The sequence below is a fragment of the Cyclobacterium sp. SYSU L10401 genome, from assembly GCF_010993705.1.
Lineage (GTDB): Bacteria > Bacteroidota > Bacteroidia > Cytophagales > Cyclobacteriaceae > Cyclobacterium.
Genome location: NZ_WOFO01000006.1, coordinates 115,344 through 173,014 on the forward strand (window position 1 = coordinate 115,344; position 57,671 = coordinate 173,014).

The 57,671-nt window shown below is 44.9% G+C and carries 50 protein-coding genes (2 of these 50 cut by a window edge); 23 read left to right on the forward strand and 27 right to left on the reverse strand.

Features of this window, described 5'->3' with window-relative positions:
* Together GL182_RS15070 and GL182_RS15075 are read right to left on the reverse strand one after the other, a co-directional pair.
* Window positions 1–219: the 5' end (the start) of an FG-GAP repeat domain-containing protein gene (locus tag GL182_RS15070; RefSeq protein WP_240469847.1), read on the reverse strand. The gene continues 1,422 nt to the left of window position 1, outside the view; 219 of the gene's 1,641 nt are visible here — the first part of the coding sequence; its start codon is at window positions 217–219; the stop codon falls past the left edge of the window.
* A gap of 77 nt (window positions 220–296) precedes the next feature.
* A complete protein-coding gene (locus GL182_RS15075) occupies window positions 297–782 on the reverse strand; it encodes a response regulator (protein ID WP_163380603.1) in 486 nt (161 codons plus the stop codon).
* A gap of 285 nt (window positions 783–1,067) precedes the next feature.
* Here GL182_RS15075 and GL182_RS15080 point away from each other — a divergent pair, with 285 nt between their 5' ends.
* Window positions 1,068–1,820 (forward strand): 4'-phosphopantetheinyl transferase family protein, encoded by a 753-nt coding sequence (locus tag GL182_RS15080; protein ID WP_163380604.1) that lies wholly within the window; start codon window positions 1,068–1,070, stop codon window positions 1,818–1,820.
* 65 nt (window positions 1,821–1,885) lie between these two features.
* On the opposite strand, the gene GL182_RS15085 is transcribed toward GL182_RS15080, so the two are convergent.
* Together GL182_RS15085 and GL182_RS15090 are read right to left on the reverse strand one after the other, a co-directional pair.
* Window positions 1,886–5,689: a DEAD/DEAH box helicase gene (locus tag GL182_RS15085; RefSeq protein ID WP_163380605.1), complete on the reverse strand. Its 3,804-nt coding sequence runs from the start codon at window positions 5,687–5,689 to the stop codon at window positions 1,886–1,888.
* Window positions 5,690–6,093: 404 nt separating this feature from the next.
* Window positions 6,094–6,672: a TetR/AcrR family transcriptional regulator gene (locus GL182_RS15090; RefSeq protein WP_163380606.1), complete on the reverse strand. Its 579-nt coding sequence runs from the start codon at window positions 6,670–6,672 to the stop codon at window positions 6,094–6,096.
* A 259-nt stretch (window positions 6,673–6,931) separates the two neighbouring features.
* Here GL182_RS15090 and GL182_RS15095 point away from each other — a divergent pair, with 259 nt between their 5' ends.
* A complete protein-coding gene (locus GL182_RS15095; protein WP_163380607.1) occupies window positions 6,932–7,537 on the forward strand; it encodes an alpha-ketoglutarate-dependent dioxygenase AlkB family protein in 606 nt (201 codons plus the stop codon).
* A 46-nt stretch (window positions 7,538–7,583) separates the two neighbouring features.
* Here the strand turns inward: GL182_RS15095 and GL182_RS15100 are convergent, their stop codons facing one another.
* Both GL182_RS15100 and GL182_RS15105 read right to left on the reverse strand, forming a co-directional pair.
* Window positions 7,584–9,875 carry a xanthine dehydrogenase family protein molybdopterin-binding subunit gene (locus tag GL182_RS15100; RefSeq protein WP_163380608.1) on the reverse strand — a complete coding sequence of 764 codons (2,292 nt, stop codon included), beginning with the start codon at window positions 9,873–9,875 and terminating at the stop codon, window positions 7,584–7,586.
* A gap of 23 nt (window positions 9,876–9,898) precedes the next feature.
* Entirely contained in the window at window positions 9,899–10,354 is a 456-nt protein-coding gene (locus GL182_RS15105; protein ID WP_163380609.1) for a (2Fe-2S)-binding protein, read from the reverse strand.
* A 185-nt stretch (window positions 10,355–10,539) separates the two neighbouring features.
* Between GL182_RS15105 and GL182_RS15110 the strand changes: the two genes are divergently transcribed.
* From GL182_RS15110 to GL182_RS15120, 3 genes are all read left to right on the forward strand, one after another.
* Window positions 10,540–10,914: a BlaI/MecI/CopY family transcriptional regulator gene (locus GL182_RS15110; RefSeq protein ID WP_163380610.1), complete on the forward strand. Its 375-nt coding sequence runs from the start codon at window positions 10,540–10,542 to the stop codon at window positions 10,912–10,914.
* Window positions 10,911–12,152: a M56 family metallopeptidase gene (locus GL182_RS15115; RefSeq protein WP_163380611.1), complete on the forward strand. Its 1,242-nt coding sequence runs from the start codon at window positions 10,911–10,913 to the stop codon at window positions 12,150–12,152. The genes GL182_RS15110 and GL182_RS15115 overlap by 4 nt, the downstream gene beginning before the upstream one ends.
* Before the next feature lie 298 nt (window positions 12,153–12,450).
* A complete protein-coding gene (locus tag GL182_RS15120) occupies window positions 12,451–14,835 on the forward strand; it encodes a PAS domain S-box protein (protein ID WP_163380612.1) in 2,385 nt (794 codons plus the stop codon).
* Window positions 14,836–14,958: 123 nt separating this feature from the next.
* On the opposite strand, the gene GL182_RS15125 is transcribed toward GL182_RS15120, so the two are convergent.
* The gene (locus GL182_RS15125) at window positions 14,959–15,639 is read right to left on the reverse strand and encodes a porin family protein (protein WP_163380613.1); all 681 of its coding nucleotides are present in this window, start codon (window positions 15,637–15,639) and stop codon (window positions 14,959–14,961) included.
* 203 nt (window positions 15,640–15,842) lie between these two features.
* Between GL182_RS15125 and GL182_RS15130 the strand changes: the two genes are divergently transcribed.
* Window positions 15,843–16,997, forward strand: coding sequence for a hypothetical protein (locus GL182_RS15130; protein WP_163380614.1), 1,155 nt, complete (start codon window positions 15,843–15,845; stop codon window positions 16,995–16,997).
* 193 nt (window positions 16,998–17,190) lie between these two features.
* On the opposite strand, the gene GL182_RS15135 is transcribed toward GL182_RS15130, so the two are convergent.
* Entirely contained in the window at window positions 17,191–18,156 is a 966-nt protein-coding gene (locus GL182_RS15135; protein WP_163380615.1) for a GlxA family transcriptional regulator, read from the reverse strand.
* A gap of 138 nt (window positions 18,157–18,294) precedes the next feature.
* Here GL182_RS15135 and GL182_RS15140 point away from each other — a divergent pair, with 138 nt between their 5' ends.
* The 4 genes from GL182_RS15140 to GL182_RS15155 all read left to right on the forward strand — a co-directional run bounded on the left by GL182_RS15140 (window position 18,295) and on the right by GL182_RS15155 (window position 20,510).
* Complete coding sequence (locus GL182_RS15140) at window positions 18,295–18,726, forward strand: VOC family protein (RefSeq protein ID WP_163380616.1); 432 nt, start codon at window positions 18,295–18,297, stop codon at window positions 18,724–18,726.
* A gap of 12 nt (window positions 18,727–18,738) precedes the next feature.
* Window positions 18,739–19,146: a VOC family protein gene (locus GL182_RS15145; RefSeq protein WP_163380617.1), complete on the forward strand. Its 408-nt coding sequence runs from the start codon at window positions 18,739–18,741 to the stop codon at window positions 19,144–19,146.
* A gap of 34 nt (window positions 19,147–19,180) precedes the next feature.
* Entirely contained in the window at window positions 19,181–20,089 is a 909-nt protein-coding gene (locus GL182_RS15150; RefSeq protein WP_163380618.1) for a VOC family protein, read from the forward strand.
* A gap of 70 nt (window positions 20,090–20,159) precedes the next feature.
* Complete coding sequence (locus tag GL182_RS15155) at window positions 20,160–20,510, forward strand: nuclear transport factor 2 family protein (RefSeq protein ID WP_163380619.1); 351 nt, start codon at window positions 20,160–20,162, stop codon at window positions 20,508–20,510.
* A 1-nt stretch (window position 20,511) separates the two neighbouring features.
* Here the strand turns inward: GL182_RS15155 and GL182_RS15160 are convergent, their stop codons facing one another.
* The 4 genes from GL182_RS15160 to GL182_RS15175 all read right to left on the reverse strand — a co-directional run bounded on the left by GL182_RS15160 (window position 20,512) and on the right by GL182_RS15175 (window position 24,541).
* The gene (locus GL182_RS15160) at window positions 20,512–21,426 is read right to left on the reverse strand and encodes an NAD-dependent epimerase/dehydratase family protein (RefSeq protein ID WP_163380620.1); all 915 of its coding nucleotides are present in this window, start codon (window positions 21,424–21,426) and stop codon (window positions 20,512–20,514) included.
* A gap of 40 nt (window positions 21,427–21,466) precedes the next feature.
* Window positions 21,467–21,955, reverse strand: coding sequence for a hypothetical protein (locus tag GL182_RS15165; protein ID WP_163380621.1), 489 nt, complete (start codon window positions 21,953–21,955; stop codon window positions 21,467–21,469).
* A gap of 68 nt (window positions 21,956–22,023) precedes the next feature.
* Window positions 22,024–23,256, reverse strand: coding sequence for an MFS transporter (locus GL182_RS15170; RefSeq protein ID WP_163380622.1), 1,233 nt, complete (start codon window positions 23,254–23,256; stop codon window positions 22,024–22,026).
* 262 nt (window positions 23,257–23,518) lie between these two features.
* Window positions 23,519–24,541: a serine hydrolase domain-containing protein gene (locus GL182_RS15175; protein WP_163380623.1), complete on the reverse strand. Its 1,023-nt coding sequence runs from the start codon at window positions 24,539–24,541 to the stop codon at window positions 23,519–23,521.
* A 170-nt stretch (window positions 24,542–24,711) separates the two neighbouring features.
* Between GL182_RS15175 and GL182_RS15180 the strand changes: the two genes are divergently transcribed.
* Entirely contained in the window at window positions 24,712–25,944 is a 1,233-nt protein-coding gene (locus GL182_RS15180; RefSeq protein ID WP_163380624.1) for a DEAD/DEAH box helicase, read from the forward strand.
* A 20-nt stretch (window positions 25,945–25,964) separates the two neighbouring features.
* Here the strand turns inward: GL182_RS15180 and GL182_RS15185 are convergent, their stop codons facing one another.
* From GL182_RS15185 to GL182_RS15205, 5 genes are all read right to left on the reverse strand, one after another.
* The gene (locus GL182_RS15185; RefSeq protein WP_163380625.1) at window positions 25,965–26,657 is read right to left on the reverse strand and encodes a DUF5995 family protein; all 693 of its coding nucleotides are present in this window, start codon (window positions 26,655–26,657) and stop codon (window positions 25,965–25,967) included.
* Window positions 26,658–26,880: 223 nt separating this feature from the next.
* On the reverse strand, window positions 26,881–27,555 hold the full coding sequence (locus GL182_RS15190) for an ABC transporter ATP-binding protein (RefSeq protein ID WP_163380626.1): 675 nt from the start codon (window positions 27,553–27,555) through the stop codon (window positions 26,881–26,883).
* Window positions 27,548–28,222 carry a molybdate ABC transporter permease subunit gene (gene modB, locus GL182_RS15195; RefSeq protein ID WP_163380627.1) on the reverse strand — a complete coding sequence of 225 codons (675 nt, stop codon included), beginning with the start codon at window positions 28,220–28,222 and terminating at the stop codon, window positions 27,548–27,550. The genes GL182_RS15190 and modB overlap by 8 nt, the downstream gene beginning before the upstream one ends.
* Window positions 28,222–29,001, reverse strand: a complete 780-nt coding sequence (modA, locus tag GL182_RS15200) for a molybdate ABC transporter substrate-binding protein (RefSeq protein WP_163380628.1) — start codon at window positions 28,999–29,001, stop codon at window positions 28,222–28,224. Before modA ends, modB begins: the two co-directional genes overlap by 1 nt.
* Window positions 29,002–29,131: 130 nt before the next feature.
* Window positions 29,132–29,470 (reverse strand): winged helix-turn-helix domain-containing protein, encoded by a 339-nt coding sequence (locus GL182_RS15205; RefSeq protein WP_163380629.1) that lies wholly within the window; start codon window positions 29,468–29,470, stop codon window positions 29,132–29,134.
* Between the two features lie 126 nt (window positions 29,471–29,596).
* Between GL182_RS15205 and GL182_RS15210 the strand changes: the two genes are divergently transcribed.
* The 3 genes from GL182_RS15210 to GL182_RS15220 all read left to right on the forward strand — a co-directional run bounded on the left by GL182_RS15210 (window position 29,597) and on the right by GL182_RS15220 (window position 30,836).
* Complete coding sequence (locus GL182_RS15210; RefSeq protein ID WP_163380630.1) at window positions 29,597–29,773, forward strand: hypothetical protein; 177 nt, start codon at window positions 29,597–29,599, stop codon at window positions 29,771–29,773.
* Between the two features lie 7 nt (window positions 29,774–29,780).
* Window positions 29,781–30,077, forward strand: coding sequence for a KilA-N domain-containing protein (locus GL182_RS15215; RefSeq protein WP_163380631.1), 297 nt, complete (start codon window positions 29,781–29,783; stop codon window positions 30,075–30,077).
* Between the two features lie 144 nt (window positions 30,078–30,221).
* Window positions 30,222–30,836, forward strand: a complete 615-nt coding sequence (locus tag GL182_RS15220) for a hypothetical protein (protein ID WP_163380632.1) — start codon at window positions 30,222–30,224, stop codon at window positions 30,834–30,836.
* A 173-nt stretch (window positions 30,837–31,009) separates the two neighbouring features.
* Here GL182_RS15220 and GL182_RS15225 read toward each other — a convergent pair whose 3' ends face one another.
* Both GL182_RS15225 and ytxJ read right to left on the reverse strand, forming a co-directional pair.
* Entirely contained in the window at window positions 31,010–33,865 is a 2,856-nt protein-coding gene (locus tag GL182_RS15225) for an outer membrane beta-barrel protein (RefSeq protein ID WP_163380633.1), read from the reverse strand.
* A 271-nt stretch (window positions 33,866–34,136) separates the two neighbouring features.
* On the reverse strand, window positions 34,137–34,475 hold the full coding sequence (gene ytxJ / locus GL182_RS15230; protein WP_163380634.1) for a bacillithiol system redox-active protein YtxJ: 339 nt from the start codon (window positions 34,473–34,475) through the stop codon (window positions 34,137–34,139).
* 153 nt (window positions 34,476–34,628) lie between these two features.
* On the opposite strand from ytxJ, the gene GL182_RS15235 reads away from it, so the two are divergent.
* On the forward strand, window positions 34,629–36,020 hold the full coding sequence (locus tag GL182_RS15235) for a DUF4403 family protein (protein ID WP_163380635.1): 1,392 nt from the start codon (window positions 34,629–34,631) through the stop codon (window positions 36,018–36,020).
* Window positions 36,021–36,024: 4 nt separating this feature from the next.
* Here the strand turns inward: GL182_RS15235 and GL182_RS15240 are convergent, their stop codons facing one another.
* The 8 genes from GL182_RS15240 to GL182_RS15275 all read right to left on the reverse strand — a co-directional run bounded on the left by GL182_RS15240 (window position 36,025) and on the right by GL182_RS15275 (window position 45,863).
* Entirely contained in the window at window positions 36,025–36,699 is a 675-nt protein-coding gene (locus GL182_RS15240) for a 3'-5' exonuclease (protein ID WP_163380636.1), read from the reverse strand.
* A gap of 1 nt (window position 36,700) precedes the next feature.
* Window positions 36,701–38,647, reverse strand: a complete 1,947-nt coding sequence (locus GL182_RS15245; RefSeq protein ID WP_163380637.1) for a DUF294 nucleotidyltransferase-like domain-containing protein — start codon at window positions 38,645–38,647, stop codon at window positions 36,701–36,703.
* Between the two features lie 76 nt (window positions 38,648–38,723).
* Window positions 38,724–40,622 carry an acetate--CoA ligase gene (gene acs, locus GL182_RS15250; RefSeq protein ID WP_163380638.1) on the reverse strand — a complete coding sequence of 633 codons (1,899 nt, stop codon included), beginning with the start codon at window positions 40,620–40,622 and terminating at the stop codon, window positions 38,724–38,726.
* A gap of 87 nt (window positions 40,623–40,709) precedes the next feature.
* The gene (locus GL182_RS15255) at window positions 40,710–42,395 is read right to left on the reverse strand and encodes a sodium:solute symporter family protein (protein WP_163380639.1); all 1,686 of its coding nucleotides are present in this window, start codon (window positions 42,393–42,395) and stop codon (window positions 40,710–40,712) included.
* 17 nt (window positions 42,396–42,412) lie between these two features.
* Complete coding sequence (locus GL182_RS15260) at window positions 42,413–42,676, reverse strand: DUF4212 domain-containing protein (protein WP_163380788.1); 264 nt, start codon at window positions 42,674–42,676, stop codon at window positions 42,413–42,415.
* Between the two features lie 152 nt (window positions 42,677–42,828).
* On the reverse strand, window positions 42,829–43,350 hold the full coding sequence (locus GL182_RS15265) for an AAA family ATPase (protein WP_163380640.1): 522 nt from the start codon (window positions 43,348–43,350) through the stop codon (window positions 42,829–42,831).
* A complete protein-coding gene (pnuC, locus tag GL182_RS15270; RefSeq protein ID WP_163380641.1) occupies window positions 43,343–43,966 on the reverse strand; it encodes a nicotinamide riboside transporter PnuC in 624 nt (207 codons plus the stop codon). The genes GL182_RS15265 and pnuC overlap by 8 nt, the downstream gene beginning before the upstream one ends.
* A gap of 154 nt (window positions 43,967–44,120) precedes the next feature.
* The gene (locus tag GL182_RS15275) at window positions 44,121–45,863 is read right to left on the reverse strand and encodes a GMC family oxidoreductase (RefSeq protein ID WP_163380642.1); all 1,743 of its coding nucleotides are present in this window, start codon (window positions 45,861–45,863) and stop codon (window positions 44,121–44,123) included.
* Between the two features lie 375 nt (window positions 45,864–46,238).
* Here GL182_RS15275 and GL182_RS15280 point away from each other — a divergent pair, with 375 nt between their 5' ends.
* The 8 genes from GL182_RS15280 to ileS all read left to right on the forward strand — a co-directional run.
* Window positions 46,239–47,954, forward strand: coding sequence for an IlvD/Edd family dehydratase (locus GL182_RS15280; protein WP_163380643.1), 1,716 nt, complete (start codon window positions 46,239–46,241; stop codon window positions 47,952–47,954).
* A 50-nt stretch (window positions 47,955–48,004) separates the two neighbouring features.
* Window positions 48,005–48,784 (forward strand): SDR family NAD(P)-dependent oxidoreductase, encoded by a 780-nt coding sequence (locus GL182_RS15285; RefSeq protein WP_163380644.1) that lies wholly within the window; start codon window positions 48,005–48,007, stop codon window positions 48,782–48,784.
* 228 nt (window positions 48,785–49,012) lie between these two features.
* Window positions 49,013–51,121, forward strand: a complete 2,109-nt coding sequence (locus GL182_RS15290) for a bifunctional aldolase/short-chain dehydrogenase (protein ID WP_163380645.1) — start codon at window positions 49,013–49,015, stop codon at window positions 51,119–51,121.
* A gap of 9 nt (window positions 51,122–51,130) precedes the next feature.
* Window positions 51,131–52,414, forward strand: a complete 1,284-nt coding sequence (locus GL182_RS15295; RefSeq protein ID WP_163380646.1) for a TIM barrel protein — start codon at window positions 51,131–51,133, stop codon at window positions 52,412–52,414.
* Window positions 52,415–52,447: 33 nt separating this feature from the next.
* Complete coding sequence (locus tag GL182_RS15300; protein ID WP_163380647.1) at window positions 52,448–53,779, forward strand: FGGY-family carbohydrate kinase; 1,332 nt, start codon at window positions 52,448–52,450, stop codon at window positions 53,777–53,779.
* Window positions 53,780–53,800: 21 nt separating this feature from the next.
* Entirely contained in the window at window positions 53,801–54,724 is a 924-nt protein-coding gene (locus GL182_RS15305) for an alpha/beta hydrolase (RefSeq protein ID WP_163380648.1), read from the forward strand.
* Between the two features lie 4 nt (window positions 54,725–54,728).
* Window positions 54,729–56,045 carry a DUF4038 domain-containing protein gene (locus GL182_RS15310; RefSeq protein ID WP_163380649.1) on the forward strand — a complete coding sequence of 439 codons (1,317 nt, stop codon included), beginning with the start codon at window positions 54,729–54,731 and terminating at the stop codon, window positions 56,043–56,045.
* A 283-nt stretch (window positions 56,046–56,328) separates the two neighbouring features.
* A protein-coding gene (ileS, locus tag GL182_RS15315; RefSeq protein WP_163380650.1) for an isoleucine--tRNA ligase crosses the window boundary here: on the forward strand, window positions 56,329–57,671 show its 5' portion. Its footprint extends 2,032 nt past the window's final position; 1,343 of the gene's 3,375 nt are visible here — the first part of the coding sequence; its start codon is at window positions 56,329–56,331; the stop codon falls past the right edge of the window.

Sequence of the window (57,671 nt, forward strand, 5' to 3'; positions counted from 1 at the left end):
AGCAGCGGGCTGTTCCAAGGGGTCCAGTTTTTCCTGAACGGGCTTTGAGGCCTGCGTGGATTCCGGGGTTTGGCTTTCATTTTCCCTGGTATTGCTTTGGCAAGCACTAAATAGGTAAAATAAAAGACAAATACTCATCAATCGGTAATAATGAGTGGTCAGCAGACGCTTTAAAGAATTGATTTGGGGTGACAACATTTCTTCCTGTATAATATCCATCTTACTTCAGGTTTTATTTTCTGAAATAAGGTCATCTCCTACGAAGATAAGGGATACTTATGAAAGGAATCGCTTTTTTATCTTTTTTGATAGTGGTAGCCGGTCATGGTATATGGATTACCCAGCTGCCCATTTTCCGGCGAGGTTGATTTTTCCAATAAATAACAAGCAATGGCAGCAAAAAGGCTGGCATTGTCTGTTGGCTTTATCAAAAAATCGTTGAAGCCCACCGTACAACCCCTGGATTGCGCTTCGGATGAAAGGTCAGCCGTCACAGCAATGATAGGAATACGGGAATAAACTCTTCCAACATCTCCGCTTCGGATGGCACGGGTAGCCTGATATCCATCCATGATTGGCATTTGCAAATCCATTAAAACCAAATCAAATCCTGGCTGTAGTAATTTTTCCAGTGCCTCTTTACCATTGACAGCAAACTCTGTTACGGTATTTTTCCAGGTTTTAAAAATTGATTTCAGGATCAATCCAAATATAGGATCGTCTTCCACAACCAAAAGTTTCTTTCCCCTAAGGTCAAAATTGATAGTACCAGTTTCTTTCATCTTCTCCCCAACAAAAAATTGTAATCATAATTATTCATGTGTTAAAACGCTTTAAAGATAAATGATTCAAAATTATATTCCAAATAAATGGGATAAACACCAATTTAATAGTGATTTATTCCGCTTTTTAGCCATTGATTAATTCGAGGCCTAAAGTCACCTAATAAAAAGTCAAATTTTGCTAAATTTTATCCACTGGAATCAGAACGAAGCTCCCTTTGCTTCAGCAATATATTTGGTATATTGATTTTTCTTTGGAAAATCAGTAGTATGTAATAAAAGTCCATGTTCCAGGCTAATGTTTTTTGTGATGAATTAACCCCTCCGGATTGGATGGATACAGGCCGGACAAGGCCGGTAAACTTTCTGGACATCTGGCGGACCCCGGTAAACCTGGGCCGGGAAGACCTGGAAGCCATGAAGGGCTGTATGAATGAAGAAGAGCTTCAAAAAGCCGAAAGGTTTCACCATCATGATGATACAATCAGGTATATCATCGGAAGGGGCTTTCTTAGAAGACTAATAGGCGCCTACCTGAACCTGGAGCCCAAATCTGTTGAATTAAGCCAAAACAGGTACAATAAACCCCTGCTGGCATCCCACCATAACTTTCATTTCAACATCAGCCACGCCGGTGACTGGGTCGTTTTTGCATTGAGCAATTACTCCACAGGAATAGATATTGAACCGGTAGATCTTTCTTTTGCTTACCAGGAGGTAGTGCCTCAATTTTTCGAACCTTCAGAAATTGGCTACCTGGCAAAATCGGCCAGCCCTCAGCGTTCATTTTTTAAAATCTGGACCCGCAAGGAAGCCTTCCTGAAAGCTACCGGTTGGGGCTTATCGGATCAACTGAATCAATACTGCTTTCTGGATGGGCGGCAAGCTATTCCCCTACCTGAAGCCATTGAGCCCGGCGATTGGGAGGTTAAAAGTTTTATCATGGATAAAAAGTACTACCTGAGCCTGGCATTTCCAGCGGCAGGCCTGCAGCCCCGCTTTTTTAATTGGGAGGTGCTGGAAATTCACCCCTCCTAGTAGGGAAAAGTTCCAAAGTAGGGCAAATAAATCTTTCCCTATAAAATCCGTCCCCACATTCAAAATTAGTCAAACAAGGACAACATGCTATCTCCATCCAAAGCTCCCAGGAAGCTGTCTCCTTCCGCAATGACTTCCTTAGCCATCTTGCTTTTGGCTGCCTGCAATTTCATGATCTTTTCCTCCACAGTATCCTTGCATATCAGGCGATAAGCGATGACATGCTTTTCCTGCCCCATCCGGTAACAACGGTCTATGGCCTGGTTTTCCACCGCCGGATTCCACCAGGGATCAAGGATATAGACATAGTCAGCAGCCGTAAGGTTAAGGCCGGTGCCTCCCGCTTTCAGGCTGATCAAAAACACCCTTTTGGATGGGTCCTGCTGAAATTGATTGACCCTTGACTCCCTTTCCTTGAGGCTCGTTTTACCATCAAGGTAGGTATAGGAGACATGGTTTTCCTGAAGTTTCTCCTGGACGATATCCAGCATTTTCACAAATTGGCTAAAGACCAAAAGTTTATGGTTACCTGTTTTTTCCAGGATATGCTCCAACAGCAGGTCTATCTTTGCAGAAGCGTCTTTACCAATGGTATGTGTGACCAGCCGGGTGGCATCACAGACCTGTCTCAACCTTGTCAGGCCTTCCAAAACATACATTTTCGAGGAACCTGCTCCTTCTTCTTCAAATTTCTTCATCAGGTAATCCCGGTACTCATTTCTATAAGCGTCGTACACTTTTCGCTGCACCGGATCCATCTCACAATAAAGGTATTCTTCAGTCTTTTCCGGTAGTTCGGTGAGCACCTCTTTCTTTGTCCTCCTCAGCACAAAAGGTTTGATTTTTTTCTGCAACTCATCTAAAATGACTGCATTTCCTTTCTTCAGAGGATCCAGGTAATGGTCTTTAAAGCCTTTAAAAGATTGGAAAAAGCCTGGATTGACAAAATTCATCTGTGCATAAAGTTCTGCCAGGCCATTTTCAATAGGCGTTCCTGTAAGGGCTATTTTGAATTTCCCCTTCAATTTGGTGATGGCTTTGTACCGGAGCGACTGGGTGTTTTTGATGGCCTGGGACTCATCGGCAATGATTATATCAAATGGAATTTGCTTCAATAGTTCCAGGTCATTGATTACCAGGCCATAACTGGTCAGCAATACCTGATGTCCCTGAAGCGCCTCCACACTATCATAGCGGTTACCGTGGTGAATAAAGTAATCCAGGTGGGGGGCAAATTTCTCCAATTCATCTTTCCAATTGAACAATAAGGTAGTAGGGGCCACTACCAGCACTTTTGTCCCTTTTTTTTCCGCCACCTTACATATCAGGGTAATGAGTTGCAGGGTCTTGCCGAGTCCCATATCATCCGCCAGAATGCCTCCCCAGCCGAACTCCTGAAGAAAATTCAACCAATTCAGGCCTACCTGCTGGTAGGGTCTTAATTCGGCTTTAAGTTTTTTGGGTATTTTGGTTTGCCTGATGGCGGTAAACTGTTTTAACCTTTCCTTTTTATCTTCGATTTCCTTAAGGATTTCCGGAAAGTTATGGAGTTCCTCCACTTCATCCATCAGGTTGAATTGCGTTTTTGAGATTTTGATTTGATCTTTTTCGGTTTCTCCTGTCCGGAACAATCTGCTGAATTTCTTAACCCATTCCTCAGGCAGTATTCCTATTGTTCCGTCGGACAATTCTACATAATTCCGGTCTTTGTCCAGCGCCGTTTTGATATCTTTTAATTTGACCTTATTGTTGCCAAATGCTACCTGCGCATGAAGTTCAAACCAGTCCTGAGTGGAGCCAAATTCCATGGATACTACCGGAGGAAAAGGGGAGTACTTTTTAATTTGAATATTTTCCAGCCCAAAAACGGTCACCTGCTTGGCTTTTAGGGAGTCAAATGCCTTCATAAACCACAGGTTTTCCATAAACGCATCGTGATTGAGGTGAAAGAAACCCTGGCTTCCCGCCCGTTGAAAATTAGGATGCAGGGATTTGAGAAAAGAAACAAAATCATCTTCTACATCCTCATCCCGCAGATACAGGGTTTTGGTCTCGGGATCCATGATGCTGTTTCCCTCCAGCGGATTGGAAAAAGCCCGGGGGCCATATTTTACAGCAGGCCGGAAGATCACCAGTCCGGTAAGTTCGGAAATATAGAGTTGTTTTTGTACCACCGGATGGTTGTCGGCTTCCTTAAAAAGACCGGATTCGTCCATGATTTCAATGTGTTTTGACAAGGGTAGTAATATTTTCTGAATGTACTCTTCCACATCTTTTTCTAAAAAATGCAATACCGGATATTGGAGTAGCACCTCTAAAATTCGCAAGGCTTCTTTGGTCTGGAACCTCAGCAACAAGCGCTGCTTGTAAAGGGCAAAGGCAGGAGTCAAAATCAATTCATCCTTTTCCTTTTCCAACGCCAGTTTGTCCTGGGCTGTGCTGATCAGCGGAAGCAATTCATAGAGCTTTCCCTTCTTGCTGATCTTCAGTCCAAGTCTGGCTGGAAGAATTTTCAGGGCTGCTCCAAAATTCTTTTTTTGAATTTTACCGCTGAGGTACCCAAAGGCAGGTGTTTGATAGGTGGAAAGGGAATAGCCATTCAATTTGGTCAGAAAATCCTCAAAGAGTGAAAACATAGGATCCATTTTCCTCTTGTGTATCATGGCCTGGTTGAGCTTTTCTGCGGCCAGCAGCCCTTCATCCAATCCTGAATTTCGGGCCAGCCGTGGGTCGTAGGGATCTTCTATGGTGCTAAACCTGACGGAAAATTCAGCCGGTTTGTGCTTACTTCCCTTGGCCATAAATGGAAGGATCCCCTGGAATTTACCATCATCATCATCAATGATAAGCGCAAAGCCTGGATTGTATTTACCCAATTCATTGGTTTGTACCCCGGGGATCAAATGATCCGAAACCGAATGATCATCTATGTGTATTCCCTCTTCTTTGAAATTTTCCGAAAGGCCCTCAATGGCGTAAAGCCCGCGTAGGGGACCCGCCGGATGCATGACCAGCTGACCTTCGTAAAACTGAAATCCAAAAGCCTTTTCAGGATCTTTCAGCTGTTCCAGAAGACCCCATTCCCTCAACTGCGCTTCCGCTGCCGCCTTCCTTTGCCCGGAAGTCAGGTAATAAAGGTCTCCCAGCCCTTCCTGACTGAACCTTTTTTTCAGCCATTCCAGTCCGGTCCGAACCAGGTATTTTCTCTGAAAGTCCCCATTGATAGTGACTTGTTTTCCATCAAAATGAATTTTCAAAAAATGGTATTGCCCATTGATATCCACCGAATAAGTGATACCGTTCTCTAACAATTCGGCTTTGTACAACCTTTCATTAATGAATTTACCAGGAGCTATATCAAGTTTTTCCCCCAACTGAGGAATCTCCGCTTCTGAACAAGGGATGCTAATGGGAAAGGATAATTCTTCTTCTTCAGGTTCCTTATTTTCTACTTTCAGCATTTTCTGGTTATCCATCCAGGGTGGAGGGAATTTTTGATAATCCACATCAGTGGTCAACGCCAAATAATAGATTGCTGCAGCCACATGTTTACATTGATGATTTTCTATAAAATAAACACACTCGCAGGTTATGGGGCTCTCATCCGGTTTATCAGGTAATTTTTCAAAACCTTTTTCATCCCTTAGTACATTCCGGTTAAGCTGTTCCAAACTTATACTTACTGAATAAAAAGGCTCCATATTGCCCGCAACATCAAAAAAATAAATTTCTTTGGCTGGATCAAAGTAGATAAAATCCACTTTTCCCTCACGGAAAAGCGTAAAACCCCTGTTCAGCAAGGTTGGGTCCAAAAAAGATTTGATTTTGGACAGTTGGCTTTTATGGAAAAAGGGAAGACTCATATTCATCCAAAATTAGTTTTCTTTTTTTTGTTAAAAAATTTTTTCTGAAAAACGACCGTTTTTGAAATACCTGTTTTATTGTACTAATTAGAATAAAATATGGGAGCTTATTTTCTACTCCAATGTATCTTTCGGATTTCCATTTGAGCAGCCGGAATAAGACCATCAGACAAAAAGAAGGATTGCCGCTAATTGTATCAGAAAAAATAAGCAAAACAGTACGGCCTACAGGATCGAAAGGGTAATCCCTTTGGAAACCAATGCAGCCAACCTTCCCGGGAATCCGCTACCGAAAAGATTTACTCAAATTTCCTGTTTTACTTTTGATGAAAGTGCCAGGGATGACATGCACCAGTATGAACGATGTCTCATTATTAGGGAAATGACAACAACTCTTTTTGAGTGTTACATTACTTGTCCTCTAACAGTTGAAGCACCACCTCCACTGCTTCCATTTGTCTGGAAGGGGCTGCTTCTATTTTGGAAATGACCTGAATACCATTATACAGCGTATACAGCAGGTTGGCTATCGCACGCAAGTCCTTTCCTTTGGGAAATTCCCCCATTACTTCGCCCGATTTTAAATAATCAAAAATGATTTTTTCGAAATCCCTCTGGTTGTCCCTAAGGATTTCCTGAAGGTGCTTGTCATCAGCCATTAAGGCAGCCGTTAAATTTACTGTAAAACAGCCCTTTCTGTCCTTCCGTTCTTTTAAGGAATAATGGAAAAGGTTTCTGATTCCTGCTATTGCATTGGGTTGGGAATACAAAGCTTCAAGCATATCCGCCTTATTGATTTCCCGGTAATTTTCTAAGGCTTTTAAAAACAAATCTTCTTTCCCGCTAAAAGTATGATACAAACTTGCCCTGTTGATTCCCAGATAACTGACAAGATCCTGCACAGATGTGGCATGGTAGCCCTTCCGCCAAAACAAATCCATGGCCTTCATCAGTACTTCAGATTGCTCAAACGTTTTTGTCCTGGCCATGTTGTTTGTCTTTCACAGAATTTATCAAATATATATTTTTGGAACAATCATTCCAAAAATATATAGGGGAATTTGACATTTAAATAGGTAAAAAGGTATTTCCTCACGGCTTTTTCAGAGGTCATGTTGTTATTCATTTCAAGGCTGAAGCTACATTCCTATCATTATAACTATTTAAACTGATTGTTCTGCACTCCCTGCCTGACCCATTCCGTTTTATACCCGGAAACAAAAGTCAAATTCCAACTGTTTTGCAGGTATGAAATTGTTTGATACTCCTTCCAATCCATCAAAAAATCTATTGCCAGAAGATGGCATGGTTTACTACTGGGGAAAAATCATGGCAGAGGAAAAGGCGGATCATTATTTGAAGGCATTGTGGGAAACCATCGCCTGGAAAAATGATGAAGCCGTGATTTTTGGCAAACACATGGTCACCAAAAGAAAAGTGGCCTGGTATGGTGAGCGGGAATTTGAGTACACCTATTCCAATATCACCAAAAAAGCGCTGCCCTGGACCAGGGAATTATTGGATCTGAAAACCCTTACCGAAAAGACAACCAATGAATCCTTCAATTCCTGCCTGCTCAACCTGTACCATTCCGGTGAAGAAGGGATGGCCTGGCACAGTGACGGCGAAAAAGACCTCAAAAAGCATGGTGCCATCGCTTCTCTCAGTTTTGGTGCGGAAAGAAAATTTGCCTTCAAACACAAGCAAAGCAAGGAAACCATTTCCCTGTATCTGGAAAATGGCAGTTTACTGCTCATGAAAGGAAGCACCCAGGACCATTGGCTTCATCGGCTACCCCCTACCAAAAAAGTCCATTTGCCCAGGATCAACCTGACCTTTAGGTTTATTGTATAGCTTCCACCAAACGATTTGTAAAATCCTGAAAGCCCAATGACGCCGGTTAAGTAAACAATCCTTTTACTGGCAATTCATAAATTCTTTTCCCATTCAGCTTGTACAGCGCATTGCACAGTGCCGGGATAAAGGGAGGTACAGGTGGCTCGCCCACGCCGGTAGGTTTATCGGTGCTTTCTATGATGTGTGTGAAAATCTTTTTCGGGGCCTGGGGCATGCGAATGATCTGGTAGCCATCAAAATTATTTTGTTTTACCTGTCCGTTTTCAAAATTAATGGCCGAGGACATGGCCAGGCTACTGGCAAATTGCGCCCCGCCTTCAAACTGAGAGCGAATCCTGTCTGTATTGACGGCTATGCCACAGTCCACCGCATAGTGCACCTCCGGGATGATAATTTTACCATTTTCATCTTTTGACACTTCTACTATGCAAGCCACATAGGTTAGGAAGCTTTTATGTGCTGCAAAACCTACCGCTTTCTCATTCTGAAGGGATTTTGACCAATTGGCCTCCCTGGATACCCTTTCGACTACCCTTTTCATTCTTGCGGTATCCCAGGGATAAGCGGCGATGTCCTCCCCATAATTGGGATATTCACCTTCCATTTCTTCATTGAAGCTAAGCTGCCGATCCTCTCCTAAAAGGGCCAGGATATGTGCTACCGGATCCATGCCCCGCTGCTCTGCAATTTCATCCAGCATGCTGCTGATCGCAAAGGCATGGTGGATATTGCTCACGGAACGAAGCCATCCTATGCGGGTATGTGCTTTGGCCTCATGGGATTCAATCCGGATATTGGGCACATCGTAGGGAAAATCCGTACATCCCAATCCCATTTCTCCATCCGAGGGGTGCAATTCATCGGCACTGGAAGTGCCACCGATAGCTGGAAAAACCGTGTGGTGATTCCAGGCAATCAAGTTGCCCTGTGCATCCAATCCTGCCTTTATTCGCTGGGCACTGTGGGAATGGTAAAAATCATGGTGGATATCATCTTCCCGGGTCCATTGTACACGAACGGGCTTTTTGATGGCTTTTGATAGTAAGGCCGCCTCTACCACATAATCCGGCTTTGATTTTCTACCAAAGCCTCCACCCAGCAAGGTCACATTCACCCGGACATCAGCCACATCCAGCTCCAATGCTTCTGCTACCGAATCCCGGGCCCATTGTGGGTGTTGGGTCGGAGCCCAGATTTCGACGGTGCCATCTTCTTTATAATGGGCCAGTGCAGCGGGAGGTTCTATGGTTGCATGGGCATAATAAGGAGCACGGTAAGTTTTCTCTATCGTTTTTGCTGCACTACCCAGGACGTTTTTCACATCCCCTTTTTCCCTTCTCAATCGTCCGTCCTCCAATGTTTCACGGATCATGTCCTCCATCTGGGTGGCGCATTGGTAATCTTTGTTCTCACCAAGGTCCCATTCTATCTGCAGGGCAGCTCTTCCCTTAATGGCTGCCCAGGTATTGTCGGCAATCACTGCGATGCCCTCCAGTGGCTTGTTCAATCCCGGATGGGCACCATTTCCGGAAATTTTAATCACCTGATTGACTCCTGGTACCTCTAGTGCTTTGTCTTCCGAATAATTGACCACCTTAGCCCCTACAGCAGGACTGCGTTGGATCACGGCTATTTGCTGGTCGGGGAGATCCATGTCTGCCCCGAATACAGCCGTACCCCGGGTGATGGCTGCTACATCATAGATGGGAATATCCTTTCCAATAAGTTTGTAATCGCTGAGTTTTCTGAGTTTTAAACCATCCTGATCAGGAATTTCCATATCCTGCAGCAAGTCCAGCAGGTCTGCAAACTTTGCCTGTTGACCGCTTGCCGAATGAATCACCATTCCATCCCGGGTATCACAGTCGGAGGGTGCAACCTCCCATTTTTTTCCAGCCGCTTCAAGCAGCATGTGTCTGGCTGTTGCTCCCGCCCTCCTCATGGGTTCGAAAAACATGCGAATCGAATAGGATCCATCGGTGTTTTGATCTCCGTAGGTAGCTTCATCACCAACCGCCTGGATGATCTTAACCGATTTCCAATCTGCTCCCAATTCATCTGCGACAACCATTGGCAGGGAGGTTCTGATCCCTGTACCCATTTCGGATCGGTGGGCAATGATGCTCACCAGGTTATCGGAATTGATGCTCAGGTAAGCGTTGGGGGCAAAGGTGAGGGTTTCACCTTTGGGGCCTGAACACTGGAAGTTGACTCCGAGCATAAAGCCACCGGTGGCCAGTGAGCCGATCTTCAAAAATTCCCTCCTGGAAGGACGGAATACTTTACTTTTATTGGTAAATTTTTTGAATGGGGAAAAGGAAAATTTTGGTATCATGAGCTTGTTGGAATGGCGTGAAATCAGGATTTGGAGGCGGTTTGTATGGCGGCTTTGATCCGGTTGTAAGTCCCGCAACGGCAAAGGTTGCCTGCCATGGCGTTTTCTATTTCGGCTTCAGATGGGCTGGGATTCTCCTGAAGCAATGCGGCTGCATTCATGATTTGACCCGTCTGACAATAGCCACATTGAGGAACCACATGCTCCTGCCAGGCTTTTTGAAGGGGGTGCTCTCCATTGGCCGATAAGCCTTCTATGGTGGTGAGCTCCTGCGCACCCACTTCAGAAATGGGCATACTACAAGAGCGGATGGCTACACCGTCCAGGTGTACGGTACATGCACCACAAAGGGCCTGCCCACAGCCAAACTTGGTTCCCTTGAGGGAAAGCAAGTCCCTGATCACCCACAAAAGGGGCATGTCTGCGGGAGCGGTTACTTCCCGGCTTTCGCCATTGATTGAAATTGTAAACTTTTCCATAGTATTTAGTTTCTCCAATTATCCTTTCAATTTAATAAAATATTGTAAAATAAATCCAAAAAAGATCCCTGTTTTTTTCAGAAATCTAAACACTCAAATTAAAGCCCACCTACCATACTACGTATAATTCGTAATTTTACGGTTTATTCGTAGGAAAACTAATATTTATTTTTTACCTTGCTTTCATGGAACAATTAACCAATAACGAAGAGCAGGTAATGGCCATCATCTGGCAATTGGAAAAGGCACTCATACGGGAGGTTCTTAAACGCTTTCCTGAACCGAAACCACCCTACACCACATTGGCCTCAGTCATCAAACAACTGGAGAAAAAGGGTTTCCTGGATCACATTACCTATGGGAATACCCATCAGTATTACCCTTTGATCAGCAAAAAGATTTACCGCCACAAAAGTTTTAACCAAATGGTTAAAAACTATTTTGATGGTTCTGCGCAAAATGTCTTGTCCTTTATGGTGAAGGAAAAGAAACTTTCCGATCAGGAATTTGAAGAACTGGAAAAAATGGTTGAGAATTTTAAAAATGAGAAAAAATCATGAACCAGGTATTGAACTATTTGTGGGAAGCCAGCTTTTGCCTGGGCATTCTATGGATTTTTTATAGGCTGCTATTGGATGGAAATACATTTTTCTCCTGGAACCGGGCATTTCTGTTGCTGGCCCTGTTGGCCTCCCTGATCTTTCCAGGAATTCAGTTTCCAGCTCAGGTGGGCAGTAGTCAGCTGGCGGCAAGTTACGGCTTTCAATTTCCATTATTGGAAATTACTGCTCAGAAAGCCACGCCGGGAGCAGAGGAGTGGATATCCTTGACAAAGTTGCTTTTTGGCCTTTACCTTACCGGGCTTTTCTTTTTTCTCCTTCGCCTGATTTGGGGACTGACTGCCTTGAACAGACAAATCAGCATGGCCAGACACTCCTCCTGGGGCGATTTTATCTTGTTGGAACACCCAAATTTTGAACCTGCTTCATTCTTTCGGTACATCTTCCTACCTGCCAAACCGGATCGTGTAGTGGACCGGGACTGGATCCTGGCCCATGAAGCTGCGCATGGCAGGCATCAGCACAGCTGGGATATACTCCTGCTTCAGTTGGTGAAAACCCTTCTCTGGTTCAATCCTTTTGTCTGGCTTTTGGAAAAGTCATTGCGGGAAATCCATGAATACCAGGTAGACGAAAAAATCATTGCCCAACATCCTAAAAAATCCTATGCCCAATTGCTCTTAAAATTACTCAGGCCTACACAAGCCAGTGCACTCGTTCATAATTTCAATCAATTTCAAATTAAAAAAAGAATCAAGATGATGAATCAACCAAAAACCCGATCCCTTGCCAGAAGCAGGTATGCTTTATCCATTCCCCTGTTTGGGCTACTATTTGTCCTGTTTGCCTGCGAATACCAGGATGAGATGATGGATCAAAACGACAAAAGCGACAACAAAATCACGGAAAGGCTGATGCAGGGAGAAGTATTCGATGTGGTAGAGGATATGCCGGTACCTAACGGTGGCCTGGAAGGCTGGAACCAATACCTGATGGACAACCTGACCTATCCGGAAGCCGCCAGAGAGGAAGGTGTGGAGGGTACCGTTTATGCCAGCTTTGTGGTCAATAAGAACGGAGCCATCCAGGATGTAGAATTGCTCAGAGGGGTAGATGACAGGCTGGACCAGGCTGCCCTTAAAGTGATCCGTGATTCGCCCGCCTGGGAGCCCGGTAAGCAGAAAGGACAAGAAGTAAATGTCAAAATGAAGTTGCCTATCAGGTTTAAGACCAACTAAAAACAATCATTGTTTATTGTAAATAGCTCCCTGGCCGGTAGAATCTTCTATTCTATCGGTCAGGGATTGTTTCAATCCTAAGTCATTAATTTAAAAAAAATGGCTTTAAAAAAACAATTCTCCACTTTTCCTGATTTTTACAAGCAACTATTCGAATTACCTGCACGGTTTAATTTTCTTTTTTTATATTATTTACCAGAAATTTACGTTAAATTTCCTCACATGGTTGGGCTTTAAAACAACCTTCCTGTTAATCCTATTGGTTTGAAAGATTGAAATTTCTCAGGATTTTTTTTACATGAACGAAGCAGCTTTAGGTAACATCGATGAGGGAAAAAGATTGGAAGTGGTACAATCCTATGACATCCTGGATACACTTCCGGAGCAGGAATGGGATACCATTACAGAATTGGCCGTACAGGTCAGTGGAGCAAAAGTTTCCTTCGTAACATTTTTCGGAGATAATAGGGTTTTCGTTAAATCTGCCTTTGGATTAAGTCGGGAGGAAATACCCGGGCTACACCTTCCTTCCCTTTTGTCCCTGAAAAAACACGGTACCCCTGTGAATATTCCGGATATACAGGCCGATACCAAAAACAAATCGCTACCAGAAACAAGCTTCCGCTTTTTTGCAGCCTTCCCGCTCTTTTCGCCAAATGGCTTCCTTTTGGGAGCTCTCTGTGTATTGGACCAAAATCCAGCCCATCTCCAGAAGGGGCAATTGCGCTCCCTGAAGCTATTGGCCAAACAGATCATTTCTTTACTGGAGGGAAGGAAGAAGCAAAAGGTCATCCAGCAGAGCTATCGCCTCCAAAGGGAAATGGAACTACAGCGGTCTCAGGAACGACTCAACAATGAAGCCTTGATCAATACCACCAGCGATGATATCTGGAGCATTGATAAAAATTACCGCTTTATTACCTTCAATGAAGCTTTTTCACTTAAAATGAAGGACCTGATCGGGGAGACGTTGCGGCCGGGAATGATGGCGCTTTATCCCGAAAAAATTCCTGCGGATATGCACCGAAAATTTAAGAATTTTTTCGAGCGGGCCCTTTCCGGTGAGTCCTTTGTGGAAGAATACTGCCGACCGGAAAAAATGAAAAGTGGTTTATTGGTTTGGATAGAATTGAGCGGACACCCCATCATACAAGATGGAAAAATCACAGGGGCAGCTTTTTTTGCCAAAACCATTACCGAAAGAAAAAAGGCGGAAATCAAATTGCGGGAATCGGAGGCCAACTACCGAAAGCTTTTTGACCATAGCCCCTTGCCCAAATTATTACTGGAGCTGGACAGCCTGGAGATTTTGGAAATCAACCGGTCTGCCTTGGACAAATTCGGATACCAAAAAGAAGAAATGATCGGTAACAAGTTGGGTGTCCTGATGCAGGAAGAAGCCATAGGCTTTTTTTATGATTCCATTCAGCAGCTCACAGGATCAAACAAGGAGGTCAAATTAGACAACATTGTACAAAAGAAAAAGAATGGTGAACTGATTCAGGGAGACCTTATGGTCCATCAATTGGTATTTGACGATAAAAATTGCCTACTGGCCATCTTAAACGACCGCACGGAAGAGTTGAAATCCCTATCGGTCAAATCGCAAATGGCCAGTATTATGGAAAACAGCCTGAATGAAATATATATTTTTGATTCTAGAAACCTGTATTTCTGTTATGCCAACAGGGGAGCCCTCCTGAATATGGGCTATAGCCTGGCAGAACTTAAAAAGCTGACGCCCTATCTTATCAAGCCGGAATTTGATGAGCAACGGTTCCGGTCATTCCTGGCCCCCCTGCTTACGGAAGAAAAGGAAAAGTTGACTTTTGTAACGGTACACGAACGCAAAAACGGTACCCGCTACCCGGTTGAAGTGCACCTGCAGAAAATGAAGTATGAAGGACAACCCGCATTTGTGGCGATCATCATAGACATTACTGCAGCCAAAAAAGCAGAACAAAAACTTCAGGATTTGAATCAACTTTTGGAAAAAAGTAACCGGGAACTGGAACAGTTTGCTTCCATCACCGCTCATGACTTGCAGGAACCGCTCCGGATGGTTTCTGCCTTTACCTCACTACTCAAAAGAAAATATGGCCATCTGCTGGATAACAAAGCCCAACAATACATCCATTTTGCCATGGATGGCTCTATCCGGATGCAGCGGATGATCGAAGATATCCTGGACTATTCCCGGGCCGGAATGGGAACAAAGAAAATGAAATCTTTTCAATCAGCAGCAATCTTGCAAAATGTTGTCAATGACCTGCAAAAGCGCATAGAACAAGCGGGTGCCAATGTTAAGCTTCCTGATCAGGATGTACTGATCCATGGCCATGTGAATGATATCTACCGCCTGTTTTTAAATTTAATCAACAATGCCCTGAAGTTTGTTCCAGAGGATAGAATTCCGGAGGTGCAAATAAAATTCCGGCAGGATGCCAGGTTTTATCATTTCACTGTGGAAGACAATGGCATCGGTATTGCACCGGAACACCTGCAAATATTGTTTCATCCCTTCAAAAGACTGCATAGCAAAAAGTCCTATGAAGGAACAGGTTTGGGCCTGGCTACCTGTAAAAAAATCGTGAACCAATACGGTGGGGCCATATGGGTAACCTCCCAGCCAGGGGAAGGAAGCCAGTTTCATTTTACTTTACCTAAATCACCAACCGAATAGGTTTTCCATCGGCTGAACAGATCCCTGGAAAGTACAATACGACTGTAGGAAAGCAAAAAAGTAGACCCAAAAAAACCCTGCCTCCGTCAGAAAGCAAGGTCTATGCAGATAATTGATCTTAAATTAAAAACCGAAGCCTAAATAAACCTGGACAACTGCATTTTTTGAATTGTCTGTCAGGTTTCCGGCAAGGCCGTCTTTACCGATATTTCTCAAGCCATAATTGTAGCGGGCACCTACATTAACGGCATTGATATCAAAGCCTACGCCTACTACCAATCCATAATCAATTTTGTTGAAGTCATCGGTCTCCAGTTCCCTGACCGGAGTAGGGCTTGTCTCTGAAGTTTTCCAGTCTTTCACATTTGCTGATAACAAATAGGATAAGTAGGGGCCTGCATGAACGTTCAAAGGCCCTAAATTTACCGCTAATGCTACAGGTACCTGTATGTAATTCAGGTTAAACCGGATTTCGCCTTCCTGGATTCCAAACACATTTTCAAAATCTGATCCACCATAGGATACTTTTGAACCCGTATTGGAGTACAGCACCTCAGGTTGAACCGCCAGAAAACTGTTGATGGGAATTTTACTGAATAAACCAAAGTGAATGCCCATTTTCATGCTTTCACTTTCTACGTTAGGCTGATCCAGGTACAACTGGGACAAATTCAGCCCCCCCTTAATGCCAATCTTTGGACCTGGATTATTAGACTGTGCCAGCGCAAGACTGATGCCTGCAAACAGGGTAAGCAGGATCATTAACGCTCCGGAAAATATTTGTGTACGATAGGGCTTTTTCATTTTTCTAGGAAGTATGATATTTATATAATTTAGTATCATCACAAAGATAAATATATATTGAGTCTATATATTACAATATTATGTGTTTTTATTTCAAATTTGACACTTTAAATAATGATCAATCCTGGATAACTAACATGGCATAACTATTGTGCCCAATTTGTTTAAATGTAGCTGTTTCATACCATTTTAAATTTTACTCCATGCAATTGATAACCGAAAAACTAATTCAGGACCTATTGTCCATAGAGCAGGCATCCTGCCTTTCGCTTTACATGCCTACCTACCGAAACCACCCGGATAACCGACAAGACCCCATTCGATTTAAAAACTTATTGAAAGAAATGGAGCAATCCCTGCTGCAGAAATACAGTTCAGATGAAACCAAATCCTTTCTGGCTCCCCTGGAGGAAATAGCCGAAAACCTTGACTTTTGGAACCATAGTTTGGATGGCTTGGCTGTATTCTCCGCCAAAGGACTGCTGGAGCTGGTAAAATTACCTGTAACTGTGGATGAATTGGCCATTGCGGCAGATAGCTTCCACACCAAACCTCTTCGTAAATATTTGCAATCCACAGACCGATATCACCTGTTGGGTTTAAGCAGGCATGAATTCGCTTTGTTTGAGGGAAACAGGCATTCTTTGGATGAAATAGAACTATCCACCGACATTCCAAAAACCATAGAAGATGCCCTGGGTGAAGAATTAACAGATGAGCACCTTACCGTAGCCGCTTATGGTGGAGCTGGGGGAGAAAGCAATGCCATGCACCATGGACATGGGGGAAAGAAAGACCAGGTAGACCTGGATGCAGAACGGTTTTTCCGTGTCGTGGCTAAATTGGTAGAGGAACATTATTCCAAACCCTCAGGCCTTCCATTGATATTGGCAGCATTGCCCGAACACCACCATCTCTTTCAAAAAGTGAATAAAAATGGGGCATTATTATCAGACGGCATCCAGGTTAATCCATCCTCAATAGGTAAGGAAAAACTGGCTGAAATGGCCTGGAAGGTAATGGAACCGGCCTACCTAAAAAACCTGGAAAACCAGGCAGGTCAATTTTGTCAGGCCAAGGCATCCGGAAAAGGAACTGACAATTACAAGGAACTGGCAGTGGCCGCCGTAGAAGGAAGAATTGGAACTTTACTTGTAGAAGCTGACCGGATCATTGCGGCGCGAATCACCAATTTAGTTACCGGCAATACGCAGAAAAAAGACATGGACAATCCCAGGGTAGATGACCTCCTGGATGATATGGGTGAATTGGTGATGAAAATGGGTGGAAAGGTAGTGGTCATGCCCCCAGAATATATGCCTACCGATACTGGGCTGGCCGGGATCTACAGGTATTGAGCTGCGCCTGATTAAAATCGGTTAATGGAGAGTTTGCAGAAATGGGGAGAGTAGGCTGGGTCGGTATCATTTGATCAGGGGGAGAAATCCCGCCGGAAATGCCATACCCTCCAATCTGTACGACTCCAAACACTTCCTCCACAGTGGAAAGCTGTGGGGGTTTTTCGTTCATTACAAATTCATTGTTTTGGGACTATCCAGCAAACTTCACCTTATAATCCAGGGGAGACATGTCCGTATACTTTTTAAAGACCTCCCGAAAAGCTTTTGGGTCATTGTAGCCCACATCAAACATGATTTCACTCACTGTTTTCCGGCCTGTTTCCAATTGCTTTTTAGCTGCTTCTATTTTGATGCGTTGCATGTATTCCACGATGGTATTGGTAGTTGATTGCTTAAACCTTCTTTCCAGGGTCCTTCTGCCCAGACCAAACCTTTCTGCTAATTCCTCAACCGTAATTTTTTGGTCATAGTGTTTTTCCAGGTATTCCTGTGCTGCCAGGATTACTTTGTCCTCGTGAGCTTTTTGGCCTTTAAAAATACTGAAAGGCAGTTGACTGTTTTTTTCTATGTCCAATAAAAAATACTTGGAAGCCAATACGGCCATTTCCCTGCTGGAATATTTTTCTACCAGGTAGAGCAGCAGGCTCCAGTAAGCGTTGGCTCCGCCGCTGGAATAAAGTCCATTCTGTTCACTGATCACCCGGTCATCTACCAACTTCACTTCCGGAAACATCGTCCTGAAGGTTTGGGCGTGCATCCAATGCGTGGAACAGGTCTTTCCCTTCAGAAGTCCGGTAGCCGCCAGAATAAAAGCACCTATACACAAACTGGCCACTTCCGCTCCCCTTTGGTATTGTTCGGTGATCCAGTGGATCATGCCCTTGTTCTTTTCTATGGCCTGTTTGATATCTCCACTGATGGCCGGAATGATAATCAAATCCGATTGCTCCACCTCCTGCATCAAACGATCTGGCCGGATGACCATCAGGCCATTGTTGAGCCTTATTTCTGGTTCAACTCCTACCAGATGAACTTTAAAAAAGGCCTCCTGCCCTGCAGCAATCAAAAAGCCGTTGATCGCTGTAAACATGTACTGGGGATCTACTATGGCAGCAGGTACAGCCGTTTCCGGGACAAGGATATGCACATTTTTCATGGCCTAAAGATACGGTATAATCCTGTCGTATTCAACCCGTTACTTTGTCGGATTTGCACAGCGGATCATCAGTTAATTTGCATTATGTTTGTAGTAATCAATGCTGAAATTAGAAGACCTCACCATAATCCTATCATTATGAAACCCATGATTTTTGTGAACTTGCCAGTAAAAAATCTTCCGGCGGCAATGGAATTTTATGCCGCGATAGGTTTTACCAATAACGCTCAATTTACGGATGAAACTGCGGCTTGCATGGTTTACTCCGAAACCATTATGGTCATGCTTTTGACCCATGATAAGTTTTCTACCTTCACCTCCAAATCGATTGCGGATACCAGGTCTCAGGTACAGGTATTGAATGCCCTCGCATTGGAAAGTAAGGAAAAAGTGGATCAAGTGACCGAAAAAGCTCTTAAGGCCGGCGGTAAACCTGAAAAACCGGTTTCAGATTATGGTTTCATGTACAGCACATCCATCAATGACCTGGATGGTCACATATGGGAATTTTTCTGGATGGATCCACAGCATGTACATGAAGAAGAAAAGCAAACCAATTCCCCACAATAAAATTTAAAACCAATGAAAACGATAAACCCATACCTTGGATTTGATGGAAATTGCCGGGAAGCCATGGCTTTCTATCAAACCTGTTTCGGGGGAGAACTCCAATTCCAGACCTTTGAGGAATCCCCCATGGAATGCCCAAGCGGTAAGGAAGGACAAATCCTGCATTCCAGCCTGACAGGAGACAATTTCCTCTTTATGGCCACGGATATGACACCACCGGATGGCTTTAAATCAGGAAGTGAAATATCCCTTGCCATTAGTTTTGATACGGAGTCCGAAATTCGGAAAGTATACGTCCTTCTCAGTCAACAGGGAAAATTCATAGATGATTTAAAAGACTCTTTTTGGGGTTCTATCTTCGGCGTAGTTCAAGATAAGTTTGGAAAGATATGGATGCTGGACCATGAAAAAAAGCCATAAACAGCAAAACCCCATCCACCTAAACGAACCTAACATGACCCAACAGAAAAAACCCATCGTACCCTGCTTGTGGTTCGATCAGGAAGCAGAAGAAGCGGTAAGCTTTTATTCAGAAATATTTGGAAATGGCACCATTCATCACGTATCCAGGTATAAGGAAGAAGGCGCTGAACACCATAAAAACCCTCCAGGAAGTGCCATGGCGGTCAGCTTTTCCTTGCATGGACAGGAATTTCTTGCCCTCAATGGGGGTCCCATGTATCGTCACAGTCCGGGCATTTCCTTTTACGTCACTTGCGAGACCCTGGAGGAAGCCGATAAGGTATGGAAAGCTTTGGCAGAAGGGGGCAATGTTCTGATGCCCTATGACCAATACCCATGGAGTGAAAAATACGGCTGGTTGAATGATCGGTATGGTGTTTCCTGGCAGATTTCTCTGGGAAAGCTTTCTGATGTGAAACAAAAATTCGTCCCCTCCCTGATGTTTGTCGGTTCAAAATTTGGGAAAGTAGGGGATGCCATAGATTTTTACCTGGGTATTTTCAAACCCTCCTCCCTGGAAGGAATATCCCGGTATACGGAGCAGGATCCAGATGAAACGGGGAAAGTCAAACACGCACAGTTTTACCTGCAAGGCAATACCTTTATGATGATGGAGAGTTCCCTTGCTCACCGGTTTGACATCAGCCCTGCGGTTTCCTTTATCATTACCTGTGACAAGCAGGAGGAAATTGATTACTACTGGGATAAATTGACTCAGGGAGAAGGTAATGCCGTACAATGCGGATGGCTCTATGACCAGTTTGGCATATCCTGGCAGGTAGTGCCGAGAATGCTAACAGAAGGCATGAAAGATCCTGAAAAGGCCCGGAAACTGACTGCTGCCTTTATGCCCATGAAAAAACTGGATATTGGGGTTTTGGAAAAGGCCCTTGAATCCTAACCGGTTCGGTTTAACCATCCTGAATAGTGATATAAACAGGATCGATTATTTCATCAAAAAAATATTGACCATGGAAACGAAACAAAAAGCTTTCCTCAAAAAATTAAACCAGGCCTTTGCAAATAGTGAAGTGGAATTTATACTGGATGCGGTTTCAGACAAAATTGAATGGAGCATTGTGGGGGACAAAATCATCAGAGGAAAGGAACAATTTGCCAAAAGCCTTCAGGAAATGGCTTCACCCCAACCTATGAAATTAGAAATCCGGCATATTGTCACACATGGAAAGGAAGCCGTAGTAGAGGGCTCCATGATTACTCCGGAGGGGAAAAATTACTCCTTTTGTGATATTTATACCTTTAACAGCTCTAAAGATGCCAAAATCAAAACGATGAAAAGCTATGTTTTTGAAATCGGATAACTCAAACACAACGCTTTAAACCCTCCTCCAAATCCGTTGCCTTTAAACCATAGGCCTTTTCGATTTTCCCGGAATCAAAACGATAATCTTGATCCAACTGATAGCGGAGCTCTTTGATTTCTTTCAGCAGGGGAATGAAAAGGGCCAAAATGCTTACCATAAAGCCCGGCAAAACCTGTACTTTGGGAGGCATGTCCAGTTCTTTGGATAAAATGTTCACACATTCCTGAGCAGAAGGATACCGGTCAGAGGTGGGAAGGTGCCACACCTGGTTCCAGGCATCCTGCTGTTGGGCCAGAAAAGCAGTGGCAAAAGCCGCATCCGGAATAAAGGTAAAGGAATGTTTTTTATCCTTGTCATAGAGCCACTGGGCCGTTTTTCCGGCTTTCATTCGTTTGACCACCGACTCATGGAGAAAACTGAGGCGGGCGTCCGGACCATAAAAATCTGCTGCACGCACAATCATCGCCTGGAGTGTTCCGGCCGCTACTTCATTCAGAATCATTTGAGCAATGTCCGCCCGCACCTTACCTTTTTTACTTTTGGGATTTACGGGTGTATCTTCCGTAAGGTGCCCTATGTAATTGGGGTCATAGCAATATATGTTGTCAAAAAACACCAATTTTGCCTCGAATTTTTGGCAGGCATTGATCGTATTTTGCATGATTACCGGCCATTGCTCCTGCCATAAGCGTGATTTGTAAGTAATTCCTGCCACCAGGTAAACCGTATCCGAACCTTTCACGACAGCCTCGACTTGAGCAGGTACCAGTAAATCAGCCTCCATTAAGGCTTCATCCCCATGTATAGATGTTGGGTTTCTACTGACCAGGCGTATGGCACCGGTATACTTTCTCAAGTCTCTCGCCAGTTGGGTTCCTATATTGCCTGTGGATCCAAGAATGGTATGTAACATGGGGAAGACAATTAATTTTTTCAATTTAATAAAAATGCATTTAATGTTTGGCCAGTTGGAGAGTTTTTTCTTTTACAAAATCAACCACCAATGGCACCACTCCCCTGGAGCGCAAATTATGCCCCAGATCTTGGGTGTTATGCAAAGCAGCCCCTTTCCAGTGTCTCCAGAGCTCCGATACATTTTGATTAGGGGTTTGTAGGTCCTCCTTGTCATGAGTCATCAGTCCCGGGACCAAAAGTTTATCCACCAAAACCGGCAGCTGTTTACTGTCCAAGTGCTCTTCGGCATATTTTTGAAATTCATGCTTGATGCAGGATACCGTATTTGCTTTAAGATTGAGCCTCTCCATGTTAAAGTCCATGGCTTCACTTGCCCTGGCCAGTGAAGCCATGGCCACCAATTTCCCTATCGGAGTAAGTTGATAATTGGACAGGGCATATATCAAAGAAAAACTACCGATGGATTGGAGAATAATTACACTTCTTCCAAAATCGAATTTCCCCGACTCCCATCTCCGGAGGTCCATTCCCAATTTTCATGAAGCCTTTTCTTCATGACCCTCCGGCTAATTGGCCAGAGCCTGTATTCAATTGGCTATTCGGCAGGGACTGGCACTTCCAAATCTTCCACAATTGCTCCTGTGTCTACCACCCGGATCCTGCGGATTAGTGGAATACACAACAAGCTAAGAACGATGGCCGCATATCCGATCATTTCAAAATTGTAGAGTTTGCCATCTGCCCCTTCTACGAGTACCATGCCCCCAACAAAAGAGGCCAACCCGGCACTCAATTGCTGTACTGCTGAATTGAAACTCAGAAAGCTTCCCCTGTTCTCTGGTTTTGCGGTACCGGTAATCAAAGCTGCTGCCGGCACCATGCGGCCATTGGAGGTCACAAAAAACATCGTAGAGACGATCAAGGCATAGTAAACAGGGGTTTCTCCCAGGTGGGTAATGATGGCTATCGGAATCACGTTCAAGCTCATAAAAATGGTGAACACCCTGATCTTTCCGTATTTATCCGTCATTCTGCCCACCCATGGGGAGGTAAAGACGGTGAAAAATCCCCCTGCCATATAAATAAAGGTGAGTTGAAGCTCCGTAAACCCAACATTGGACACCATAAAAGGGCTCAAAAAAGGAATGATCATAAACTGACCCAGCATCATCATGACCGTTAAGCCAATTGCCCTCATTTGGTTGGCGTTGCCGGTAACGCGGCGAATTACCTGCAATGGACTTGGTTTCAGGCGGCCGGTAACCAGGTGGCTGGTAATAGAAGGCACAAATTTATAAATCAAAATCAGAATAATGACTGCCAAAATGGCCAGAAAAAGGAAGGGTGCATGCCAGTTGGAAATACTGGCAATATAAAGCCCGAAGGGCACACCAACCACTGAGGCTACGGAAAAAGCAGCCATCACCATGCCCATGGCCCTTCCCCTTCTTTTGTCCGGAATGGCATCTCCCACAATGGCAAAAATCAGGGCGGAAGTCAGCCCCCCAAATAATCCTGACAAGATCCGGGCCGTTAATAGGAAAGCGTAGTTGGGTGACAGGGCACAGGCGATGGTTCCCAGCAAAAAACCCAGGAACACCCACATCAGGATGGTTCGCCGATCATATTTATCCAGAATAAAAGCCCCTACAAAACTGCTTACTCCGGCACTAAAAGTATATGAAGACACCAGAAGACCAAACTCCTGGGGGCTGATGCTAAAAATCCGCATCAGTTGTGGACCCAATGGCATCAATATCATAAAATCTACGATATGCGTAAAATTGACCGCAGCCAATGTCCAGAGTAAAAGTTTTTCTTTATTCATTCCGCCAAAACGTGTCCAGTAAAAACCTTCATACTATACTGAAAGTTTTTAAAAATGAAGATTATTCTGAATCTTAATATTTTTACAATACCTGGAGATATTTTATTTGGATTGAGGTCATGCCATTTGATAATGAGTTATCAAAAAGGTTCGCAGAAATCACCCCATCTGAAATAGGTATAAACTTGATTTAATCTTCAAAAAGTATCCTTGTATAGGGTTTCATCTTTATTAAGTTAATTTAATGAAAAGCCAAAGCTCTTTACTTCTCCACCACCCTCACATCCATTCGTTGAATAAAGGCTTCCTTCTGAGGATTCAGGGTAAAGAATATACGAATGTCTTTATGCGTTCCCTCAAGCAAAAAGCTTCCCCTTAATTGGTTCAAGGGATCCAGTTCCCCAACAGAAAGTATGGAACCAGCTTCATCAAAAACCTGATTTACAGCCTTTTTTCTCCTCTCATATGGAATATCCTGAAAGAAATTATCGGCAAAAATTCCCGGATCCTCCACCTTCCATTCCGGAAGCAATTGTAAGATCTCGGATTTTCGCTGACTTAAAATGTCTGATGGAGGGATTACCCTTTGTTGAAGGTTTCCAGCGGCCACCAGGGTATCCAATGCTCGGGCATTCACTGCCGAAGGAGCTCCGTAAGTATTGTTGCTGAAGGAAAAAACCCCAATCCCATAATCTGGATAAATGCGCCATTCACTGCCAAAACCCGGTAAGCCTCCACTATGTGAAATACGAACAATTCCCCTGCAATCCTTTCGCCAGCTTAATCCATACCCATAAGCGACGACATTCGGGCAACTTTCACCAGTTGAGGATTTGTCCTGAGAATTTAAGTTAATAAATTGCCAGGGCTGGTGCATTTCCCTGATGGAACTTCTCCGAACAGGACCTGCTTCGTCCTCATCTCTCGGTGGCCAGGCGGACAAATGAAAGGCTACATATTTGCTGAAATCGGCAATGGAAGACCACATCCCACCCATTGCCCCATAAGCCCCATCGTGCATTAGTGGCACTCCTTCCCATTCTCCATCCTGCCAAAAGTATCCCAATGCCAGTTGTTCGGCTGGTATATCTGAATATTCATATTGGGTATCGTGCATGCCTAAAGGATCCAGTATGTTTTCCTTAACGTACGCTTGGTAAGGTTGACCACTTATATTGCCAATGACTTTACCCAATAGTGCATAACCTAAATTACTGTATTCAAAACTTACACCGGGCACATTTGAAAAAATTAATAGAGCTGCCAATAAGGACAAATTTTTCATGGTGGGTATGTTAGGGTATGGTAAGATACTTCAATTCTCATTTTTCTCCAATAAGCTTTTCACATGAAAGTCTAATAATGCTCCTGTTAATCTTATTTTACTTACCTTTGCATCTTTTAAGGATATCGGTAACAGAGCAATATTCTTAATACAACAAAACTAAGAATATAATGACATTCGAAGATCTTAAAATAATTCCCCCTTTATTAAAAGCACTGGAAGAGAAAAATTACAAGGAGCCAACGGCCATTCAGCAAAAGGCCATTCCGGTAGTTTTGAATAAACGGGATATTTTGGGCAGTGCCCAGACGGGCACAGGCAAAACCGCTGCTTTTGCCTTACCCATCATTCAGCTTTTACATGAATCCGGCACAAAGGAAAAAGGCAAGGTATCCATCAAATCCCTGATCGTGACGCCTACCCGTGAACTGGCCATTCAAATAGATGAAAACATTGATTTCTATGCCAAACATACCAAGCTACGGCATGCGGTCATTTTTGGTGGCGTGAAACAGGGCTCACAAGTCAATGAACTCAACAGAGGGGTAGATATTTTGGTGGCCACGCCGGGTAGATTACTGGACCTGATCAATCAGGGCTATATCAAACTGGATCAGGTCAAAATATTTGTTCTGGATGAAGCTGATCGGATGTTGGATATGGGGTTTATCAATGACATCAAAAAGCTGCTGAAGCTTCTTCCTGTCAAAAGGCAGTCCCTCTTCTTCTCTGCCACCATGCCGGACACTATCGTGGAGCTATCCTCAAAAATCCTGACTGATCCAGTTAAAATTGAGGTCAGCCCGGTCTCCTCGGCAGCGGAAACTTTGCAGCAAAACGTTTATTATACGAACAAATCTACCAAAAAGGACCTGTTGCTGCATATTTTAAAAAACAGGAAAATGGACCAGGTACTGCTTTTTTCAAGGACCAAACATGGGGCGGATAAGATCACCAAAAACCTGAAAGGAGAAAACATCAGTGCTGCCGCCATCCACGGCAATAAGGCCCAAAACCACAGACAAAAAGTCCTGGGTCAGTTCAAAGACGGTACCATCCGTGTCTTGGTGGCTACCGATATTGCTGCAAGAGGCATCGATATCGACAAGTTGCAGTATGTGATCAATTATGATATCCCGGAGGATCCTGAGACCTATGTGCACCGGATCGGTAGATCGGGAAGGGCAGGGGAATCAGGAACAGCCATTTCACTATGTGAGCCGGAAGAAAATGCCTACCTCAGGGACATTGAGAAATTGATTCGCCAGAAGATTGATGAGGTAAGAGACAATCCCTTTCCCCAAACGGAGTCGCCCATGACGGCACAGGAGAAAAAAGAATTCAACAAGGAAAAGCAACGAAAAAAACAGGCCTTCTTTGCCAACCGCAAGAAATCACGGTAATACAAACACGTTATAAAATTTCACAAATAGGCAATAAACTGCTCGCCTCTTCTCAAGACCCGGATTTCCTGGGCCTTGCGAATGCGGTTCCTTTGTTCTTCGGTGGGACAGGAAAGCAGCTCAAGGTTTACCTCCCAGACCTCATTTCTCCAGGAACTGATCAATTTTGATAAAAGCCATTCGTCCAGTCTACCCATCAACACATCAATGGCAGCCATACTCCAGGAAGAGGGGTTGATGATGCTATCCTGTACGGCATCTATGGTATCGGCGATGATTTCGTTCACCAATTCATGGTCCGTTCTCAGGGAATGCTTATCCGGCTCGGATAGCTGATTCCAACTTTCCACCAGACAATCATACAAGGCCAGGGGCAAATCATAATTGATGTGTGCATTTACACCCAATAAAAGATGCTGGGTGACGTTGATCTCCGGATTCAAACTGGCGTCATGTACCTGCCTCCAGACGGCAGGAGAAACCTTGGGATTCTCCTCATAATGCGCCAGGGCTTCAAAATAATATTCGGAAAACCGGAGTAGCAAACGCCCAACCCAGTCTGCATTGAGAAATTGCTCCTTCGTCAGGGCAGTATACATGTTGTGGCTCATCATGCTGTAACATCCCAAAAAGACGTGTCTTTGATCACCGGTGTTTTTCCAGTTTTCTACCCTGTCCTGCATGTTTACCAATAAAGCTTGTACGTCCTGCATGTTAACATTGATGAATAAGTTGATTAAATCAAATTTTAATAATTCCTATAAATACCCAAATAATAAAGCCACTTTGCTACCCACTAATTCCTATACCCCTTTCTGAGAAAACCGGCCACCCTCCAATTTAAAAATGAAAAGGTAAAAAGCCTGCACAAATAAAAAAAGTGTCCTTGGTTTTGCAGAAAGGTTCAAAATCCTTCTCCATTTATACAACCTGCACTTAATGGCCAAAAAATTGAGAGGGCTCCCCATCAAAGCTGAATTGCCCATTTTCCAATACCAGAATTCTTTCCGCCATGCGCCTGATTTCTGAAGCATCATGGCTGACCAAAAGGGTAGTGAGGGCATAGTCTTTATGAAATTGCACGATGTATTCCTGCAGCCTGCCCCGCATTTTCATATCCAAAGCGGAGAGCGGCTCGTCCAATAAAAGGATACCTGGCTTCCTGACCATGGCCCTGGCCAGTGCCACCCTTTGTTTTTGGCCACCAGATAAAACCATGGGTTTCTTCGCCTCCAATTTTTCCAGGCCCACCCTTTCCAGCATTTCTGAAACTATTCCGGGATCCTGACCCTTTTCCAGCGCAAACTCCAGGTTTTCCCTGACCGTCATGTTGGGAAAAAGGGAATATTCCTGGAACACCATGCCCATATTTCTTTTTTGAGGCTTAAGGTTTACCCCCTGTTCCCTGTCAAACCAGGATTCACCGGAAACACGCAAGGTTCCGGCATCGGGCTTCATCAATCCGGAAATCATCCGCAATACGCTTGATTTACCCGCACCGGAAGGCCCGTAAAGTCCCACTAGCTCCCCTTCATTGATTTGACAGGACACGGTGAGCTTCATCCTGCCCTCCGGTCCAAAAAGCGATTTTTCCAGATCCAGTTCAATCATAACCCAATACCCTGTTTTTATCGTGATTGACCCAGTAAGTGATCAACAATACCATAAAGGAAAACCCAATCAGCAATAGACTGTATGTATTGGCCTGCCCATAGTTCATGGCTTCTACCTCATTGTAAATGGCTACGGAAATTACCCTAGTTTCCTCAGGAATATTCCCGCCCACCATCAACACGACCCCAAACTCCCCAACGGTATGGGCAAAAGAAAGCACGCCAGCAGATAGCAAGGAGTTTTTCATATTGGGTAGCAATACCCTGCTAAGGGTAAGCCACCTACCTTTACCCAGCGTCTGAGCTGTATCCAACCAGGCCTTGGGAATGGAAGTAAAGCCGGAACGCAACGGCTGTACCATAAAGGGCATGCTGTAGATAACCGAAGCCACTACCAGTCCGGGAAAGGTAAACACCAGGCGCAGGTCAAAAAAATCATCCAGAAAGGCTCCTACGGCATTTTCCGGACTAAAGGCGAGCAGCAGGTAAAAGCCCAATACCGTGGGTGGTAATACCAGGGGTAGGCTCACAATCGCCTCCACCGCATATTTGATCCGGTATTTGCTGTATGCCAGCCAGTAGGCCAGGGGAATACCCAGCAAAAATAGGATCAGGCTGGTAAACAGTGCCAATTTAAATGTCAAATAAAAGGGGCTAAAATCCATTAGTTTTCGGGTTGGTTAAATCCAAAACATTGGAAAATATTCCTGGCTGCGTCGGTTTTCAAAAAGGCCATAAAAGAAGCGGCTGCTTTGTTTTCAGCCCCAAAACTGGTAAGCACAGCTCCCTGATTCAGTGGTTGATGGCTCTCTTCAGGAATCAGGAAGTAGGATGTCTGGTATCGCTTCATGTTTGGTGCCATCGCCAAAGATAAAGCAATAATACCTGCATCTGCCGCCCCGGTACTTACAAATTGGGCCGCCTGCGAAATATTTTCCCCTAATACCAGACGGCTGGAAAGCTTTTCATATAAGTCATGATATTTCAAGGTTTCTACGGCTCGCTTGCCATAGGGGGCATGATCCGGATTGGCAATGGCTACTTTTTTGATTCCCGATTGCTTAAAAATACCCATACCTAAGGAACCTGCATCCATCTTTCTGCTCCAGATAACCAGCCTGCCCAGGCCATAAAGGTAAATTTCTGAACCTGTCAAACCTTTCCCGGCAAGCAGTTTCGGGTATTGATCATCTGCGGACATGAAAATATGGAATGGTGCCTGATTGGAAATTTGTTCGTACAATTTACCCGAAGATCCGTAAATCGGGCGGATTATCACCTGGTTTGTTTCGGAGAAAACGGTTATGATGGAATCCAGGGCAAATTTAAGGTCCGAGGCAGCAGCCACCAAAACCGGTTTTTCCTTTTGGGCCTGTGATGATATAGGTGGAACAAGTAGCGTAATCCATAAACTCAAAAAAAAGACAAGCAAAGAAGATTTCATAGGAAGCGGAAACAAAAACAGGAAAACCGATATATTTATAAATATATATCGGGTTTATGAAAATTCAAAAAATTAAGGCAGATGCCTAGCTTGGTACTCGAATGGTAAGGTTAGTACCACAGAAAAAAGCTTAGAGCATTTCCAAAATGGCTGCTTCTTCACCTGCCATTCTCTCCATCTTTTCTACCAATGCCCTGAACCGGGAAATAAGGATTTGGGCCTGCCGGGTAATTTCGGCACCCCCACCTTTCTCTCCCCCTTTTTTTAGAATTACATAGGGCTGGCTTCCCCGGCTGTTGAGGTCATTGACCATGTCCCAGGCTTTCTTATAGGACATGCCCATCTGCTGGGCGGCTTTGGAAAGTGATCCTTCTGACTGGATCAACGCAAGAAGTTGCAGCCTGCCCGGACCAAAAAATTTTTCCTGGTCCATGGTAATCCAGCACCTGATATGTAATTTTTTTTCCATAAGCTAAGTTTTTAAACAGGCTTTTAAAATGACAGAAAACTTATTCCGAACCAAAGTAAACCCGCATAAATCCGGAACCAATACAATATCGGAAACTAAAAGTACGATCCTTTTTACTATTTTTGAATGAATAGTTTGACTGTTTCCTCAATTAAGCCTGCCATTATTGTGGAAAGAGGAGTGGAGATATTAAAGCTTTATCCGATTCAAACCATTCATGGGAAAGATGGTGAAATGCCAAAAATGGGACTAAAAAAATCATTGAACCCTGAAATTATTATTACTGAAAGTTTTTCAAAGTGAGCGACTTATGGCAAAGAATAAGAAAATAACGATTGAAGGAGCAGAAATCACTGTCCTATCTCAGGAGGCCGACGACTATATTTCCCAGACGGACATGGCCAGAAGTGGGATGCAGAATGTGGTCGTCATTAAGTGGTTGAGCCTGAAAAGCACCATTGAATACCTTGGGGAATGGGAGTCACTCTACAACCCGGATTTTAATTATACCGAATTCGGTACAATTAAAAATGCAAATCAAATGGCTATCACACAAATAAAGTCCCTGTTGAAACATAAGGACCAGACGAAAAAATTGAATACTTAAATCCGAATACCGGGCAATTGTTGCATAAGCCCTCCACGGACTTTCTAGCTTTAAGAGGCTTTTTTATATAGAAGGTATTGTTTAGTTTGTAATTATTTTTAACTTTAAATATATTTTTTTTAGGGCATTTAAATAACTTCTGCTATGAACCTAATCCCATTCTCTTCGATGCTCCACCTTTTTTTGAAGGTCAATCGCTTTTTCCGACTCAAGTTAATTTTTGTTTTGGTTTTTTCCTTCGCCATTTCCTTTAAGGTAACAGCTCAAACAGAAGCTGAAAAATTTACAGCTAGGAATTTAGTTTATCTTGAAATTGGAGGAAATGCAGGTCAGTATGCATTCAATTATGGCAGTTTGATTTATCAAAAGAGAGCTTTTAAGGTAATTGGAAGTGTGGGTTTTTCCCTGTGGGTGGAACCTATAGAAGGTCCTACAATTTGGAATCCAGCGATACCTCTTGAAGTTTCTACCCTGTTTGGGGCGAAGAAACATCACCTGGAATTTGGGGTGGGAATTACCCCTTTTTTACAAGCGGGAGTAAATTCGTCTTGGGAGTCTGGGAATTTAGTCCAATCAAAGGGGGCTAGCCATCTGGGTGCCATTCTTCCAATTAGGGTAGGCTATAGGTATCAAAAGCCTGAAGGGGGATTCTTTTTTAGATTGGGGTACACACCATTTTTTGCCATGCCTAATAAGACCCGCGAATATTGGGCTTTTCAGCCGGTTTTTGCAGGCTTGGGTTTGGGAGTGAGTTTTTAAATCGCCATCAATCAAACTCGTTTGCATGCTTACGATTGAATGAGATGGAGGAAGATGGACTATCCATTCTCTAAAGTCTCTCCAGTCTCCCCTTCTCACATATCCATAGAAAAACTTTATTTGGTAATTGAAATATTCACCTAATTGAATGAAATGTCCTCCAAAATCAATTCTTACCAGCTCCTCGCTCCACCCCTTCCCGGTCCACGGAATCCTCCAGGTCTATCGCCTTCTTCGGGCAGATCAGACTTTTTGAAATTACCGATGATATAGGTAAAGGAAACCATGGCATATCGGGTCAACACATTGGAATACACATCGGTCACAGCTACATCCGAAACGGTCCTGGAAATGCTGTTGTTTTGCCTGAGCAGGTCAAAGACATATACCTTCAATTCTCCTTTGTTATTTTTCAGAAACCGGTAGCCCGCCTCGATGTTCCAAAGCCATACTGATTGGTCCAGACCCTCAGAAAGGCCCCGGTAAAGCATGTTGTTCACATTGTTGGCGATAAAGGTTTTGCCATCATTGGGGGAATAATAAAACCTCAGGTTGCTGTTTTGAATGAAATAATTTTGGTCAAGGTTGCTTTGAAGGCTGCTGTTCACGATGGTATAAGTGGCATTGGTGGAGAGGGTGAAATCCACATCCTTGCTGATATTACTGGCAAAGGTAATTCCTTGCCTGAAATCAATGTTTTCATTGATGTTGGTCTGCCCGTTTATAATACCTGGTGTCCTGCCATAACTGATGCCCGGATTGAAATTGACTTTTGTTTTCCACCTGGGAATACTGGTTCCATAATTGGCAAAAAGCCTGGTGCTCATTTGCCCATTTAAGTTGACCGGGCTGGTGATCTGTCCGCCTCTTCTGAGCAGTACTTCATTGTTGATCAGGGTATCCTGGGGGGCTACAAAGGTATTGGTGCCTATAAAGTTGCTGTTAAAATTGGCAAACAAAAACATAAAAAAGCTCCTGTTGGTCTCCATATCAAATTTGGACAGATTGGCAAACAGGGTATGGTTATAACTTTGGCCCAGATCCGGATTACCTACGGAGAGGTTCAGGGGATTGTTGTTGTTGATCACATTTTGCAATTGATTCACGCCGGGTTCGTCGGTCCGTGTACGGTATCGGAACCTGTAATTGGTGCCTTTCTCATTCCGGTAGTTCAGGGTAACAGTAGGCATGAAATTCCTGAACTCCCGGTAAAAAGTGCCCTCCAATGGAAAAACGCTTTCATTGTCCAGCACCGCATACTGGTAATCCAGGTTCAGGTTGATATTCAACCCCTCATTGTTGTAACGGTAACCCAGGCCTGTCCTTTGCGTGAGAAATTTATTGTCAAATTCATTGCTAAGGGCAGTATCCAGCACCATAATGCCCTGCTCATTGGCCAGCTGAAAAGTTTTCTGATCAGCAGCACTTTTGTTGTTGCCCACCTGATAGGAAAGGGTAGCCACTGATTTTTCACTTATGGGTTCGGTATAGGTAAAGTTTGCCCGGTAGTTGAATCCATCCGACAAAGCGGTGGTCTCCTGAACCAGGGTATCGAAGGAATTCCTTACATAGTCCTTATTGGAGGAGATCAGATCGGTGAGTTGGTCTCTTTGGTTCCAGGAAGTAAACAGGTCGGTGGAGAAGGTACGCCCTGTCTTTTCAAATTTGTAGCGGTAGGTCAGGTTATTGGAAAGGTTATAGCCCTGGGTTTCATTTTCGGTGAGGTTACGGGTATCACTCAGGGAGTCCTGGGATTGATTCAGGTTCAGGCCCTCCAAATTGCTATAGCGGCTATTGTTTTGAAAGTTGATACTGGGACTGATGATCAGTGCATTTTTTTCATTGATGTCATATTCTACCCGGGCATTCATCCGGTGATTGTTGTTGTTTATGGTGCTGATCTGACTCTCCTGGTATACCTGGCTCTGCTCCTCATTGATCACAGTCTGCCTGTTGGTATTGTCAAAAACGGTATTGTCTGTTGAATTGAAGAAATAGCTGCCGGTAAAATTGATTTTTTCTCCCCATTTGTCGCTATAGTTTATTCCAATGGAATTGGTGGTAACGATCCCATTGTTGGACGCTACGCCAAAATTATTGCCACCACCACCGGGACCTCCGCGTCTGCCCCTGCGGCCACCGCCTCCCAGGCCACCGCTAACCCCTAAAAGATCGTCGGAGGCAAAATTCTGCTGGTTGACATTATTGGACATGCCGATGATGGAAAACCGCCGGTCTCCATTGAAAAAATTGATATTGCCACCTACCGAGTAGGTATTGTCTGTACCATATCCTCCATATACCCTGCCGAAATAGCTGTTGCGCAAGTTTCCCCTGGTGATGATATTGATCGTCTTGGCATAGTTGCCATCATCCAAACCCGTAAGCCGGGACTGATCGGATCGCTGGTCCAGCACCTCCACACTGGAAATGGCATCTGCCGGTAGGTTTCTCAGGGCGATGGAAGGATCATTTCCAAAGAATTCCCGGCCATCAACCAGGATCTTTTGCACCTGCTCTCCCTGCGCCTGTACCTGACCGTTTTCGATGGTAATCCCGGGAAGCTTGCCAATAAGGTCCTCTGCCATGGCATTTTCCTTGGTTTTAAAGGCGTTGGCATTAAACACAGCCGTATCTCCTCTCATTTCACCCACTGCATTTTCTCCTTCTATCAACACTTCGCCCAGCAAATTGCTGTCTTCACTGATGGCAATGGTGCCCAGGTCAAGTGGCATTCCCCGGCTAAATTCCCGGATTATTTTTTCAAATCCTACATAAGTGATTTCAAGTTTAAACACCGGCAGCCTTGGATAGGCAATGCTAAAAGTTCCATCCTGTCCGGTGGTCGTATTGCTGATCAGGGAATCTTGCTGGGTTTTTAGCAATACATTGGCCCCAATCATGGGTGCTTCACTGTTCTTCTCAATGATCTTACCCCTGATGAGGGGCAAATTTTGACGATCTTGCCTCGCCAGAAGCGGGCTGCTGACCAATAAACCAATGCAGGCAAATAAAATAAAAATCCTCATATGCTTGATGTAAGTAAATATGAGGGTTAGACCCTACTTTCTACCCTTGGTTTAACCGCACCTTAAAAAAGTTTTAGAAGGCAAAAAAAAGCATCCAATGGCAATAATAGAGGGTTTTTTTGCTTTCCAACGTTTGATTCCTATCTTAACAAAACGGTTTGGAAGTATTAATAATGGCTCAAAAAAAGCCTGGCCACAAAATCACCAACTCCTTTTCTCCCCCCTTACATAAAATAAAAAGCCGTTTTTCTGCCAGGTGGATGCAATGCCATTAAGCTCCAACAGATACAATATCCCGGTAATTGATACCCATGTGGCTGTTGTCATAGATGGCCTGCCCATCTTTGATGACAATGACCTGAGGGGAAGCATGATCCACACCAAATTCTGACACAATGGCATTGGAAATATCCCTATGGGCAATCAGATCCAGAAAATAGGCAGATATGCGCCCACTGTCTTCGGCTTTCCAACTCCTTTCCATGCGGTTCCAGGCCATGCTGCTAATGGAGCACCTGGTAGAATGCTTGAATATCACCACGGGCCTGGCTTTGCTCTCTTCCTTGATTTGATCCAATTGAGACAATTTATCTAATTTTTTCCAGCTCATAATTCAGGTTGATTTATGCAAAGAATAACCAAAAAGGAAGGGTTTAAAGTTCAAAACAGCTAAAAAATTTCGAATTAGCCTATATTTGTCATTACAATTAAAATAATCTGGATGCAGTACCTACTTTTATCCAATTAATCCGTTCTCATTAACATGTACCGTAATTTATTTATTATTCTTATTCTTGCGATCTCCGGATGGGGCTGCCGGAGCCTGCCCATGGGAGGACCGGAAGCCGCTGCTCCTCCACCACCTCTTCCTAAGGCCGAGGCGTCAGTGAACCTGAGCATGGAAATTCCCCTTTCCTTTCTGGAAGATCAGATCAATAAAAGCCTGGACAAGCAACTTTTCAATGAAAAAGACCTGGAGTTTGGGGATGGATTATATGCCGATGTTGACCTGAAGAAAACCGGCCTGCTTAACCTGACAGCCCAGGAAAATGGCAATATCCTTTTGGGATTGCCCGTTTTTCTGGATGGGGAAGTCAGGTTGGAAAAAAGGCTTTTTGGGCAAAGGATAGCCACATCCATACCTTTTCAGGAAAATTTAAAACCGCAAATCAGCTTTTTACCGGTCTTGAAAGAAAACTGGGCCTTTGATGTAGAAGGACTGGATATTCAATCCTGGGGGAAAGACCTGGAATACGATTTACTGGGTTTTAAGATTGATTTTGAGCCCATGGTAAAGCGGCAAATGGTAACCATCATGGAAAGCCAATTGCGTAGCGGAGCATTGGAAGCTGTAGACTTCAAACAGATTGCCGATAAGTTCTGGACTTCTTTCAGTCGGCCCAGGTATGTAGAAAATGGCTTTTCGGGTAGCTATATCTACCCGCATCCAGAAAAACTAAGGGTTCATGATGCATTCACACCTGATCAGATGCTGCAATTGAATTTTGGGCTGGAGGGAGAAATGCGAAGCCAAAAGGACAGGCCACTGGCCACCCAGCTTTCGCCCCTTCCTGATATTTCCCTGGAACAGGTTGAGGGAAACCATTTATCCATTACTACTCCACTTACCATTGGCTTCGAAGAAATCTCCGTCTACCTCAATGAGACCCTTGCCGACAGCCTGATTGCGCTGGACAGCAAAACCAGGCTCTTACCCAAAGATTTTGCTGTTCGTCATTACGCTGAAAAAACCATGATCACCATGGATTTTCTGGCAAAAAGAACAGGCAAAAAAGATTTGGAAGGTAAATTCTACCTGGCTGGCAGTCCGGTTTATGACCCGGAAATTCAGGCCATCCGGCTGGAAAATGTAGCTTTCCGCCTGGAAACCGATAATTTTTTTGCCAACATGACCAATTGGATGAGGCGCAGGAAAATCATGAAAATCATCCAAAAGCAGGGGGTAATTCCTGTAGCGGACTATTTGGAAAATGCCCGGCTTGCTTTCCTGGAAATGGGAGACTGGCAAACAACCTTTGCCACATTTAAATTGGTTAGACCGGAAATTTCCATTTCGGGAATTTACCCCAGTACCACAGATTTGGTCATTTATGTGAAAACCCAGGCCGACATACAAATGGAATGGGACAAATAAACCATCAACCCATGAGGTCACCATAAGTCCTGATCCCCTTTTTATCGGCAATTTTCAATAGCTTCACCAAAAGCTGAGCCGTCAAAAAAGCATCTCCTGCAGCCGTATGCCTATCATCTGCTGCAATACCAAACCGATCACATAGCTGATCCAGGGAATAGTCCCGGGATACTACTGCCCGGGGGTCGTAAAATTTGCCCTTGTCCAACCTTACCGCCAGATCATAGGTATCCAGGGCCGGGTTTTTCACTTTCCGAAAACCAAAGCTTCTGCCCACCCTTTCCATCATGGCCAAATCAAAACCCACGTGATGACCTACCAGGATCTTTTGCTGGGCATCATCCAGGAAACTACGAATCAGTTGTTCCCTGCTGACAAAGGGCCGCTCCCCAACCAATCCATGCACTTTAATCGCCTCCCGATTCCTTTTCTTTGGCCGCAGGTATAATTCCCTGGAGGTAGAAACCCTGATCCGGTTATGGTTTACCTGCACGGCCCCATAGGACAGCACATGATCTCTTTTGGTATCCAAACCTGTGGTTTCGGTATCCAAAACCAGAAAACCCAGTTCAGACACCGGTTTGCTCCCAGGGATTTTTCGCTCCAGGGACTTCTCATACATCTTGATAAATTCCGGTTTGGGAAGGGATGCAAAACCGAATAGCGCTTTCCAGTCCATATCAGTTACCGAAATAGTCTAACTGGAACCGTACCTTCAATATTTTTTGAATTTCATCTATCGGAAAAAAGGCGTTTTTTAACAATTGCCGCTGCAGCTTACTTAGGGAGTCGGGCTGAATAAACCTTCCCGAGGAGTCCGTTGATAATCCTTCCAGGGCCCTGATGCGCATAAAAATTTCATAGGCTTTCCCGGCATCCCTGTACAAGGCGGCCTGTTGGGGTTCCAGTTCGGCCAATTTTTCATACCTTTTAAAGGTGTTGTTGATGCCCACCACCTGGTGGCTCAGGATCAGCACCCTGGCAGCATCTGCAAGAGGCATCATGGCCCGCAGCTTGATATCAAATTTCTCTGCATGCTTTCCTGATTTTTCTACCATAAAATTCCTGAAAAACCCCAGCGGAGGTGGATTCAAAAGTGCGTTCTTTGCGAAAAAATTCAAAAAAAGTTTCCCCTGACTGATTGCTTCATACACATGTTGGGTCAATGCCTCTGCAAGCGCCTGCTTTCCACTCACCGCCCGAAAATCGAAAAAAATGGTGGCCATCATCAGGGATTGGGGATCTGGCTCGCGGATCCATTGGCTAAAGTAATCCTTCCACTGACTGAGCGGCTGACACCAGCGCGGATTATTGGCCATCATCTCGGCAGGACAGGAAAGAAAGCCACAGGCAAAAAGGATATCCATCACATCTCTGGCCAGGAGATGCATGTAATCCTGGGCCTTTTCCTTCAGTTCTTCAGAAACATCCTCATAGACAATGGCATTATCCAGGTCTGTACGAAGCAATTGCTCTCCCCTTCCTTCAGATCCCAATGCCAAAAAGCAAAATTGCATATCCCTTACCTCCGGAAAATTTGCTTCATGTCTCGCTCTGGCCATGGCAATGGCTTGCCGGATGAGGGTATCGTTGATTTCGGTAAGGATTCCTGCAATAAAATCTATGGCCAGTTCATTCTCCAGAAAATATTTCAGCATCCCTTCCGCCTGATTTCTTAATTTTGCCAGCTCATGGATATCATGGCTTTCCTGAAGTGCTTTGATCAATACCGCCGGACTATTCCCCTGAGAAAGCAGGATATCATGGTCAGAAATAATTCCCAGCAATGGGGAATCTGCACTGCCATCTTCTGTAAAAACCAGGTGATGAAGCCTGTGTTTGACCATATTCAGGTACACCTGGGAAAACTCCAGGTCCTTTCCTGCCGTCACCACAGGGTGACTCATGATTTTTTCTACAGGCGTATCATAGGGTAGGTTTTGGGCAATCAGCCGATTTCTAAGGTCTTTATCAGTAATGATTCCTCTGGGATGTTTGTTTTCATCCACAATGATGATGGAACCTACTTTCCCTCGGCTCATTTTTTCAACTGCTTCCGCTATGTTATTACCTGTATGGCAATGAATGACCGGATGGGAATATTGAATGGATGTCTGCCCGGAAAAAAGCATCAGCCCGTAATGGTTGGCCTTACCCCCAAAAAGAGCCCTGACTTTTTGTGTTTGTGACAATCCGGACCGTACCACTACCTGACCCGAAGCAAAGCCCGAGGCAAAGTAAAGGCTCACTTTATTGTTTTCCTCCAGTACCTTTTCAAAAATACCAACCGGCACAGCGATGATCAGGCTGGGTTCATCGGCTATGGCATCGAGGATATAAGGTCTTTTGCCCAGCAGGGCCAAAACTCCAAATACGTCCCCTTCATCACAAATTTCTACGGTCTCTTCCTTTTCTTCAATATGATCTGTCAGCTTGATGGCCCCCTCCTTGACCACAAAAAAGTAACTCTTGGCCGGTTCTCCTTTTTGAAATAAAAATTCACCCTTCTCATAATAGACCAAATCCACCTCTTGGGCTACCTGAGCGAGCAATTCAGCTGACAAAAAGCTAAATGGGGGGAAATTCTTTAAGAAATCAATGACCCTATTGACGATGACATTGGCCATATCGGAGCTTAGCTAAGAAATGATGGGGAAAGAAGCTCGTTAAACGCCCCCTCCCCCGGGAAATATACAGCAGGTATTATTCAATTCTACCTTCAATGATCTTGTCTACTACATCTGGATCCAGCAGGGTTGAGGTATCTCCCATGTTGTCCATATTTCCTTCCGCTACCTTTCTCAGAATTCTGCGCATGATCTTACCGGAACGGGTTTTAGGAAGCCCCGGAACAATCTGAATCTTGTCCGGCTTGGCGATAGGTCCGATGATCTTGGTCACCGTATCCTTGATCTCGTTGGTCAGGCTTTGCTCAGACCTGTTTTTCATATCACAAATCACATAAGCATAGATTCCCTGCCCTTTTACCTGATGTGGATAACCTACCACGGCAGACTCTACTACCAGCGGATGCTCATTGATGGCATTTTCTACCTCGGCAGTTCCCATCCGGTGACCAGATACATTGATGACATCATCTACCCTTCCCAAAATGCGGTAATAGCCGTCATGGTCTCTTTTGACTCCATCTCCGGTGAAGTACATGCCCTTGTAAGCAGAAAAATAGGTTTGCTTGCAACGATCATGGTCGCCATAGGTGGTACGGATCATTCCAGGCCAGGGAAATTTAACACAAAGATTACCTTCAACGGAATTACCAGTCATTTCCTTACCCTCTGTATCCATGATGGCCAGCTGGATCCCCGGCAGGGGTAAGGTGGCATATGCTGGTTTGGTAGGGGTAATACCGGCCAGGGGAGAAACCATGATGCCTCCGGTTTCTGTTTGCCACCAGGTATCTACTATGGGACATTTCGTTTTCCCAATATGGGTATGGTACCAGTGCCAGGCTTCCTCATTGATGGGCTCTCCCACTGAACCGAGCACCTTAAGGGAGTCCAGCTTGAACGGCTCTATCGGTTCCGTACCATGGGCTTGCAGTGCCCGGATGGCGGTGGGTGCCGTGTAAAACTGGTTGACTTTATACTTGTCCACAATTTCCCAAAAGCGTCCGGCATGCGGATAGGTAGGAACCCCTTCAAACATGATGGAGGTAGCCCCGGCCAATAAGGGGCCATAAACAATATAGGAATGCCCGGTGATCCAACCGATATCTGCTGTACACCAGTACACATCACCAGGACTATATTGAAATACATTCTCAAAGGTATATTTGGAATACACCATGTATCCTCCGCAAGTATGCACTACCCCTTTGGGTTTTCCTGTAGATCCTGAAGTATACAAGATAAAAAGCATGTCTTCACTATCCATCTCCACTGCTTCCTGATGGGCATCTTTTCCTTCTATGGCTTCATGCCACCAAAAATCCCTGCCGGCCTTCATGCTTACTTCCTGACCCGTCCTTTGGTAAATAATCACCGTACTCACCGTGCTGGTATTTTCCAATGCCTCATCCACTACTGCCTTGACGGGGATCTTTTTATTTCCCCTGAAATTACCATCAGCCGTCAGGACCACCTTGGCTTCGCAATCATTGATACGATCAGCAAGGGCATTACTGGAAAATCCGGCAAAAACTACCGAATGAATGGCTCCAACCCTGGCACAGGCCAGCATGGCAACTGCCGCTTCCGGCACCATGGGCATATAAATGATTACCTTATCTCCTTTTTGTACGCCTTTTTCCTGCAAAACATTAGAAAAACGACACACTTCTTCATATAGCTGTCTGTAGGTAAGGGTCCGGCTATCCTCCCCAGGTTCATTGGGCTCCCATATAATGGCGGGTTTGTCTCCAATGGTGTACAAGTGCCTTTCCAGGATATTTTCGGTGATGTTTAATTTGCCATTCAGAAACCATTTGACATCAGGGCCCTCAAAATTCCAGTCCAAGACTTTGTCCCAGCGTTTTTTCCAATGAAAAGAATCGGCTACCCTGGCCCAAAAATTTTCCGGGTCAGCTACACTTTTCTGGTATTCATGAAAATATCCACTAAGGGTATGAATTCTATCACTCATCTTCAGGTATTTTTGGTTGTAAATCTTCTATAAATTAAACTAAATTTTTTCTAATTCCAGTATCCCGGCATTCCAACAACACCTCTTTTAGTGATCTTGCGCTTTTCCAGCTCCCCTTGGAATCCGGATTTCCTGTATCATTTCCTGCACGTGTGCGGGAGGATCCGGTGTAAATTTGGAAACCACATAACACGCCACAAAATTGATCAGCATTCCCAGAGAACCAATGCCTTCCGGAGAAATCCCAAACCACCAGTTGTCCATGTTATTCGCTTCAGGATATACAAATTTAAAATAAATGATGTATCCCAGGGTAAATGTCAGGCCACAGATCATACCGGCTATGGCTCCCTCCTTATTCATTCTGGTCGAAAAGATGCCCATAATAATTACCGGAAAGAAAGATGCCGCAGCCAAACCAAAGGCAAAAGCGACTACCTCGGCTACAAAACCCGGGGGGTTGATGCCAAAATATCCCGCTATGACTACTGCCACCGCAGCTGCTGATCTGGCAATGATCAGTTCTGTTTTTTCGGTCATCTGTGGAACAAAGGTTCTGAAAAGGTCTCTTGACACCGAAGTAGAAATGACCAAAAGCAAGCCGGCAGCTGTAGACAGGGCAGCAGCCATTCCTCCTGCAGCCACCAGGCCGACCACCCAGTTGGGCAGCTCGGCTATCTCCGGGGCGGCAAGGACCATGATGTCTTTATCCACGGTAAGTTCGTTCATTTCCGGATCAGCCAGGTATTGGACCAGGCCATCGTTATTCAGATCTTCCACCACAATCAGGTTGGTTTTTTGCCAGTTTTCTACCCATTCCGGCAGGTCATCTACGGGCTGTCCTGCTACGGTATCTATGGCATTGTAAATCCCAAAAGCAGCAACCGCAGGGGCCGTGGTGTACAAAATGGCGATAAAGACCAAGGCATAGCCAGCCGAAAGCCGCGCATCTTTCACTCTGGGAACTGTAAAAAAACGAACAATTACATGGGGTAAACCTGCAGTCCCTACCATCAGTGCCAGGGTAATCGCAAAAATATCTGCTACCGACTTTCTACCCGAGGTATACTGATGAAATCCAAGATCTACCAGGATTCCGTCTAATTTATCCAAAAGGTACGTTCCATCCTGCACCGTACCTCCCAATCCCAATTGAGGGATAGGATTTCCGGTCAGCTGGATAGAAATGAATATGGCAGGAACCATAAAGGCAAAGATCAACACACAATACTGGGCCACCTGTGTATAGGTAATCCCTTTCATTCCCCCCAAAACGGCATAGAAAAATACGATGGTCATGCCTATCAGCACACCGGTCTCAATATCCACCTCCAGGTACCTGGAGAAAACTATTCCAACCCCTCGCATTTGTCCCGCTACATAGGTAAAGGAAATAAATAAGGCACAAAAAACGGCCACTACCCTGGCCTTGTTGCTGTAATACCGATCCCCCACAAAGTCAGGAACGGTAAATTTGCCGAACTTTCTCAGGTAAGGGGCCAATAACAAGGCCAGCAATACATAACCGCCCGTCCAGCCCATGAGGTAAACAGAACCATCATATCCTGAAAAAGCGATGATTCCGGCCATGGAAATAAAGGAGGCGGCGGACATCCAGTCTGCTGCTGTAGCCATTCCGTTGGCCAATGGAGAAACACCTCCTCCAGCTGTGTAAAATTCCTTGGTAGAGCTTGCTCTGGTATAAATGGCAATGCCTATATACAGGGCAAAGGAAAGGCCTACCAGAATGTAGGTCCAGGTTAAAATATCCATAATTGGGTCATAAGGGATTATTTTTCATTGACATCAAATGCTTCGTCCAGCTTGTTCATCTTGTAGACGTAAACAAAAATCAGGATCACAAAGGTAAATATGGAGCCTTGTTGCGCAAACCAGAATCCAAGTTTGTATCCACCGATCTTAATGGCATTTAAAGGCTCCGCCAGTAAAATACCAAATCCAAAGGAGACCAGAAACCAGATGGAGAGCAGGATCAGCACTGTCCTGATGTTTCGCTTCCAGTATTTTTTCATTTGCTGTTTGTGGTCTTCCATATGAGGGTCCGTTTGCTTCATGGTTACTTATAAATGTTGAAAATATTTAAAATTTCCGAAAAATTCAGCCCGTTTGCCGTATGCTTTCCAAATTATAACAGTTTCGGTGAAAGAACAAGATAAATGGCCTGGCAAATACCGCGATTCGGGTTTTAATCTTTTTTTCTTGCCTCTATGGCCGCAACGCCTGCCCGGAATCGTTCTTTCGGACTACCGGAAATTTTAACCCAAGGTACTCCAGAAGATTCCAAAACCTGTTCGTATAACTGCATAAAATAGGTCCGCATATCCGGATCCGGATGTTCCCTTAGAGGATCATCCTGCCAGGGGATATCTATGTCTGTAAGCAAGTACAGGTCGTATTTTCGGTTTTGGATCTGTTGGGTTATCCAGGGATGGGTACGGCCGTATTTGTGCTCACTCCAGATCTTGATTACCCGCAGATCCGTATCGCAAAATAAAATTTCTTTCGCTTGTTTGGCCCGCTCATCCTCGCTTTCAATTTGTCCCCTGGCCATTTCCAGTAAATCATCAAAACGATATTTGCGGTCCAATTGGAGCAGATATTCTCTGGCAAATTCCGGCACCCAGGGCTCCGAATAGTAAGCAGCCAGGGCCTGTGTCAGGGTGCTTTTTCCAGTAGATTCGGGCCCTATGATTACAATTTTATCCATTATTGGCTGCATAAATTTTGGCCATTCTGATCCAGGCGACCAATCCCAATACTGCCAAAACCGTGAAAACCAGAAATTGAAAGGAGGTTAACAAAAGGCCTTTGTAAAGGTAAAGCGGGACGGATACCAGGTCTGTGATGATCCAGGCAATCCAGTTTTCCACCTTTTTTTTGGCCATCAGCCACATGCCCACAAAAGCTGTAGCCGTAGTGAAGGAATCCCAATAGGGTACATCACTGTCGGTAAAGTTATGAAGTACAACATACAAGGCAACATAGGAAACCAGCAATAGCAACAGGGCATTCACCATCCCCCTGGTGCCCAGCCAGGTAATAGGAACATTGGCTTTTCCGGGTTTGGGATGCGTCCAGACATACCAACCGAAGATCGACATGACAAAATAATACCCGTTGATGCCCATATCGGCATAGAGTCTGACCTGAAAACAGATCCATACATAAATCAGGGTGCTGATGATGCCCGTAGGGAAAACCAGAATGTTTTCCTTCATCGAATAAAATACAGAAGCCAGGCCAAAAAAGACGGCCACGGCTTCCAGCCAGCTCATTTCCTGTATACCTGCTTGCAGGCCTTCAATAATGTATTGCCAATCCACGGCGTGAATTTGAATTAAATCCCTTAGATAAAAAAATCAGAACGCCCCCGGAACCCCAACTTTGGGGTTTTCCCAACCCCGAAGGTCTTTCCCAGAGTGTTCACGAAATAGCCGTCGGGGACTCAAAGACCCCAAAGGTTAAAGATTAATCCATTTACCCAATATTCTTCTTTTTCAATTGATCCACAATGTATTCTGAAGTCCGGATTGAAAGGGCCATAATGGTCCAGGTAGGATTTTTATCAGCCTGGGAAACAAATGAAGCAGCGTCCACTACAAAAAGGTTTTTACATTCATGTGCCTGTGAATACTTGTTCAAAACCGATGTTTTAGGGTCATCTCCCATCCTGGCTGTACCCACCTCATGAATGATTCTGCCAGGAGCAGCCAGTCCATATTGGTTCTCTGCACCGGGTTTGGTACCCATCACCTGTGCCCCCATGGCATCAAAAATTTCTTCAAAGGTATCCTGCATGTGCCTGGCCTGCTTCACCTCATGTTCTGTCCAGTTGTAATGAAAGCGCAAAACAGGAATGCCGTATTTGTCCACGGTATTGGGATCTATTTCGCAGTAGTTGTCATATTGGGGCACACTTTCCCCTCTTCCTGCAATTCCTACTGTAGCACCATACACACTTCGGATATCTCTTTTCAATCCGGCTCCATATCCTCCATTAGGACTGGCATTGCCAAATTCGTCCCTGATGTACTTCCTCATGGAATCCATTCCAAAACCAAAGCCATAATTGGGCATGCGCATGCCTCCGCCAAATTCCAGGTGGTATCCTCTGGGGAAATCCAGCTTTTTGTTGTCCAACCACCAGGGTGTATACACGTGCATAGAGCCTACCCCATCCTCGTTGTACTTATCCCTTCCAATAAACTCAGGCATCAGGGCCGAGCGGCTGGCTCCTGTAGAGTCATGCAGGTAGCGACCCAGGGTGCCACTGCTGTTGGAGATCCCATTGGGGTGCTGCGGTGAGCTGGAGTTCATCATGATCCGGGCACTTTCACAAGCAGAAGCACCCAAGACCACCACCCTGGCCTTTAATTTGTATTCCTGCATATCCACCTTGCTGACGTAGGATATTCCTGTGGCTTCCCCCTTTTCATTGGTGGTCACCTTCCGCACCATGGCATAGGTATACAGGTCCACATTTCCCTTTTTCATGGCAGGTTTTACCAGTACGGTGCCCGCGGAAAAATCTGCATATACCTGGCAGGCCCGGTTACACTGGGCACAGAAAAAACAGGTACCCCTTTCATTGTTTACGGGCCGGGTCAAAACAGAAATTCTGGAAGGGATAACGGGAAGATTGATCTTTTTTCCACCTTTCATAAAAGCCAGTTCATGCAACCTGGGTTTGGGTGGGGGAAGAAAGTATCCGTCAGGCTCATTGGCTATACCTTCCCTGGTGCCGAAAACGCCAACTATTTTATCCACCCTGTCATAATAGGGCTTTACATCCTCATAACCTATGGGCCAGTTATCTCCCAATCCATCAATGTTTTTTCTTTTGAAATCATCAGGTCCAAACCGCAGAGAAATCCGGCCCCAGTGATTGGTCCTTCCCCCTACCATTCGGGAACGGAACCAGTCGAATTGAGTACCGTCTTTTCGGGTATAGGGCTCCCCTTCAATTTCCCATCCACCATAGGCAGCATCAAAATCTCCAAAAGCCCTTACCGTATTGGCTCCCCTCCTGGGGGATTCCCATGGCCAGCGCAATTGGGTCCGGTACTCTTCGAGGGCAGGATCAAAATCACTTCCTGCTTCTACTACCGCCACACTCAGGCCGGATTCTGAAAGGATTTTGCTGGCCATACCGCCTCCTGCACCTGAACCCACAATGATTACATCATAGGTGTCCATGGATGATTGAATTTCAAAACTCATTGTTATTTATTTTTAATTGACAGCCCAAAATAGAAGATATTCGGTAATTTTTCACCATGCCCTATGCCTCCTTTTTTTTGGAACAGGTATTTTATCAAAAGCCAACCGAATATTCATTTATCACATCTATCTTTCACGTTAAATCAACCTGCATTTTCCAGACTTATGTGCTATTTTCCAATGATTATTTTTATTTCCTGTTTCAAAAATAAATGTCACATGAGTTTAAATCACAATCCCATTCACCGGAATGAGGATTTTACAGGTTTAAATTTTATTTTGACCAAACATTTACTAATCTTATACTTCCAAAATAACAAAAGTACTAGCCTTCAAGGAAAGTAACTTTTTAGATAGAAAAACACCTAGCATAAAATGAGTAAAAAGGAAAGAAGAAGTCAGGGCTGGTTTGGAAAAACCGGCAAAGACGGCCTGATTTACAGGTCATGGTTTAAAAAGCAGGGAATTCCAACCCATGAATTGGGTGGCAAGCCTATCATTGGTATTTGTAATACCTGGTCGGAGTTGACTCCCTGTAACTCCCATTTCAGGGAATTGGCTGAATTTGTGAAAAAAGGGGTATTGGAAGCAGGAGGCTATCCGGTGGAATTTCCTGTGATGTCTCTGGGGGAAACCGTCATGAAGCCCACTGCCATGCTTTACAGAAACCTGGCCAGCATGGACACCGAAGAATCCATCAGGGCCAATCCTTTGGATGGAGTGGTTTTGCTTTGTGGCTGTGATAAAACCACCCCTTCCCTTGTCATGGGTGCCAGTAGTGTGAACCTGCCTACCATCGTGGTTTCTGGTGGCCCCATGCTCACCGGAAGATACAGGGGAGCTGAAGTAAGTACCAGTGATATCTGGCGATTCAGCGAAGCCTCCAGGCAAGGAAAAATGACTCAGGAAGACCTCTACGTGGCCGAATCGGCCCTTTGCCGAAGTGACGGCCACTGCGGGGTAATGGGAACAGCCTCCACCATGGCCTGTATGGTTGAAGCCCTGGGACTTACATTACCCGGTAATGCGGCGATTCCTGCACCCGACACTGCAAGAAAAGTTCTTGCGCATATGTCGGGAATGGAAATTGTGAAAATGGTGGAAAATGACCTGAAGCTTTCTGATATCCTGACCCGGGAAGCCTTTGAAAATGCCATCATGGTGAATGCTGCGATTGGCGGTTCTACCAATTTTGTCATCCATTTGCTGGCCATAGCAGGCAGAATGGGGGTTCAGTTAAACCTGGAAGATTTTGATCGGTTCTCCTCAAAAATCCCTCTCCTGGCCAATTTGCAGCCCTCAGGCAAATATTTTATGGAGGATTTTTACTATGCCGGTGGTCTTCCACCTGTAATCCGTCAATTGAAAGATCACCTGCACAATGATGCCATCACCGTAACCGGACAAGGTATTGGTAAAAACAATGAAAGATTTGAAAATTTCAATGAGGAAGTAATCGCTGCCATTGATTCTCCTTTCAATCCCATTTCCGGCATAGTGGTCCTCAAGGGAAACCTCTGTGAAACCGGAGCCATTATCAAACCTTCGGCGGCTAGTCCGGAATTGATGAAGCATACAGGAAAGGCGGTGGTTTTTGAGGACATTGACGATTATAAAAATAAAATTGATGACCCTGAGCTGGATATAGATGAAAATTCTGTGATGATCCTCAAAAATGTGGGACCAAAAGGCTATCCCGGAATGCCCGAGGTGGGCAATATGGGATTACCTCCTAAAGTGTTGGAAAAGGGTATTCAGGACATGATCCGGATTTCGGATGGTAGGATGAGTGGTACTGGTTTTGGTACGGTGGTCCTGCACGCTACTCCGGAAGCTGCAGAAGGGGGAAATTTTGCCGTAGTACAAACCGGCGACCTGATCGCACTGGATGTAGAAGGTCGGAAACTAGACCTGCTGGTGTCGGACGAAGAGCTGACAAAAAGGAAGGCTGCCTGGCAAAAACCAGCATTGCCGGCCGAAAGGGGTTATGTAAGCCTGTATGTAAAACATGTAGAGCAAGCCAATCTGGGCGCAGACCTGGATTTTCTGAAGGGCAGTTCCGGAAGTGAAGTAACCAAGGACTCGCACTGATCCTAACCCCTAAAAGAGATTACCAACTGCTGTAAATCTTTCTAAACCAGATGGAAAAAGAAAATGACCCTGCTCCACAGGTTGCCCTGGTAACGGGAGCGGGAATGGGAATAGGCTTTGAAATATGCCGGCATTTTGCTGCGGAGGGCTTAAGGGTCATGCTAAATGACCTGGACCGGGATCTTACCCAAAACGCAGTGGATAAGATCAACTCGGAATTTCCCAGTAGCTGCTCAGGGCATGCAGGGGATGCATCAGATACCGGTTTTATTGAACAATTGGTGCAGCAAACGGTGAGACAATTTGGCCGCTTGGATATTGCGGTAGCCAATGCGGGGATTACCGTTTTTGGGGAATTTCTGACCTATAAAGAATCAGATTTTCATAAACTTCTTCAACTCAATTTGGTTGGCAGTTTCTTTTTGGCACAGCAGGCGGCGAAGCAGATGATGGCCCAGCAATCCGGAGGTAGCATCCTTTTCATGTCCTCTGTAACAGGCCACCAGGCCCATAAAAATCTCGCTGCCTATGGCATGAGCAAGGCTGCCCTGGAAATGCTCGCCAAAACGCTGGTTCTGGAACTATCTCCTTTTAAAATCAATGTCAATGCCGTGGCCCCCGGGGCCACAATGACAGAGAGGACGGCATCAGAAGATGGATATGAGCAAACATGGTCCAGGATTACCCCCATGGGGAGACCGGCATATCCCAGAGATATTGCAGCAGCAGTAGGGTTTTTGGTATCTCCCAGTGCCCGGCACATTACCGGCCAAAGCCTGGTGATTGACGGTGGCTGGACCGCTACCAGCCCCTCACCCTATAAAAAATAATGAGAATTCAGCATTTCCAGACTGAAATGAATGATTTCACTACCAAAGGCCACTAAAAACTGTTAATATTTCCGATTTGCATGATACTTGATCCTTTAAAGGTAAAAAAACCTGTGTTTTTGAAGGTAAAATCAATTTAAGTCAGCATAGAACAGGACAGTTGAAATTAAAAAATAAATTAAATTCGCTAAATAATAATTAGCATTCAAATCTATTCATATCTAAAATATGGCAATTACAAAAAACACTTTTAAGCACGTAGATTATTTGTGGGACGAAGAAAAAGCAAAAGCCCTGGGGGACGATCAGATCGCCCTGCTGCTTTACAGGTCCAATATATTGGGTGCAGACTTAAGAATAACCAACTACGGCGGTGGAAATACCAGCTGTAAAACCATTGAAAAAGATCCGTTGACCAAAAAGGATACAGAGGTCATGTGGATCAAGGGATCCGGTGGTGACATTGGAACCCTAAAAAGGAGTGGGCTTGCCGGTCTGTACATGGACCAGTTGCTTTCTCTTAAAAATGTCTACAGGGGACTGGAATTTGAAGATGAAATGGTAGCCCTTTTTAACCATTGCATTTATGATCTGGATTCAAAGGCGCCTTCCATCGACACACCCCTTCATGCAGTTTTACCCTTCAAGCACATCGACCACCTTCATCCCGACGCAGCCATTGCGATTGCCGCCTCCAAAGACGGTGAAAAAATCACACAGGAATTGTTTGATGGACAAATCGCCTGGGTTCCCTGGCAGCGGCCCGGTTTTGACCTGGCACTTAAATTAGAAGAGGCCCTCAATGAAAATCCCGGTATCCGCGGTATCATGCTGGGAGGCCACGGTCTTTTCACCTGGGGAGAAACCTCTTACGAATGCTATATCAATAGTCTGGAAGTAATTGACATGGCTTCTCAATACCTGGAAGAAAATTATGGTAAAAAGCGACCTGTTTTCGGTGGCCAGAAAGTAACTTCCCTACCTGCCAATCAAAGAAAAGAACAAGCTTCCAAAATTGCCCCACACCTGAGGGGACTAGCTTCCAGTTATAACCGGATGGTAGGACATTTTTCGGATGATGACCGGGTTTTGGAATTTATCAATAGCAATGATTTGGAAAAATTGGCTCCATTGGGAACCAGCTGTCCGGATCACTTTTTGCGCACAAAAATAAGACCCCTGGTTTTGGAAATTCCTGCGGATAAGGATTTGGAGGACATGACCGAAGTCAAAGCATACCTCGAAAAGGAATTTGAAGACTACCGTCAGTATTACACCAAATACTACGAGGACCACAAACGGCCCAATAGCCCTGCTATGAGGGATTCCAATCCGGTAGTCATTCTATGGCCGGGAGTGGGGATGTTTTCCTATGCAAAAAACAAGCAGACTGCCAGAGTTGCCAGCGAATTTTATACCAATGCCATCAATGTGATGAAAGGTGCCGAGGCGATTTCATCCTATGTATCCTTACCTCTTCAGGAGGCTTTTGATATTGAGTATTGGTTATTGGAAGAAGCTAAGCTTCAACGCATGCCCAAAGAACAGCCCCTTTCCAGAAAAGTCGCTTTTGTAACCGGCGGAGCGGGAGGCATTGGTAAGGCCATTGCTGACAAACTTGCAGCAGAAGGTGCCTGTGTATTTATTACTGACATCAATCAGGACAGGCTGGATGAAGCTGTAGGCACCTACAACAAAGATACCGGTTCGGGTGCCGTAATGGATGTCACCAGGCTGGAAGACATTGACCAGGCTTTGAAAGCTGCATCCCTCAAATTTGGAGGGGTAGATATCATTGTCAACTGTGCAGGGCTGGCCATTTCCAAACCTATCGAACAAACCTCCGAAAAGGATTGGGATACGCTTCAGAATGTCCTGGTAAAAGGCCAGTTTGCTGTTTCCAAAGCAGCTGTCTCCATTCTCAGGGCACAAAACAAAGGCGGAGACATCATCAATATTGCCAGTAAGAATGCCCTGGTGTCTGGTCCGAACAATGTGGGCTATGGTACAGCCAAAGCGGCTCAGGTACACATGAGCAGATTGCTCGCAGCCGAACTTGGTCCGGATAAGATCAGGGTAAATGTGGTGAACCCGGATGCCGTGATCGAAGGCAGTAAAATATGGGAAGGTGAATGGGCCAAAGGTCGTGCTAAAGCCTACGGCATTTCTGTGGAAGAACTTCCTGCCTTTTACGCCAAGCGAACCATTATGAATGAGATCATCGGTGTAGACGATATCGCCAATGGAGTTTTTGCTTTTGTTGGCGGCCATCTCAGCAAAAGTACCGGCAATATTTTAAACGTAGACGGCGGCGTAGCTGCAGCTTTCGTAAGATAACCGATTTCCATGCGAATTGATAAAAATCAACTACATAGTCTCAATGATAAAGCTCTCCCGGACCACCGGGAGAGTTTTGAGTATATAAGCCGCCGGCTGAATAACAAAGGCCTGGATGCCCAAAAAATAATCCAAAAAATTCAGGCCTTTCAGATCGCTATACCCAGTTGGGCGCTGGGAACGGGGGGCACCCGTTTTGGACGATTCCCAGGTGGGGGAGAGCCCCGGTCACTGGAAGAAAAAATAGATGATGTCGGTATCCTTCATGCTTTAAATGCAGGTTCTGGGGCCATTTCCCTGCACATTCCCTGGGATATCCCCGAAAACGTAGATCAGATAAAAGCCCATGCGGCTTCCCATAACCTGCTTTTCGATGCCGTAAATTCCAATACCTTCCAGGATCAAGCGGAACAAGAGAATTCTTATAAGTTCGGCTCCCTTTGCCATACCGACGCCAAAGTGAGAAAATTGGCTGTGGAGCATAATTTAGAAGTTATCCGACATGGAGAAGCCCTGGGTTCCAAATCACTTACCGTTTGGTTGGCAGATGGCTCGTCTTTCCCCGGGCAGATGAATTTTAGAAAAGCCTTACAACGCACCCTGGATTCACTCAGGGAAATTTATGCGGGTATGCCGGAAGATTGGAAAATGTTCATTGAGTACAAGCCCTACGAACCCTATTTTTACCATACCGTCATCCAGGATTGGGGTACTTCCCACCTGCTGGCTTCCCAGCTGGGAGAGCGGGCCTTTACCCTGGTAGACCTTGGACACCACCTGCCCAATACCAATATCGAGCAAATCGTCGCTACCCTGATGATGCAGGGTAAATTGGGAGGCTTTCACTTCAACGATTCCAAATTTGGAGATGATGACCTGACTGTAGGGGCGATGAAACCTTACCAACTCTTTTTGATCTTCAATGAATTGGTAGAAGGAATGGAAGACAAGGAGTCTAACAATCCCTATCCTGCCTGGATGATCGATGCCAGCCACAACCTGAAAGATCCAATGGAGGACTTGCTTCAATCTATAGAAGCCATACAATTGGCCTATGCCCAGGCCTTATTGGTAGACAGGCAGGCTTTGGAGCATGCCCGGGAGTCCAATGATCCTGTCTTGGCGCAGGAAATGCTTCAGGAAGCTTTCAGAACGGACCTCAGGCCCCTCATAGCCGAAGCCAGGATGCAGGCAGGCGCTGCCCTGAATCCCATCGCTGCTTTCCGGCAACTGAGCATCAGAGAAAGCCTGATCCGGGAAAGGGGAAGAAAGAGCATGGCCACAGGCTTGTAAGTAAATCAATTCATCCAAACTAACACATAGAAAATGCCCATACCGGTAATTGCCATATTTGATATAGGAAAGACCAACAAGAAATTTTTTCTCTTTGATGAAAATTTAAAGGAAATCAAAGAAGAATACGTCAAGTTTCCTACCATCAAAGATGAAGATGGGGAGGAGTGTGATGACCTGGAAAAAATCACGGCCTGGGCGAAAGAAAAGGTGGAGAAATTGTGCCATGACCCTGAATACGAGATCAAAGCCTTGAATTTTTCCACTTATGGCGCTTCGTTCGTTTCCATCGATGAGAACGGAAAAGCCGTTACACCCATTTACAACTACCTGAAAGATTTCCCGGAAGACCTTCATCAGGAGTTTTATGCTACCTATCCGGAAGAAAGCATCAACCAAACCACGGCTTCCCCAACTTTGGGCATGCTCAATTCTGGCCTGCAGCTGTATTGGCTGAAAAAGAAAAAGCCGGAAATATTCCGAAAAATAAAGTATTCCCTGCATCTGCCCCAGTACATCTCTTATCTATTTACCGGTGAAGTGGTCACTGAGCCTACCTCCATAGGCTGTCACACCAAGTTATGGGATTTTCCCAGGGGAGATTACCATGAATGGGTGTATAAAGAAGGGATCCATGAAAAACTCCCCAAGCAAGTGCCCACCACCCACAGCTTTGAAAAAGTAATCTGTGGTAAAAAAGTACAGGTAGGCGTAGGGATCCACGACAGCTCTTCTGCCCTGGCATCCTATCTGATCAAAATAAAGGAACCCTTCCTGTTGATTTCCACAGGTACCTGGAGCATTACCCTGAACCCCTTCCCGCAAAGGGAACTCACTTTCGGGGAACTCCAAAACGATTGCCTCAATTTTCTGTCAATACACGGAAAAACAGTAAAGGCCAGTCGGTTCTTTTTGGGCTATGAACTGGACCATCAGCTCCATAAACTGAATACGCATTTTAAGGTGGAAGCGAAGTATTACAAGAATATTCAGCCAGATGAAAAGCTGGTTAATGAATTACTCTCCGAAGGAACAGCAGGCAGTTTTTTCCCGGAGACCATTGCAAGAACCCCTCTGGTAGCTGAAATTTTTCCTGAAAATAACTGGAACATTTCTTCCTTTAGGGATTTTGATACAGCCTACCACCATTTGGTGTTTGGCCTGGCCAGAATGCAGGTTGCTTCATTACTCCTGGCCAAAGGTGCTTCAGAAACCAAAAAGGTGTATATTGACGGGGGTTTTGTTCATAATAAAGTATTCATCCGCTTTCTGAATGGATTGTTGAAGGGGTATGATCTGGAATTTTCAGATTTCCCACTAGGCTCTGCCTACGGTGCAGCCCTTATGCTCAAAGCTTTTAATTAAAACCAATACTCCCGAATACCTATGCTTAAGTTTTACCTTTTTGCCTGCCTGACCATGATGAGCGGAATTTCCATTGCCCAAACGACACCCATCACACTGGATATCTATCCCGGAGAAGCACCCTTTCAAAAAACTACCGATGTGCAGGAAGTCGTTCAGGAAAACGATATCCTGGTAATCAGCAAGGTACAAAAACCCCAGGTCCAGGTATTTCTACCTGCCAAAAGGTCATCTACTGGTAAAGCAGTGATCATTTGCCCGGGAGGGGGATATGGTGTTTTGGCCTATGATTGGGAAGGACTGGACATAGCCAAATGGCTTAACAGTAAGGGAATAGCGGGAATTGTCCTGAAATATCGCCTCCCTTCTTCAGACACGCAAAGCAATCCCCATATTGTACCCATGGCGGACGGTCAAAGGGCCATCCGGCTGGTCAGGCACCATGCTGAAGAATGGGGCATAAATCCGGAACAAATTGGCATCATGGGTTTTTCTGCCGGCGGACACCTGGCATCCACCTTAGGAACCCATTTCGATGAGGGTAATCCCGGTGATGAAGACCCCATCGAACACCAATCAAGCCGACCCGATTTTATGATTTTAGGTTATCCCGTGATTTCCTTTACCGAACACATTACCCATATAGGATCCAGAAATAACCTTCTTGGACAAGAGCCGGACGAGAAATGGGTGGAATATTTCAGCAATGAAAAGCAGGTAAGAGCAGATTCGCCTCCTACTTTTATTTTTCATTCACAGGATGATACTGCAGTGCCTGTACAACACAGCCTGTTGTTTTATCAGGGACTATTGGAAAAGCAGGTGCCCGCCGAAATGCACCTTTATCCTACAGGAGCTCATGGATTTTCCCTGTCCATCAATAAAGCAGGGACACAAAAAGGCTGGATGGAAAGTTGTATAAATTGGCTGCAACATTTACCTTGAGTGAATGAAGCAACACCTGGAGGCACTCGGGATTAGTAAAAACGAACGCTATCTGGTCACATCAGGTGCTCAACCCTTTTTCTGGTTGGCAGACACCGCCTGGGAAATGCTGCACCGCTTAGACCTGGAAGACACCCTTCACTATTTCAAAAACCGAAAGGAAAAAGGTTTTACCCTTATTCAGACAGTTATCCTGGCTGAACTTGATGGCCTGCATTCCCCGAATGCTAGCGGTCAGGTCCCGCTGAAGAAACTAGATCCCAAACAACCCAATGAAGCTTATTTTAAGCATGTGGACCAGGTTGTTTCCCTGGCCGATGAAATGGGATTGTACCTGGGCCTGCTTCCCACCTGGGGAGACAAATTCAATAAAAAGTGGGGTATAGGACCGGAAATTTTTTCTCCGGAAAATGCCCGAAGTTACGGCCGTTTCCTGGGTCAAAGATATGGGCATTGGAACCATATCGTCTGGATTTTAGGAGGGGATCGGATACCGGAAAATGAGCATCAAAAGGAAATCATTGAGGAAATGGCAGCCGGAATAAGGGAGAAGGATCAGAACAGCTTGATGAGTTACCACCCCAATGGGGGTTACCTGGCCAGTGATATTTTTGGAGAGGCCTCCTGGCTGGACATAGACCTATTCCAATCGCGCCACCAAAAAGGATTCAGGGAATACCGCTTTACCCAAAAGGCCAGAAAAAGAAAACCGCTAAGACCGGTAATAGATGGGGAACCTGGGTACGAGAATATCCCCAACCTATTGAATAAATGGCATTTTCAACGGTTAAATCCCACGGATATACGCAGGTCTGCCTATTGGAACATGCTTTCCGGCGCTGCAGGCCACACTTATGGCTGCAATGAAATCTGGCAAATGTATGACGGATCGACAGATCCCAAATTCGGCGCACAATTTTCCTGGAAAGAAGCCATGGATCTTCCGGGATCAGGTCAAATGGGAATCATGAAATCCCTTTTTGAAAGCTTGCCCTGGCAGGAAATGGCACCTGATCCAAAAGTTTTGGCGGGAATAAACTGGAAGCTGCATCCACAAAAGCTGGCCATTGCTACGGCAGACAGGGATTGGCTGCTGGTCTATTGTCCAAAAGGGAAAAAGATTGGTCTTAAAGGAAAAATATTTCGCAAAACAAAAAGGAAGGCCTATTGGATAGACCCTGAAAACGGTCAGAAACAGGAAGTAAAGGGAACCTGCGGACCTGTTTTTCCTATACCGGATAAATCCAGGGACTGGCTTTTGCTGGTGCTTTCCCCTTCAAGTGTCGAAAAATGGCAATACCCCAGGTTGCCGGAAACTTGAATCTGATTCCTTACTCTCCCTGAAGCGTTGCTCCTTATTTGCGCCAGCTCCAGGGAATACTCGGCTAAAAATTCTCGGTTCCCAAGAAAACACAAGCCTTGACTTCCCCTATGGCTGCGTCTTTTTCCTCTTTATCTGGCTGCAATTGCTACCGGCCACAGTTTTTCTGAGATTGACATACATTAACCCTAGTTTTCTATTAACTTTACGCCTTCTTTTGAGGCAGCATCAACGGCCATAAAAGCAAAATTATAAGCTTAACAGAAAATATTTTCTAATTACAGTGAAGAAATATCAGGAGTTTAAACAGGTAGATTATCCCGGCATCGGAGAAGACATATTGGCTTTTTGGAAAAGCAACAAGATCTTTGAAAAATCTGTGGACAATAGAAAAGGGGCCCCAAGCTATACCTTCTATGAAGGCCCCCCTTCTGCCAATGGTACGCCGGGTATTCACCACGTGATGGCCCGTGCCATCAAAGATGTTTTTTGTCGGTATAAAACCCTGAAGGGATTCCATGTTAAAAGAAAAGGGGGCTGGGATACCCACGGTCTGCCGGTGGAATTACAGGTAGAAAAAGAACTGGGTATCACCAAGGAAGACATTGGTACCAAAATTACCGTAGCCGAATACAATCAGAAATGCCGCGAGACCGTCATGCGATACAAGCATGAATGGGATGAACTGACAGAAAAAATTGGCTATTGGGTAGACCTGGATGATCCCTATATCACTTTTGATGTAAACTACGTCGAAACTCTGTGGCACCTGTTGAAGCGCCTTTATGAGAAAGATTTGCTGTACAAGGGATACACCATTCAGCCCTACTCTCCGGCAGCAGGCACAGGACTCAGCTCGCACGAGCTCAATCAGCCAGGCTGCTACCGGGATGTGAAAGACACCTCTGTCACGGCACAGTTTAAGGTAAAGGGAGAACAGGACCTCTACATTCTTGCCTGGACCACCACCCCCTGGACATTGCCGTCCAATTCTGCTTTGGCCATAGGAGAAAAACTGGACTATGTAAAAGTCAAAACCTACAATCCCTACACCTTTCAGCCACAAACGGTGATTTTGGCGGAAGGAAGACTATCTGCCTACTTCCATCCAAAAGGAGCAGATCTGCCACTCGAAGATTACAAGGCAGGGGATAAAATCATCCCCTACCAGGTAGTGGAAACCCTCAAAGGAAGGGATTTGCTGGGCATGCCCTACGAACAACTATTCCCCATTAAAGCCCTGGCCCTTCCGGACCCCGCATTTACCGTTATCTCCGGTGATTATGTAACCACCGAAGATGGAACGGGGGTCGTCCACCTGGCCAAGGCTTTTGGTGCGGATGACTTCAGAACCCTGGAACAACAGGGCATTCCGGGTATTTTCCTTAAGGATGACAGTGGACAGGAAATCCCGGTAGTTGACAAAAAAGGTAAATTTCTGCCGGTAGTGGGCACATACTTGAAAGCCAAAATGGAAGAACATGGAATACATGCCCATAAGGTTTTCACCGAGGATGATTTTTTTGTCAAAAACTATAGCCTGGATGATGAGAGTCACAAGGATTTTAAAAGCACCGATGTGATCATTTCCATCATCTTGAAAAATGAAAACAAGGCCTTCAAGGT

Coding starts and splice junctions, on each gene's coding strand:
- GL182_RS15075 (WP_163380603.1), bottom strand. CDS start 782: ATGAAAGAAACTGGTACTATCAATTTTGACCTTAGGGGAAAGAAACTT.
- GL182_RS15080 (WP_163380604.1), top strand. CDS start 1,068: ATGTTCCAGGCTAATGTTTTTTGTGATGAATTAACCCCTCCGGATTGG.
- GL182_RS15085 (WP_163380605.1), bottom strand. CDS start 5,689: ATGAATATGAGTCTTCCCTTTTTCCATAAAAGCCAACTGTCCAAAATC.
- GL182_RS15090 (WP_163380606.1), bottom strand. CDS start 6,672: ATGGCCAGGACAAAAACGTTTGAGCAATCTGAAGTACTGATGAAGGCC.
- GL182_RS15095 (WP_163380607.1), top strand. CDS start 6,932: ATGAAATTGTTTGATACTCCTTCCAATCCATCAAAAAATCTATTGCCA.
- GL182_RS15100 (WP_163380608.1), bottom strand. CDS start 9,875: ATGATACCAAAATTTTCCTTTTCCCCATTCAAAAAATTTACCAATAAA.
- GL182_RS15105 (WP_163380609.1), bottom strand. CDS start 10,354: ATGGAAAAGTTTACAATTTCAATCAATGGCGAAAGCCGGGAAGTAACC.
- GL182_RS15110 (WP_163380610.1), top strand. CDS start 10,540: ATGGAACAATTAACCAATAACGAAGAGCAGGTAATGGCCATCATCTGG.
- GL182_RS15115 (WP_163380611.1), top strand. CDS start 10,911: ATGAACCAGGTATTGAACTATTTGTGGGAAGCCAGCTTTTGCCTGGGC.
- GL182_RS15120 (WP_163380612.1), top strand. CDS start 12,451: ATGAACGAAGCAGCTTTAGGTAACATCGATGAGGGAAAAAGATTGGAA.
- GL182_RS15125 (WP_163380613.1), bottom strand. CDS start 15,639: ATGAAAAAGCCCTATCGTACACAAATATTTTCCGGAGCGTTAATGATC.
- GL182_RS15130 (WP_163380614.1), top strand. CDS start 15,843: ATGCAATTGATAACCGAAAAACTAATTCAGGACCTATTGTCCATAGAG.
- GL182_RS15135 (WP_163380615.1), bottom strand. CDS start 18,156: ATGAAAAATGTGCATATCCTTGTCCCGGAAACGGCTGTACCTGCTGCC.
- GL182_RS15140 (WP_163380616.1), top strand. CDS start 18,295: ATGAAACCCATGATTTTTGTGAACTTGCCAGTAAAAAATCTTCCGGCG.
- GL182_RS15145 (WP_163380617.1), top strand. CDS start 18,739: ATGAAAACGATAAACCCATACCTTGGATTTGATGGAAATTGCCGGGAA.
- GL182_RS15150 (WP_163380618.1), top strand. CDS start 19,181: ATGACCCAACAGAAAAAACCCATCGTACCCTGCTTGTGGTTCGATCAG.
- GL182_RS15155 (WP_163380619.1), top strand. CDS start 20,160: ATGGAAACGAAACAAAAAGCTTTCCTCAAAAAATTAAACCAGGCCTTT.
- GL182_RS15160 (WP_163380620.1), bottom strand. CDS start 21,426: ATGTTACATACCATTCTTGGATCCACAGGCAATATAGGAACCCAACTG.
- GL182_RS15165 (WP_163380621.1), bottom strand. CDS start 21,955: ATGGACCTCCGGAGATGGGAGTCGGGGAAATTCGATTTTGGAAGAAGT.
- GL182_RS15170 (WP_163380622.1), bottom strand. CDS start 23,256: ATGAATAAAGAAAAACTTTTACTCTGGACATTGGCTGCGGTCAATTTT.
- GL182_RS15175 (WP_163380623.1), bottom strand. CDS start 24,541: ATGAAAAATTTGTCCTTATTGGCAGCTCTATTAATTTTTTCAAATGTG.
- GL182_RS15180 (WP_163380624.1), top strand. CDS start 24,712: ATGACATTCGAAGATCTTAAAATAATTCCCCCTTTATTAAAAGCACTG.
- GL182_RS15185 (WP_163380625.1), bottom strand. CDS start 26,657: ATGCAGGACGTACAAGCTTTATTGGTAAACATGCAGGACAGGGTAGAA.
- GL182_RS15190 (WP_163380626.1), bottom strand. CDS start 27,555: ATGATTGAACTGGATCTGGAAAAATCGCTTTTTGGACCGGAGGGCAGG.
- modB (WP_163380627.1), bottom strand. CDS start 28,222: ATGGATTTTAGCCCCTTTTATTTGACATTTAAATTGGCACTGTTTACC.
- modA (WP_163380628.1), bottom strand. CDS start 29,001: ATGAAATCTTCTTTGCTTGTCTTTTTTTTGAGTTTATGGATTACGCTA.
- GL182_RS15205 (WP_163380629.1), bottom strand. CDS start 29,470: ATGGAAAAAAAATTACATATCAGGTGCTGGATTACCATGGACCAGGAA.
- GL182_RS15210 (WP_163380630.1), top strand. CDS start 29,597: ATGAATAGTTTGACTGTTTCCTCAATTAAGCCTGCCATTATTGTGGAA.
- GL182_RS15215 (WP_163380631.1), top strand. CDS start 29,781: ATGGCAAAGAATAAGAAAATAACGATTGAAGGAGCAGAAATCACTGTC.
- GL182_RS15220 (WP_163380632.1), top strand. CDS start 30,222: ATGAACCTAATCCCATTCTCTTCGATGCTCCACCTTTTTTTGAAGGTC.
- GL182_RS15225 (WP_163380633.1), bottom strand. CDS start 33,865: ATGAGGATTTTTATTTTATTTGCCTGCATTGGTTTATTGGTCAGCAGC.
- ytxJ (WP_163380634.1), bottom strand. CDS start 34,475: ATGAGCTGGAAAAAATTAGATAAATTGTCTCAATTGGATCAAATCAAG.
- GL182_RS15235 (WP_163380635.1), top strand. CDS start 34,629: ATGTACCGTAATTTATTTATTATTCTTATTCTTGCGATCTCCGGATGG.
- GL182_RS15240 (WP_163380636.1), bottom strand. CDS start 36,699: ATGGACTGGAAAGCGCTATTCGGTTTTGCATCCCTTCCCAAACCGGAA.
- GL182_RS15245 (WP_163380637.1), bottom strand. CDS start 38,647: ATGGCCAATGTCATCGTCAATAGGGTCATTGATTTCTTAAAGAATTTC.
- acs (WP_163380638.1), bottom strand. CDS start 40,622: ATGAGTGATAGAATTCATACCCTTAGTGGATATTTTCATGAATACCAG.
- GL182_RS15255 (WP_163380639.1), bottom strand. CDS start 42,395: ATGGATATTTTAACCTGGACCTACATTCTGGTAGGCCTTTCCTTTGCC.
- GL182_RS15260 (WP_163380788.1), bottom strand. CDS start 42,676: ATGGAAGACCACAAACAGCAAATGAAAAAATACTGGAAGCGAAACATC.
- GL182_RS15265 (WP_163380640.1), bottom strand. CDS start 43,350: ATGGATAAAATTGTAATCATAGGGCCCGAATCTACTGGAAAAAGCACC.
- GL182_RS15275 (WP_163380642.1), bottom strand. CDS start 45,863: ATGAGTTTTGAAATTCAATCATCCATGGACACCTATGATGTAATCATT.
- GL182_RS15280 (WP_163380643.1), top strand. CDS start 46,239: ATGAGTAAAAAGGAAAGAAGAAGTCAGGGCTGGTTTGGAAAAACCGGC.
- GL182_RS15285 (WP_163380644.1), top strand. CDS start 48,005: ATGGAAAAAGAAAATGACCCTGCTCCACAGGTTGCCCTGGTAACGGGA.
- GL182_RS15290 (WP_163380645.1), top strand. CDS start 49,013: ATGGCAATTACAAAAAACACTTTTAAGCACGTAGATTATTTGTGGGAC.
- GL182_RS15295 (WP_163380646.1), top strand. CDS start 51,131: ATGCGAATTGATAAAAATCAACTACATAGTCTCAATGATAAAGCTCTC.
- GL182_RS15300 (WP_163380647.1), top strand. CDS start 52,448: ATGCCCATACCGGTAATTGCCATATTTGATATAGGAAAGACCAACAAG.
- GL182_RS15305 (WP_163380648.1), top strand. CDS start 53,801: ATGCTTAAGTTTTACCTTTTTGCCTGCCTGACCATGATGAGCGGAATT.
- GL182_RS15310 (WP_163380649.1), top strand. CDS start 54,729: ATGAAGCAACACCTGGAGGCACTCGGGATTAGTAAAAACGAACGCTAT.